This window comes from Geobacillus sp. YHL (genome assembly GCF_022341265.1).
GTDB lineage: Bacteria > Bacillota > Bacilli > Bacillales > Anoxybacillaceae > Geobacillus > Geobacillus thermoleovorans.
This window is the reverse complement of record NZ_JAEIGB010000017.1, coordinates 1-57,671: the sequence shown is the minus strand read 5'-3', so window position 1 is coordinate 57,671 and position 57,671 is coordinate 1. Positions and strand designations below refer to the sequence as shown.

Genomic DNA, 57,671 nt, shown 5'->3' with positions numbered 1-57,671 from the left:
CTCGCCATGCTTTACTGTATGGGCGATCATGGCTGCGATCGATGTTTCAATTAAGTACAGGTGTTCGAGCACTTGGGCGATGGTCCAACTCCCTTTCGCTGCCCGGGTGTTCAGCTGTTCGTCCGACAGCCCGGAAACGCTTTTGATCAGCTGTTGGCGCACTCGCTCATTATGATCCATCATGTTTCCCTCATTTCGATGTAGATTTGGTTTCATCGTACGATAAGGAAGATCAACCGTAAAGCCGTTTTGTGTTCGCCGTGATCATGGTTTTGACTTGTTCGATATCTCGGCCATAGTGTGCCGCCACGGCTCGCGCGGAGTCCAATAGCCATAACGGCGTTGTCAGTTTTCCGGCAAACGGGCCTGCAAACGGCCATGGGCCATCGGTTTCAAGGAGCAGCTGCTCGATGGGAACGAGGGATAACAGCTGCTTGTCGCGCTCGCGGTAGCACACTTCCGGCGTGATGGAGATGTAGTAGCCGCATTGGACGATTTGTTTGACCACGGCAGGCTCGGCCTTCAGCCAGTGGAAATGGGCTTGTCGGACGCCAGTTTGCTGCAAGATGGCCAAGGCGGTTTCGGCGCGGTCGTAGACGGCGTGAAGAACGAGCGGCAAGGAGGCATCCGCGGCGATGGCCGCGATTTCGGTTAATCGTTCTTGATACGCGGGCAGCTTGGCGCATGCTTCCGCTGAATAGTATGGCAGCCCGACTTCGCCGATGGCGGCGAGCAGCGGCCGCTCTTGTTTGACAAGCTCTGTCCATTCGTTCCAATCGGCTGCGCTTGGCAGCGGTTGCTCGGGATGAAAACCGATGGCGGCGTAGACGAAGGAAGGGAATCGCTGTTTCAACTCGAGCGTTCGGCAGCTGGAGCGCAAATCGGTGGATACGGCGACGACGCCGGTGATGCCCGCTTCTTGCCAACGGTTGATTTGTTCATCGATGTCCGTGTACTGGTCGAGATGAATATGAGCGTCGATCATCCACAGCGACCTCCCCTGTCCTTTTTGCCGTCCCGCTGGCTGAGGCTTTTCGCCTTTTCATCCCCATTCCTTATCAATCTGGTATTTGCGGATGCGGTATTGCAAGTTTTGTCGGCTCAAACCAAGCGCTTTGGCCGTTTTGGTGATGTTGAAGCCGTGATGCTGCAGCGCCTTGCGGATGTAGTAAATTTCGACTTCTTCCATGTATTTGTCAAGAGGCAAAATGTCTTCCGTATCAAATAAAAAGTCCGTTTTCGTTTCGTCGGGCGCCAGCTTGGCTCGAAAAGGGGCAGGCAGATGGGCGAGGGTGATGGTTTGTTCTTGTTCCATCGTCGCCATCGTTTCCAAAATGACGGCCTCAAGCTCGCGCACGTTGCCGGGCCAGCTGTAAGCAAGAAACGCCTCTTGCACGTCATCGCCGAGTCCTTCGACATGTAGGCCATAGCGCTCGTTGCCTTGACGGATGAAATGGATAGCGAGCGGCAAAATGTCCTCTTTCCGTTCGCGCAACGGCGGCAGGACGATGCAGTGGACGGCAATTTGGTAGTAAAGCGATTTGATCAATTCTCCGTTTTGGACCGCGTCAATCGGGTCGCCGCTTGTCGAGGCGATGAGGCGAACGTCCGCACGAACCGGTTCTTGGCCATGGGCGCGGACAAACTGTTTTTCTTGCAGGAAACGGGCAAGTTTTTGTTGAAGCGGCAGGCTTAACGAGTCGATATCGTCAAGCAGCACAGTGCCGCCGTCCGCTTGTTCAAACAAACCGGGCTGGATCTCGCCGTCTTCTTCGCTGCCAAACAGCATCGTTTCCATCCAATCGTCCGGAAGCGACAAACACGTTTGCGCAAAAAACGGCTTCGCTCGCCGTTCGCTTTCATGGTGAATGCAGGAAGCGAGCAAGTCTTTTCCTGTCCCTTTCTCCCCAATGAGCAGCACGGACGCTTCGGAGCGGGCGGCATGACGCGCAAGGCGGATGGCCTTTTGCATCGCTTCGCTTTGGCTGATGATATCGGCAAACGTGCGACTGGCTTCCTTGCGTTGGTGGTGTTCTTGGATCAGTTTGCGGAACTTCGTGATGTCTTTGGCGATTTCCACGGCGCCGATGATGCGCCCGTCTTTTTGCAGCGGGTGCGTTTGATTGACCGTTGTCACGGCTTGCCCTTTGTTATTGAAATACGTTTGCTGTTGATTCAGAATGCTCTTGCCGGTGCGCAGCGCTTCTAGCAGCGTGCTCGGCTGCTCCGGGTTGAAGCGGAAGACGTCCAAAATGTTTTTATCGAGCACGTCCTCGATGTTCATGCCCTCGATGTCCCGCATTTTTCGGTTGTAAATGACGGTTTTTCCGTGTTGATCGACCGCATGGACGCCAAGGTCAATCAGTTCGAGAATTTGCTCATACATCGTTAAAAGCGTTTCCATATCCCGGTTCACGATCAGCACCTCTCTTTTTTGTATTATAGCATAAGGCGGACGGGAGACAGGAAGGGAAAGAAAGATGTGAAAAAATTTTTTGCTAAATATATTGAAAATAGACAAAAATAGTTCCATAATAAAGTTATAGTTTATTATAAATTGACAAATAGATTTGCAGTAAGGGAGGTTCTGTTCCCTTTCTCGAAATGTAAGCGGTTGCGAAATCGATCATAGAGAGGGGAGAGTTTTCGGATGCAACCAGTGCAAGAACTGAAACGAGAGCTAAAAAGCAGGCATTTATTTATGATCGCGCTAGGCGGAGTGATCGGCACCGGTTTGTTTTTAGGATCGGGTTATACGATTCATGAGGCGGGGCCAGGAGGGGCCGTCGTTGCTTATCTTTTTGGCGGATTGGTTATGTATTTGACCATGCTTTCGTTAGGAGAATTGGCCGTGAGAATTCCTGATGCCGGGTCGTATCAGACGTATGCGACGAAATTCATCTCGCCGGCAGTGGGGTATTGCATCGGTTGGCTGTCATGGCTGAACTGGTCGGTGACGGTCGGCATCGAGCTGCTCACGGTCAGCATTTTGATGAAGCGATGGTTTCCTGATGTGCCGACATGGGTGTTTTGTGCGGTCTTCGCTTTGCTCTTGTTTTTGATCAACGCCTTGTCTGTCAAAGGATTTGGCGAGGTGGAGTTTTGGTTTTCGAGCATCAAGGTGCTGACGGTGATCGCCTTTATTGTTCTTGGTCTGGCGGCGATGTTTGGCGTCATCCATATGAAAAATGGACAACCTGCTCCGTTTTTCTCGAACTTTACAGACCATGGGGGCTTGTTTCCAAATGGGTTTTGGGCGATCTTTACGACGATGATCCTCGTGAACTTTTCGTTCCAGGGGACGGAATTGGTCGGCGTGGCGGCAGGGGAAAGCCGCGAGCCGGAAAAAACGGTGCCGGTTGCGTTGCGCAACACCGTATGGCGCATTTTGATCTTCTTTATTTTGGCCATTTTTGTGCTGGCTGGTTTGTTTCCGTGGGAGAAAGCCGGCGTTGTGGAAAGCCCGTTTGTTGAGGTGTTTGACAACATTGGCATTCCGTATGCAGCCGATATCATGAACTTTGTCATCATTACCGCGGTGCTGTCGGTGGCCAACTCGGGCTTATATGCGACATCGCGCGTCCTCTGGTCGATGTCGCGCCAAGGCATGGTCACTCCGTTTTTCAGCAAGCTATCGAAACGCGGCGTGCCCATCAATGCGCTTATTGCCAGCATTGCCATCGGCTGCTTGTCTCTGTTGTGCAGCGTGTATGCGGAAGATACGGTGTACGTCTGGCTGACGGCGATCGCCGGATTTGGCGCCGTCACGGTGTGGGCTTCCATCGCGCTGTCAAGCTATTTCGGCCGGAAAGCGTTTTTGCGCGAAGGCGGCGATGTGCGCGATCTGAAATACAGGACGCCGTTGTATCCGTTCGTGCCGCTGGCCGCGTTTGCGTTGAATATGGCGACGATCATCGGACTGGCCTTTATCCCAGATCAACGGATCGCGCTTTACTGCGGCATTCCGTTTTTGCTCGCTTGCTACGGGTACTACCACCTTGTGGCGAAAAAACGGGTTCAGCCCCTAGCCGCAGAAGAAGGGGAGCTCAAGGCCGCCAAGTAAAAACAATTGAAAAAAGCCATAATCATTTGCATAATATAACTATGAAACCGTTTTATAACGAAAAATTTTTTTGCCTTTAAAAGGAGGATGACGAAATGGTGCAGCCGTACAGACACGAACCGCTCACCGACTTTACCGTAGAAGCAAACCGTGAGGCGTTTTTAGCGGCGCTCAAAAAAGTGGAATCGGAGCTTGGGCGCGATTATCCGCTTGTGATCGGCGGCGAGCGGGTGATGACGGAGGACAAAATCATTTCGATCAATCCGGCGAACAAAACGGAAGTGGTCGGCCGGGTGGCGAAAGCGAACAAAGAGCTGGCGGAGCGGGCGATGAAAACCGCTGATGAGGCGTTTCGCACTTGGAGCCGGACGAGCCCGGAAGCGCGGGCCGATATTTTGTTCCGGGCGGCGGCGATCGTGCGCCGGCGCAAGCACGAGTTTTCCGCTTGGCTGGTGAAAGAAGCGGGCAAACCGTGGCGTGAAGCGGACGCCGATACCGCGGAAGCGATCGACTTTATGGAATATTACGGACGGCAAATGCTGAAGCTGAAAGACGGCATTCCGGTTGAGAGCCGTCCGGGGGAAACGAACCGGTTTTTCTACATTCCGCTTGGCGTCGGGGTTGTCATTTCGCCGTGGAACTTCCCGTTTGCCATTATGGCCGGAACGACGGTCGCTTCGCTTGTCACGGGCAATACGGTGCTATTGAAACCGGCAAGCGCAACGCCGGTCGTGGCGTATAAATTTGTGGAAGTGTTGGAAGAAGCGGGGCTTCCGGCTGGTGTGTTGAACTATATTCCGGGCAGCGGAGCCGAAGTCGGGGATTATCTCGTCGACCATCCGCGCACACGATTTATCAGCTTCACCGGATCGCGGGATGTCGGCATCCGCATTTATGAGCGGGCGGCGAAAGTGCACCCAGGGCAAATTTGGCTGAAACGCGTCATCGCGGAAATGGGCGGCAAAGACGGCATCATTGTCGATAAAGAAGCGGACCTCGAACTGGCGGCGCAATCGATCGTGGCGTCGGCGTTTGGCTACTCTGGGCAAAAATGTTCGGCGTGCTCGCGCGCCATTATCGTCGAAGATGTGTATGACCAAGTGTTGAATCGCGTTGTCGAGCTGACGAAGCAGCTCAACGTCGGCGATCCGGCGGAGCAAGCGACGTTTATGGGGCCTGTCATCGACCAAGGGGCGTACAACAAAATTATGGAGTATATCGAAATCGGCAAGCAGGAAGGCCGTCTCATGACCGGCGGGGAAGGAGACGACTCGAAAGGGTTCTTCATCCAGCCGACCGTGTTTGCGGATGTCGACCCGAACGCGCGCATCATGCAGGAGGAAATTTTCGGACCGGTCGTGGCGTTTGCGAAAGCGCGCGACTTTGACCATGCGCTTGAGATTGCGAACAACACCGAATACGGTCTGACAGGAGCCGTCATCTCGCGCAATCGGGCGAATCTTGAAAAAGCGCGGCACGAGTTCCATGTCGGCAACTTGTACTTCAACCGCGGCTGCACAGGGGCGATCGTCGGGTATCAGCCGTTTGGCGGCTTCAACATGTCAGGCACTGACTCGAAAGCGGGCGGCCCGGACTATTTGATCCTCCATATGCAAGCGAAAACCGTATCGGAAATGTTTTAAACCAAAAAAGGGCGGCGGCGTCCGCCCTTTTATAGCGAAGAAACGCAGATAAGGAAAGGAGCGGTTGATGATGGCTACGAAGTCCGAACAGCTCATTGAACAGACGGAGCGATACGGAGCGCGAAATTATCATCCATTGCCGATTGTCATTTCCGAAGCGGAAGGGGTATGGGTGAAAGACCCGGAAGGCAACCGCTATATGGACATGTTAAGCGCCTATTCGGCCGTCAACCAAGGACATCGTCATCCGAAAATTGTGGAGGCGTTGAAGCGGCAAGCTGACCGCGTCACGCTCACATCGCGCGCGTTCCATAACGACCAGCTCGGCCCGTGGTACGAAAAAGTGTGCCGGCTGACGAAAAAAGAGATGGTGCTGCCGATGAACACCGGCGCCGAGGCGGTAGAAACGGCGCTCAAGGCGGCGCGCCGCTGGGCGTATGACGTGAAAGGCGTCCCTGACAATCAGGCGGAAATCATCGTTTGTGAAGGCAATTTCCATGGCCGGACGCTCGCCGCGGTGTCGTTGTCGTCCGAACCGGCTTATAAACGCGGTTTTGGTCCGCTTTTGCCCGGGGTGAAAATCATCCCGTACGGGGATATCGAAGCGCTCAAGGCAGCGATGACACCGAATACGGCGGCGTTTCTTGTCGAACCAATCCAAGGGGAAGCCGGCATCCGCATCCCGCCGCAAGGCTTTTTAAAAGCGGCCTATGACGTGTGCAAAGAACACAACGTGTTGTTCATCGCCGATGAAATCCAAACCGGGCTAGGACGGACGGGGAAGTTGTTTGCTTGCGACTGGGAAAATGTTGTGCCTGATATGTATATTTTAGGGAAAGCATTGGGCGGCGGGGTGTTCCCGATTTCGTGCGTCGTCGCCAACCGCGACATTTTGTCGGTGTTTGAACCGGGCTCGCACGGGTCGACGTTCGGCGGCAATCCGCTCGCTTGCGCGGTGTCGATCGCGGCGCTTGAGGTGATCGAAGAAGAGCGGCTGGCGGAGCGGTCGCTTGAGCTTGGCGAATACTTCCTTTCGAAACTAAAACAAATCCGAAACGACGATATTAAAGAGATCCGCGGCCGCGGCTTATTTATCGGCGTCGAGCTGCATGTGCCGGCGCGTCCGTACTGTGAGGCGCTGAAAGAGCAAGGATTGCTTTGCAAGGAAACGCACGAGACGGTCATTCGTTTCGCACCGCCGCTCATCATTACGAAAGAGGAATTGGATTGGGCGTTCGAACGGATTGCGAATGTCTTGTCCCGTCCATAAATCGAGTCAAAGAGGCGAATGAGACGATGGAAGAAAATATGTTTCTCTCCACCCAGCGCGTGATCAAAGAGGCGCTGGCCAAACTCGGCTACGGCGAGGAGATGTATGAGCTGCTCAAAGAACCATTGCGTGTCCTCACCGTAAGGATTCCCGTCCGCATGGATGACGGAACAGTGAAAGTGTTTACCGGCTACCGCGCCCAGCATAGCGATGCTGTAGGACCGACCAAGGGAGGCATTCGGTTTCATCCGGACGTCACCGAGGAAGAAGTGAAGGCGCTGTCGATGTGGATGACGATCAAAGCCGGCATTGTCGGTTTGCCGTATGGCGGCGGCAAAGGCGGCATCGTCTGCGATCCACGGAACATGTCGATGGGGGAATTGGAGCGGCTCAGCCGGGGCTATGTGCGGGCAATCAGCCAGATCGTGGGGCCATCCAAAGATATCCCGGCCCCGGACGTGTTTACCAACTCGCAAATTATGGCGTGGATGATGGATGAATATAGCCGCATCCGCGAATTTGATTCCCCAGGCTTTATCACCGGCAAGCCGCTTGTGCTCGGCGGCTCCCAAGGCCGGGAAAAAGCAACGGCGCTCGGTGTCACGATTTGCATCGAAGAAGCAGCGAAAAAAGCGGGAATTGAGTTGCGGGATGCGCGGGTCATTATTCAAGGATTCGGCAATGCGGGAAGCTTTTTGGCCAAGTTTTTGCATGAAGCTGGAGCTCGCGTCATTGGCATTTCCGATGCGTATGGCGCGTTGTATGACCCGAACGGACTGGATATTCCGTATTTGTTGGATCGCCGCGACAGTTTTGGCACGGTGACAACGCTGTTTGAGAATGTCATCACCAATCAAGAGCTGCTGGAAAAAGAGTGTGATATTTTAGTTCCGGCCGCGGTAGCGAATCAAATTACGCGTGACAATGCCGCGAATATTCGCGCTAAAATTGTGGTCGAGGCGGCCAACGGCCCGACGACGCTGGAAGCGACCAAAATCTTGACGGAGCGGGGCGTGCTATTGGTGCCTGATGTGCTGGCGAGCGCTGGCGGGGTGACGGTTTCCTATTTTGAATGGGTGCAAAACAACCAAGGCTATTATTGGACGGAAGAGGAAGTCGTCGAGAAGTTGAAAGAGAAATTGACGAGCGCGTTTCATCGCGTCTATGAATTGGCGGAATCGCGCCGTGTGGATATGCGCATGGCGGCGTACATGATCGGGCTGCGCCAAACAGCAGAAGCAGCTCGCTACCGCGGCTGGGTCTAATCATGGGAAACGTTGTGCCTAGGGGCGTGCCGTCCATCCTCATCTGCTTGGGGGTGGGCGGCTTTTTGTTTGCGGGAGGCCGATGAAGCCGGTGATATCGAAGGGAGAGCGAAAGCAAGCTGCTTTTCTTTTTTTGCAAAGGATCTTTTTTTGTACTACCATATCATATACATACATTATGAGGAAAGAGACATGCGTACATACAATGAGCCGTGCGGAAGGGAGAGAATGGCGCCATGCAGGCGTGGATCACTGATTTTATGGAGCAATTTGGCTATATCGGCATTTTTTTTATGATCGCGCTGGAAAATATCTTTCCGCCGATTCCGTCGGAAGTCATTTTGCCGTTTGGCGGGTTTATGACGACGTACACGTCTTTGACGGTGCCTGGCGTTATTGCGGCGGCGACCGCCGGTTCGGTTGCCGGGGCATTGGTGCTGTACGGCATCGGCCGGCTGTTGTCGGTTGAGCGGCTCGAGCGGATCGTTGACCGTTGGGGCGGATGGCTGCGGGTGAAGCCGGAAGACATCGCCAAGGCGAACCTGACGTTTCACCGCTATGGGGTGTGGGCCGTTTTTTTCGGGCGCATGGTTCCGCTTGTACGCAGCTTGATTTCCATCCCGGCGGGCATGGCGAAGATGAATATAGGGCTGTTTGTCTGGCTGTCGGTGCTGGGCACGCTCATTTGGAATACGATTTTAATCTCGATCGGGGCGGCGCTCGGTGAGTCGTGGGGGAAAGTATCCGAAGTGATTGGGATGTACGCCGAAGTGGTGTATGTCATTATTGCTGCCATCATTTTGATTGGAGCTGTCCGCTTTTGGAAGCGGCGCCGGGCTTCTTAATTCCGGCATTTTAAGGAATGGTTTTGCCAAAAAGGGCTGCGCGCCCAAGGCTGTTTTTCGGTCTTGGAGCCAGCCCTTTTCGCATCGCAAACGGAAAAATTCCCGTTTCAAAGTGAAACGGGAGTAGAGATGAAGATGAAGGCAGTTGAATGAGCTTATCCGCCATCCTTGATCCGTCTCATGGCCATCAAAAGGTTCAACGCTTCAATAACAAATAAATGAAGTATGGTGCACCGATGAATGACACAACAACTCCGGCCGGAAGCGGTTCGGCGAGAACGTTGCGCCCGATCGTGTCAGCGGCAAGCAGCAGCCAGCCGCCGATGAGCATCGCTGCCGGAATGGCTCGCTCATGGCGCGGGCCGACGATCATTTTGGCGATGTGCGGCGCCATTAAGCCGATAAAAGAGATGCCCCCGGTTACAGCGACGGCCGCTGCAGCGACGGCGACCGCTGTGGCCATCAGTACGAGCCGCTCGCGGCGAACATGAACGCCGACGCCGATGGCGACCGGATCGCCTAAATACAAAAGGTTTAGCCGTTTCGCCCGATATAGACCGATCAATGCACCGATGACAAGCCACGGCAGCATCGCCCAAATAAACGGCCAATCATCGCCCCAAATGTTTCCGGAAAGCCATCTGGCGATAAAGTCGACTTTCGTTCGGTCCGCGGCGGAAATGAGGATGATCATGAGCCCGGAGAGCGCCATCGAAAACCCGACCCCGGTTAGGACGAACGATACCGGCTGCAGCCCGGTTGTTTGATGGTAGGAAACGGCGTACATGGCCGCCGCCGTCAACAGTGCTCCCACTAAGGCGACGAGCGGCAGAGCATAAAGGAACGTCCCGGCTTCAATAGGGAAAAATAAAAAGAATATAGCGACGCCTGCGCCGGCACCGGCGTTGATGCCCAATATGCCCGGATCGGCGAGCTCATTTCGGGTGGTGCCTTGCAGCATCGATCCCGACAAGGCGAGCGCCATCCCGGCGAGCAACGTAATCACGATGCGCGGCAGGCGGAGAGAAAACAAAATAAACGCTTCTTGCATCGAACCGTAGCCGAACAGTGTCGGCGCGATGCGTCCGTACGAGAGCGGCGCTTCGCCGGTGCCCAACGCGATGGCGGCTGTTGCGGCAATAAGCAACAAAAGCATGCCTAACACTGCTGTGATGCGCATTCTCATTCAAAGCCCCTCCCTTTTTTCCGCACGACAAACAGGAAAAACGGCAAGCCGATCACCGCAACGATGGCTGCCACTGGCGTTTCAAATGGGGCATTGACCGTGCGGGCCGCCGTATCAGCGACGATCATGCCGGTCGCGCCGACCGTGGCCGACAGCGGGATGATGAATCGGTAATCGGCGCCGGCGATTGCGCGCACAAGATGAGGGATCATCAAGCCGATGAAGGTGATGTTGCCGGCGATGGCGACCGATGCTCCTGTTAATAAAAACACAGCGGAAAACAGCCACGTTTTGACGGCTGTTGTTTTTTGTCCGACGCCAACGGCGACGTCTTCGCTCAAGCTAAGAATCGTCAGCTGCCGCGAATACCATACGGCAATGGCGAGCCCGATCACGATGAGCGGAATGATGACTGACAGCTGTTTCCACGACGTTCCGGATACCCCGCCCGATGTCCACATCGAAACGTCTTTGGAAATATGAAAATAAAGGCCAACTCCTTCAGCGACGGCAAACAAAAGCGCTGAGACCGCCGAGCCGGCTAGGACGATGCGCAATGGCGAAAAGCCGCCTTTGCGGGCGGCGCCGATGCCAAAGACCATCCCTGCTCCGGCCGCCGCCCCAAGCAAACAGGCGATGGTGATTGCGAGATAATGGGCGGAAGGAAAAAAGGCCATCGTTATGGCCAACGCTGCGTTCGCTCCAGCGGTTAAGCCGAGCAGTCCTGGGTCAGCAAGCGGGTTGCGTGTCATTCCTTGCATGATCGCCCCAGCGACGGCGAGTCCGGCGCCGACAAAGGCCGCCGCGGTTTCCCGAGGCAAACGGAGCTCGCGAATCAAGTCCAGTTGTTTACCTTGTTCATCGGAAAAGAGCGCGCGCCATACGTCACTCCATGTCGTATCAGCGACGCCGATGGCCATGGATCCGAACCAGATGGCCATCAGCAGGATAAGAGAGAAGAGAAACGTATAACGAAACGGCCATAGCCGGCGGTTTGCTTCCATCGGCGGTTTCCTCCTTTTCACAAGAAAGGACGGGACATTCACTGTCCGTGAACGCCCCGTCTCGTCATTATTGGCCTAAAAAATGCTTTTTAAAGAAATCGAGCTGGTAGTCTAACGTAATCGGGTCATTGAAATAAAACGCCTTGGCATCAGCGACGAACATACGGCCGTTTTTGACAGCAGGGATGTTTTTAAACGTGTTCGTTTCCATAAACGATGTATCGCCGTCGCCGTTTTTGCTTAAGATGAGGTAATCGCCGACAAACTGCGGCAGCGCTTCAAGGGAAACGGCATAGTAGCCCGGTTTGAGCGCCTGCTCTTCGACCGCTTTTGGCATTTTCAGCTTCATTTCTTGATACAAAATTTCTGTGCCGCGCGCCCAATTGTTGCCGAACACATACAGCTGCTTATCAAAGTTTTCGGCTACGGTGACCGTTGCGTTTTCGCCAATTTTCGCCCGGATTTCTTCCCCGGCTTGTTGCGCCCGTTGTTTGAAGTCGTCAATCCATGCTTTCGCTTCTTTTTCTTTATTTAATAATTTACCAATCTCTAGAAACTGTGTTAAATAATCGACCTTTCCGTATGTAAACGTGACGGTCGGGGCGATTTTGCTTAATTTATCGACGTTTTTCGTATTGGATAATCCGATAATTAAGTCCGGTTTTAACGCCATAATTTTTTCAATGTCTTCGTCTGTCACCACTTGTGCGTCTTTCAGTTTGTCCTGAAAGAGCGGGCTCATTTTTGACCACGAATCCACACCGACGACGGGAACGCCTAAGGCAAGCACATGGCCGGCAAACGTCGATAAGACGACGACGCGTTTCGGATCAGCCGGTACTTCCACCGGTCCGTTTTCCGATTGGTATGTAATCGTTTCCGGCTTTTTTTCTTTTGGTGAAGCGCTGTTGTTCTTGTTGTCGTCCGCTGTGTTGCCGCACGCGCTTAACACAAGAATAAAAAGAAGCAACAAGGAAAGCCATGTTTTCCTCATGACGAATCAAGCCTCCCTAAGCAGTTGATAAGTGAAGCAAATCGGTTTGTTCGTCCGCGGGTCGCGGCCGATGTCAGCGTCAATGCCAAACACGTCGCGAAGCACTTCGCGGCAGATAACGTCTTCGCTCCGCCCGGACTTGATGATGGCTCCTGCTTTCATGGCGATGATATAGTCGGCAAAGCGGGCCGCCTGGTTGATGTCATGAAGCACCATGACGATCGTCCGCCCTTCTTCTTTGTTCAGCCGTTCAAGCAGCTCGAGCACCTCAAGCTGGTGGGCGATGTCCAAATACGTCGTCGGTTCGTCCAAAAAGATGATGTCCGTCTCTTGAGCGAGCGCCATGGCGATCCAGACGCGCTGCCGCTGTCCGCCCGAGAGCGCATCGACCGGCCGGTGCTTTAAGTCGGCCGTTTTGGTGACGTCAAGCGCCCAGTCAATCGCTTCATAATCCCGCTTTGTCAGCCGTCCGAATCCTTTTTGATACGGAAAGCGGCCGTACGAGACGAGCTCAGCGACGGTCAATCCGCTTGTCGCTTCCGGCGTCTGCGGCAAAATAGCTATTTTTTTCGCCAGTTCTTTCGTTGGCTGTTGCGAAATGGCCCGGCCGTCCAAAATGACGGCGCCGGACTGCGGGGAAATGATGCGCGTCAACGTCTTGAGCAGCGTCGATTTTCCGCATCCGTTTGGTCCAATAATGGCTGTGATTTGTCGGTCGGGAATGCGGACGGATAAGCGTTCGAAAATCGTCCGGTCATCGTAGCGGACGGTCAACTCCTCGGCGTATAGGCGGACCATGAGGCCACCTCCTTCCGGATCAAGAAAATGAGAATCAATATCAATATTATTATAGCGCATCCAATGAAAAAAACAATGATTTTTTGAAAATGGGAATCAATTTTAGTTGCAAAGAAGTGATCAATGAGTGTTGCGAAATAACAACATTTTTTAGCTGAATAACGGCAGAACTGCAACAAATTCGTTCTGTTTGTTGCAAATTTGCAACAATATGTTGTTGTTTGGCAACAGGCGATCAAGTAGGATGAATTTTAGAAGGTTGGTGATTTAAGAGGAAATGCTGCTCTCCAACAGTGTTTTCTCAAATTAAAAAACCTTGCAACACCATAACTTCTTTCCTTGCGATTTCTCACAAACCGAGCGAATTCGTTGTTTTTCACCAGCCTTCTAGGGGCTTGTTTTTTCTGAATAGCGGGAACTTTTTGGCACAAAAATTGCTTGAGTAGAAAATAAGGCGGAACGGTGGGAGAGGAAATGACAATGATGGTCGGAGACATCATGGTGAAGACAAAGGCAGTCATTCTTGAAAGCGATTCCCTTGATGAAGCGGTTCGGACATTCGTTGAATACGGACTTGATGGGATGGTCGTATGCCGTTGCAGTGAGGAAATCGTCGGCGTGGTGGCGGTCAAAGACGTGTTGTTCGGTCTTGCCCAAGGGAAAACAACTGTGCGTGAGGTGATGCGCCCGTCGCTGCCGCCGCTTTCCATTCACGACCGTGTGGAGGGGATCGAGTTTGGCGGCGGTCCGCTCCGGCCCGTTGTCGATGAGAGCGGACGCCTTGTCGGTGTGTTGACGAAAGAGCAGCATTTGACGGCATATGCGAAGGCGGCACAACTCCGCTTAAAACATTTGGATGCCATTTTCAACGCCGCCCATAACGGCATTTTATCGATCGACGCAAAAGGGCGGATTACATCGATCAATCCACCGGCTGAGAAAATGGCGCGGACGACGAAAGAAGAAGCCATCGGCAAGTTTTTGACCGATGTCGTGATCCCGTCTGGCTTGCTCGAGGTCGTGCGCACCGGCAAAGGGCATACGGAAAAATACCGCGTCGGCAAGCGTGTCTATATTACAAACCGCTCGCCAATTATCGACGAGGGGAAGGTCGTTGGGGCGGTCGGGGTGTTTCAAGACATTTCTGAGATTGAATTTATCTCCAACGAACTTGAGACCGTCAAGCGCATCGTCAATGAGCTGCAAACGGTGATGGAGGCATCCAGCGACGGCATCGCTATCACGGACCGCAGTGGAATGATCACGCGGCGAAACAAAAAATGGGATGCGCTGTTTCTAGGAACGGAGCAAGAGCGGGTGACCGCCCCGCTTGACCGGGTCGTTCGACAGGCGCTTGATGGACGTCAGCCCTGTTCGATGCTTCATCAGGGGACGGAAACGGGAAACATTTGGATCGTTTCCGCGGTGCCGATCATCGAGGAAGATGGGCGGGCGGAGCGGGTTGTTCTCTACGTCAAAGATATGACCGAGATGGAACAGCTGCGCTCGGAACTGGAGGAGACGAAACGGCTCCTTCATATGTTGGGCCGTCAGGAAGAAGATCATCTCATTTACCGCGCTCCAGCGATGGCGCATGTTGTCAATATCGCCCGCCAAGCGGCGGCTGTCGATGTGACGGTGTTGTTGACCGGAGAGTCGGGCACCGGGAAAGAGGAATTGGCGAACTACATTTGGAAACAAAGCGCCCGCCGCGCCCGACCGTTTGTGAAAGTGAATTGCGGGGCGATCCCCGAGACGTTGATGGAGTCTGAACTGTTCGGCTACGAGCCGGGGGCGTTCACCGGAGCGGCGAAGAAAGGGAAAAAAGGCTATTTCGAGCAGGCGGATGGCGGGACGATTTTTCTCGATGAAATCAGTGAAATTCCGCTTCACTTGCAAGTGAAGCTCCTTCGCGTGTTGCAGTCGATGGAAATCATGAGGTTGGGGGCGGAGGCGCCGAAGCGGATCGATGTGCGTGTCATCGCCGCGACGAACAAGCCGCTTGAGGAGCTTGTCGCCGCTGGGCGGTTTCGCGCTGATTTGTTTTACCGGCTGAACGTGATGCCGATTGCCATTCCGCCGCTGCGCGACCGGAAAGAAGACATCCCGCTCTTGGTTGACCATTACCGAAAGCGGTTTGCCAAAAAGTATCAAAAGCCGCTCGTGTTTACCGATGGGGCGCTGGCGGCGATGATGGACTATCACTGGCCCGGCAACGTTCGAGAGCTCGTTAATGCTGTAGAACGTATGTTTGTGACCGCCGTTTCCCCAGTCATTGACGAACACCAAGTGGCGAAATGGCTCCACCTTGAACCGGAGCCAGCTGCGAGCCCGGTGGCGGTCGGAGAGATCATCCCGCTCAAACAGGCAACGGCTGAGGTCGAGCGCCAGCTGATCATCAAGGCGCTTCACAAGGCGAAGACGTATCGGCGGGCTGCGAAACTGCTTGGTGTCGATGCGTCGACACTCGTGCGCAAGGCGCAAAAATATGGAATTCAATCATGGGGAGGGGAAGAAGATGGATTTCACGCTGCCAGCCGAGATTGAATTTTTAAAAGAAAACGTCCGCAAATTTGTGAGAGAAGTTGTCGAACCGGTGGCGATGGATATTGAGGAAAATGACCAGATTCCGCAAGATATCATTGAAAAGTCGAAAGAAATGGGGCTGTTTGGATTAAGCATTCCGGAAGAGTACGGAGGCCTCGGTTTGTCAATGGTCGGCAAATGCGCCATTTACGAAGAGCTCGGCAAAACGCATAACGGCTATACGACGTTAATCGGCGCCCATACCGGCATCGGCACCGTCGGCATCGTTGAGCTCGGCACGGAAGAACAAAAGCAGCGCTATTTGCCAAAGATGGCGACGGGCGAATGGATCGGCGCTTTTGCTCTCACTGAGCCCAGCGCCGGATCAAACGCCGCTGCGATCAAAACGACCGCCGTCCGCAAAGGCGACCGCTACATCATCAACGGTTCGAAGCATTACATTACAAACGCCATTGACGCCCACGTGTTTACGGTGATGGCCGTCACCGATCCGTCGAAAGGCCCGAAAGGCATCACGTCCTTTATCGTAGAAAAAGATTTTCCCGGCTTTATCGTCGGAAAAGTCGAGCGGAAAATGGGGCTGCGCGGATCGCATTCGGCTGAGCTGTTTTTTGACAACTTGGAAGTGCCGGCCGAAAACGTGCTCGGGAGAGAAGGCGAAGGGTATGTCAACGCCTTGAAGATTTTAGCGAACGGCCGTGCTGGTCTTGCCGCGCGCAACCTCGGCTCGTGCATCCGCCTCTTGGAATACTGCATGGAATACGCCGAACAGCGTGAACAGTTCGGCAAGCCGATTATCGAGCAGCAAGCGATCCAGCATATGCTGGCGGAAATGAGCATGTTGATCGAAGTGCTGCGTTCGACCGTCTACCGCGTCGCCTGGATGGTCGACCAAAAGATGCGCGTCGTCAAAGAAGCGGCCATCGCCAAGCTGTTCGGTTCGGAAGTGTACAACAAAATCGCTGACATGGCCGTGCAAATCCACGGCGGCCTCGGCTACATGAAAGATTACCCGATCGAACGTTACTTCCGCGATGCCCGCATTACGAAAATTTACGAAGGCACCTCGGAAATCCAGCGCAACATCATTGCGAGCGAACTGCGGAAAGAATACGGAAAAGTGCGGGTCTGACCGAAACGCCGTCTGCTGACAGCAGGCGGTGTTTTTTCACCGTTATTGTCGGAAAATGTCATTCGCTTTTCGTTGACGAAAGGAAAAGAAGATTGCTAGAATGAGAGAAAATGAGTGACTATTCACAACACTTCGGTCATTCGTACAACTTGCCTCTTTGCCATCAACCTGCCGATTGTCGCAACAGCCTATTTGTAAGCCTTTACATCAATCGATTGTCCCCGCGTTCATCCATCTAGAAGTACAACACCAGCCGACATTTCAAGAAAAATGGAAAAGGAGTGGTGAGCGTGCGGCGGGCCGAGCCGTTGGTTACAACAGGCAGCCGCGGGCTGCAGGAGGATTCGTTTCCGTTTCGGCTTTATCAAAAGGCCAAGCGGTTGGAAGCGGCGGTCCACGATTCGATGTTCGGCCCCGATCACCATGCCGACATCATGAATTTCACCGCTCGCCAACTGGCAACGAGGATGGAAGTGTTGAAAAAAGCGCAGGAGAAACCGTTTGACGAGCTGTTTGGGCTTGAAGAAAGCGAAATTGTCGGGTGATAGGGAGAGATTAAGCCGAAGAACGGTCTTCTGTGCGTTGGACAGGCAGTCGCCAACCCGCACTGGTGCCTGGCTGTTCAGCGGCAGGGGAAATCGATGGGTGATGCCATATGGGCAACAAAAAAAGAGAAAGGAGATGCCATCATGACGATTGACGTGCAAATGCATCATTTTCCGCTCTTCATTGACGGCCAATGGCAGCCGGCAAGCAGCGGGGAAACGTTTAACGTATACAATCCGGCGACCGGAGAGGCGGTGGCGACCGTCGCGAAGGCGACAGCGGATGATGTTGACCGGGCGGTGAAGGCGGCGCGCAAGGCGTTTGACGAGACCGATTGGAAGGCGATGAAACCGAAAGAACGGGCGCGCGTGCTGAATGTGATCGCCCAAGCCATTGCCGCCAACGCTCAAGAGCTCGCCTATTTGGAAGCAATCTCAAGCGGAGGGACGATCCGGCGCATCAGCTCGATCGATATTTTGCAGACGGTCGATTTATTCCAAACGATGGCAAACATCGTCCAAGAGTACCCGTTTTCGGAAACACTGCCGATCCCGCCGTTTCCCGGACCGGCGCACAACTTTGTCTGGCGCGAGCCGATCGGGGTTTGCGCGGCGATCACACCATGGAACTTGCCGCTCATGATCGCGTCGTGGAAAATCGCCCCGGCGCTGGCAGCGGGCAATACGATCGTCGTGAAACCGGCGAGCTACACACCGCTGTCGACACTGAAGCTGGCGGAAATCATTTCGTCCTTCGTGCCGCCGGGGGTCATCAACGTGGTGGCTGGTCCCGGCGCCGATGTCGGGGAGGCGCTTGTCCGCCATCCGCAAGTTGACAAGGTGGCGTTCACCGGTTCGACGGAAGTCGGCCGCCGCATTATGGCGTTGGCGGCGGAAACGGTGAAAAACGTTACGCTTGAGCTTGGAGGCAAGTCGCCGAACATTTTGCTCGAAGATGCGGATTTGGACCTTGCCGTTCCCGGCAGTTTGTTTGGCGTCTTTTTGCACTCTGGTCAGTTGTGCGAATCGGGAACAAGGCTGTTTGTGCCTGAACGGCTCCATGATGAAGTGGTCGAGCGGCTTGTCGCCCTGACGAAGACGCTGCAAATCGGCCATCCGCTCGATCCGGCGACCGACGTCGGGCCGGTTATCTCCAAGCGGCAAAAAGAGACAGTGCTCTCCTATATTGAAGCCGGCAAGCAAGAAGGTGCGACCATTGTATGCGGAGGTCATGAAGTCGAAGTGCCCGGCTGTGAAGGCGGCCATTTTGTCGCGCCGACGATTTTTTCGAATGTCACGAATGACATGAAAATCGCCCAAGAAGAGATTTTCGGTCCAGTGTTGTCGATCATCCGCTATCATGACGTGGAAGAAGCAGTGGCGATGGCCAACGACACGATCTACGGGCTTGCGGCCGGCGTCTGGACGCGCGACGTCAACAAGGCGTACGCCATCGCTGGGCGCCTGCAGGCTGGCGTCGTCTGGATCAATGACTGGCATATGCTTCGCAATGACGCGCCGTTTGGCGGCTACAAACAAAGCGGCATCGGGCGCGAGATGGGCAAATATTCACTGGATGCCTACACGCAGCTGAAGCATGTGCACACATCAATGGTGCCGGAGCTTGAAAAGCGGAAATGGTATCAAGTGCTGTTTTCCCGCCTGCACGCTATGATGAAAAAGTAAAGGGGGACGAAGGAACATGACGACGTTAGCGAACTTTTGGCTGCGCACCGCCATTTACACCGGATCGAACGCCCGCGCGCTCGTGCCGGACTTGTTCCGCGGGCTGGGTGCTAAGCGGGTGCTATTGCTTTCCGACCGAGGACTCGAGCAGGCTGGGGTCGTGGAGAAAGTGGCCGATCTGTTTCGGCTGACAACGCGCGGCGTTGGACCGGAGCTGGCCGGCATCTTTTTAGATATTCGCCAAGATGCGGAGAGCGAATGCGTCAATGAAGCGGTGCGCTATGCGCGCGAGATCGGAGCTGACGCCTTGTTGGCGGTCGGCGGCGGCAGCGTGCTCGATACGGCCAAAGGGGTGAAATACGCCCTGTTTAAAGGGTTGCGTGACATTAAAGAGGCGATTCCCGGCGGGCTGCGGTACGAGTCGTTTCCGCAAGCGCAATTCATGCCGATCCCGCACATCGCCATCCCGACGACGGCCGGCACGGGGTCGGAAGTGTCGCCGATTGCGGTCATCTATAACGAAGAGCTGCGCTTGAAAACGAACATCATCAATCCGTTTATCAATGCCGACGTCGCCGTTTTGGACCCGGATTTAACCGTCGGGCTGCCGCCGAAGGTGACGGCGTTCACCGGCATGGATGCGCTCACCCATGCCATTGAAGCGCTCGCCTCGCCGACGGCGACCGCCATGACCGATGCGTGCGCCTTGCAGGCGATCCGTCTGATCCGCGACCATTTGCCGACCGCCGTTCGCGACGGCGGGAACATCCGCGCCCGCTTGGAGATGCTGCAGGCGAGCCTGCTCGGCATCACCGCGTTCAGCTTTGCCTTAAACGCCATTCCGGTGCACAATTTCGCCCATGCGTACGGCGCGATGTTCCGCATTCCTCACGGCTTGGCGAACGCCGTCTTTTTGCCGGTCGTGATGGAAGCGATTCCGGAGTTGTACTTGCCGAAAGCGAAGCTGCTCGCTGAAGCGCTCGGCATTCACGATCACGGCCAAGGAGACGATGTGCTGTTGGCGAAGTCCATTGAACGAATCCGCCAGCTGCGCGACGACATTGGCTTGCCAAGGGATTTTGCTGACTACCCGATCACGGCGGAGCAGTTCGCGGCCACCATCCCGGCGGTTGCCTCCGATCCGGCTGCAGTCAGCTTCCCGATGCCGCCTGAATTGATTCGGGCGATCGGCGAGCGCGTTGTCAAGCTGACAGTGGAAAAAGGACAAGGCAAGTAGAAACAGGTGTCCCGTTCGGTATGCGGGACACCTGTTTTCGTGCCGGCTGTTCAGCCGCGCGGCCGTCCGATGACTGCATCTAACGACCAAAGCCGGCTGCCGTTCAGCCACAAATATACGGACATCGCAAGCAAGGCGAGGTTGAATTCATAGCCCGTTTCCCGGCCGTTGCCAAGCAAACCGGCGTCGGCTTTGGCGGTGGCGATGGCTCCGGTCATGATGATGGCAAACGCCGCCGCAATCGGCCGTGTGCCAAGGCCAAGCATCATCGCCCAGCCGCCAGCAAGCTCTATGATCGTCACGATGTAGGCGAGCCAGCCGGGAAGCCCCATCGCCGCAAACGAATCGGCCGCCGCCTCAAGCCCCCGCTGCCATTTCACCCACCCATGGGCGAAAAAGATGAACCCGGTGACAATCCGCAACAGAAAGGCGCCGAATTCCTGGGAATGCATGAGATTCTCCCTCCTTGTCCCAACAGCATGGTAGTACAATGTATGCGGGCGGGTCCGCCCCCATGCCTTTCGTTCGCCATTTGACCAGCGATGGGCTACAATGGAGGGGAAGCGCGTCAAAAGTAGAGGAGGATGGCCATGAAAATTGAAGTATGGTCCGATTTTGTCTGCCCGTTTTGCTATATCGGCAAACGCCGATTGGAACAGGCGCTTGAGCCATTTCCGCACCGGGAAGACGTTGAAATCGTATTCCGCAGCTTTGAACTCGATCCAAACGCACCAAACGAGACCCCGTTGACGATTCATGAAATCATCGCCAACAAATACGGCATTTCGCTTGAAGAAGCGAAGCGGGCGAACGCCGATATCGGCCGGCAGGCGGAGGCGGTCGGCTTGACGTTCCGCTTTGACACGATGAAGCCGACGAACACGTTTGACGCCCACCGCTTGGCGCAATACGCCAAGGAAAAAGGGAAGCTGAACGACATGGTGGAACGACTGTTTTATGCGTATTTCACGGAGTCGAAGCGAATCAGCGACCGCGATGTGCTGCTTGCGATCGCCGAAGCGGTCGGGCTTGAGCGGACGGAAGCGGAAGAAGTGTTGGCCAGTGGCCGCTACACACAAGAGGTGCGCCGCGATGAGGAAGAAGCAGCGGCGTTGGGCGTCCGCGGCGTGCCGTTTTTCGTGCTGAATGGGAAGTATGCGATTTCGGGGGCCCAGCCGGTTGACGTGTTCCGGCGGGCGCTAGAGAAAGTATGGGAGGAAGAACAACAAGCTTCCCCGTTGCGGTCGTTGGCGGGTGAAGGCGGAATGTGCGCAGACGGAAGCTGCTCGATTGACTAAATCGCCTCAACCAAAAAGGAAAAGCCGGCTAGGGGTTTCTTAGCCGGCTTTTTTGTTATTTTCTCGGAGAAGCTTCTCGTTTAGTTAGATGAAACAAAAATGGGGAAGATTAACCGCGTTTCACAAACAGCGGCAAGTCCGTATGCCCCATGCCGCGGACGTAGACGAACAGCTGGCCTTTATGGTGGATTTCATGGTCCATTGCCAATTGCAGGAACTGAGCTGTGGACATTTGCGTGCCAAAGATGGCAGTTAAATCAAGCGTCCGGTCGAAGTCGTCATCGCTCATCGATTCGATGAGCTGCCTCGTTTTTTCCGTATATGTTTCCGCCAGCTTGGCCAAATTCGTCTCCGGTTCCTCGATTTTTTGCCGGAACAGCGATGGATCGCCGTGTTTTGCCGTATTAGCGAAATTGTAGAAGCTGAACAGCATATGCGTCGCCAGCTGCTTCGCTGTCATCGAGGTCGGCGTCGGTTTGTAATCATAATGCGCTTCGTCGATTTTGTGGATCAGTTCCATCGTGACATGGCGGTGGGAAAGGAAATATTGCACCCATTGTTGTGCGCGGGACATGGTGATACCTCCTTTTGGTTAAGGATTTCTGTTTTTATTTTACCATAAACGTCTTCGTTATCGTCAGCGAGGAAGCCTGACCCGAAAGGTGGTCCCTTGTTCAGGGGTGCTATGGACATCGATGGTTCCGCCGTGAGCTGATACGAATTCTTTGGCGATGGCCAGACCCAATCCGATTCCCCCGCGATTTCGCGTCCTCGCTTCATCTGCGCGGTAAAATCGATCGAACAAAAAGGGCAAATGTTCCGGCGCGATGCCGATGCCAGTATCTGAAACGGCAATTTGCAATATGGCGGGTTCTTCATCGATCACTATGTTTACCGCACCGCCCTCGGGGGAATCATATCACTCCTGCTTGAGCTCCCTTTCCCTCATGGCAATGGAAGAAACTCCTCTTATTCATTACAATGAAAGTAAATCGTTCAGCACTTTGTCCACACATGACGATGAATGGGAAAACGCAAAGTGGATGAGGAAAGGATGGGGAAAGATGAAACAGACCTCTGCGCCCGATCCGCTGCGGATCAAAGTGCTCATCGCCGATGACAATCCTTTTGTCCGCGAAGGGCTGCGGATCATCTTAAGCACGTATGACGAGTTTGATGTCGCCGCGACTGTAGGCGATGGGAAAGAGGCAGTGGAATATTGTCGACATCATGAAGTTGATGTCGCGTTATTGGATGTGCGCATGCCGAACATGAATGGAGTGGAAGCGACAAAGCTTCTATGCGAGCAGACGAAGACAAAGCCGCTCATCTTGACGACGTTTGATGATGATGAATACATTCTAGACGCCATTCAATACGGTGCAAAAGGATATTTTTTGAAAAATACCGATCCGGAACGAATCCGCGAAGCGATCAAAGCGGTTTATCACGGCCAAGTGGTGATGCAGGAGATTGTGATGGACAAAATTAAGTCCAACTTAAAAGAAGAAACAGAAGCAGCCCCGAAAATCGATAAAAGCCTGTTTACGGAACGAGAGTTGGACATTATGGCGCTCATTGCGAAGGGGCTTTCGAATAAAGAGATTGCCAAACAGCTCTTTCTCTCCGAGGGAACGGTGGCCAATTACATCACCTCGATTTTGGACAAAACCGGACTGCAACATCGAACGCAAATTGCCGTTTATTATTGGATGTGATTACACCAATCCAATGGAAAGTGATTTATGAGAACATTGCCGAAGCGTTGACGAATGCGAGCAAATACGCTGAGGCCACGGCCATTGCCGTTGAAATTCACGTGTTGAATCGAGTCATCAAGGTGGAAGTGAAAGATAACGGGAAAGGTGCGGCCAAGATCAAGAAAGGACTTGGGATCATCGGCATGGAGGAGCGGGCGGCCTCTGTTCATGGCACGGTCATTGTCGATGGAACGAACGGTTTCTCTGTCACGACGTTGCTTCCGATTCATGAGTAAATCGTGAATTTTCTCATGTCAACGAGATGAATTCCTGCACTTACAGGAGTTCATCTTTTTTTCTATAATCCATAATACCAAGCATGGAAAGAAGGTGGAACGATGAACATGTTAGAGATCAAACAAGTGACCAAAAAATTTGGTGACTTCATCGCGGTCGATCATATGTCTCTTACGGTTGCCGAAGGGGAAATTTTTGGCTTCCTCGGAGCCAATGGAGCAGGAAAAAGCACAACCATCCATATGATTGCTGGGCTGCTGCGCCCGAACGCTGGAGAAATCAAGATTCTCGGCAAGGACATCGCCAAGCATCGCCAGTTTGCCAAACGGCATATCGGCATTGTTCCCCAAGAGATCGCCATCTATGAACATTTGACGGCGTATGAAAATGTTGAATTTTTTGCCGGGTTGTATGGACTGCGCGGCGCACAGTTGCGCCAGCGGGTGGAAGAGGCGCTCGAGTTTGTCGGTTTAAGCGATAAGCGCAAAAGTTATCCGAAACATTTCTCAGGAGGGATGAAAAGGAACGAAAGCGGTGCAGGAAGGAAAAGCGGATGGATACATTGAGATCGGCCCGCATGGAGTGGAGTTGTACACCAATGAGCGCAACAAGATCAAAGGAAGCATTGTAGAGGGGGTGATGGCCGCGTTTGTCGGCCGATGCCAGCTGGCGATGGCCGTTTCCGAGGTGAAGCCTGGTTTTGTTCCATCCAATAAACATGTGCATGATGAGTATATTCAAGAACGGTCGCTGCATTCCAAGCGCAAACCGGGAGCGATGGATTATTATGCGGTGGCGATGACAACGATGATTGCTTTATACAGCGCATTGCCGGGCAGTTCGTTGCTGCGGGGGGAGCGGACGCGGAAGACGGCTGATCGCCTTTTGGCTGCTCCTGTTCGCAAAAGCGAGATTTTTATTGGAAAGCTGACCGGGAACGTGGCGGCGAATTTTCTTTGTGTTGCGGTCGTCATGTTGTTCAGCCAATGGGTGCTTCATGCCGATTGGGGGCATCACGTAAGCCTCGTATGGTTGCTTATGTTGACCGAGGTGGTATTGGCCATCAGCTTTGGTCTAGGGATGAGCTATATGGCAAGGACGGAAGGAGCGGCGCGAACGATTGCGATGGTGATCATTCAGCTGTCTTCCTTTTTCGGCGGCGCTTATTTTCCGATCGATGAAACAGCATGGTATGCTCATTTGTCTCCGCTTTCTTGGATGAATGACACGATTTTCAAAATCGTGTACGCGAACGATTTGTCAAGCGTCGTTCCCACTATGCTGCTGAATATCAGTATAGCGGCGTTGTTTTTGATGATCGCTGTCGCGTCGATGGCGAGACGGGAGGGATTATAAGGTGAATGACGTCATCTGGTTGGTGAGATATACGTTAAAGCGAACGTTTCGTCGGAAAATCAATTTTTTGCTCTATTTCGGCACCCCTTTGGCCGCGATTCTGTTGTCCTTGTTTGCTTACGGAAGCTCCCCGGCCAAGGATGTGCGCATCGGGGTGGTCAATGAGGATCATGGGCGGGTTGCCGATGATGCGATCCGTTTTCTGAAACAGATTGATCATCTATCGGTGAAAAGCGTCAAGTTGTCAGCGGTGGACGACCAAATCACCTCGCAAAAGGTGGATGGCGTGCTCATTTTCCCCCAAGGGTTTTCCGAAAGCGTTCAGCACGGCCAGCCCCGGCCGATCCAACTCGTCTCGCTCAAGGGAGCGGAAATCACGATGTTCATCAAGTCGTACTTGCATGAATACATCGATCATCTGGCGACATTGGGGCGATTGGCCAATGGGGATCGCGATCTCTTTTGGAAGATGTATGAACGGTATCAACAGGCGCCGTTCCGCTTGTCTGTTCACTCGCTGTCCGACACAGCCAAACAAAAAGGGGTCACGTATCAAACGATCGGGTATTTGGTCATGATTATGTTGATGTCAGCGGGAAATTTGACGGAGATCATCATCAAAGAAAAAGAAGAGCGCACCTATTCTCGTTTATTGACGACGCCGATTCAGGCGAGAACGTATGTGTTATCGAATATCGTGGTGAATTTGTTGATGATGGCGGCACAAATCATCGTAACAATCGTGGCCATGAAGAACATCTTTCATATTGATCCTAATATTTCGATGTGGCAAATGGCCCTAGTGCTCCTGCTTTTCTCTTTATCCGCGATCGGCTTGTCTTTGATTACCGTGATGTTTGCGAACAGCTCTGCTTCCGCCGGGGCGCTGCAGCCCTTAGTCACGGTGCCGACATGCATGCTGGCCGGTTGTTTCTGGCCTGTTGAGCTGATGCCGGAATTTTTGCAAAAAGCGGCGTATTTTATACCGCAGCGGTGGGCGCTCGATTGTTTGGTAAAGCTGCAGGAGGGGCGCTCTTTCGGAAGTTTGTATTGGCATCTGTTGATTCTTCTCGCCTTTGCGCTGACCTTTTTCCTTCTGGCTGTTTACAAGTTCAGTCGAAGCCAACAGAGTGGACAATTTATATAATGCCCAGCGGTCTATGTTTTCTTGTACGGCTGTGTGGGGGGGCTTTCATCATATCGAACAAGTCGATCAGCGGAAATGTCAGGTGCAGTCGTTTTTTTGACTGCGCCTTATTTGTTGGCCTTGGGGAAGTATCTATGGCATTTTGGAGTGCCACGCTTATGCTAACAGTGCCATATTCCGAAACGACGAAGGATGTGAAAGGAGAAGAAAGATGGTTAAAATTTTTCTCGATCCAGGTCACGGTGGGAACGATGCCGGCGCGGTCGGCAACGGGTTGTTGGAAAAAGACATTACGTTGTTTATCGCTCTTGAAATCAACCGTCTGCTGCAAAATGAGTATGAAGGAGTTTCCGTGCAGCTAAGCCGAACAAAAGATGAAACGGTGTCACTTGATGAGCGGACGGACCGGGCCAATCAATGGGGGGCGGATGTATACGTCGCGATTCACGTGAATGCCGGTGGCGGCACGGGGTATGAAGATTATATTTATGATCGGCTCGATGACGATTCGGCAACAGCCCGCATCCGTGATGCCATTCACGAAGAAGTCGTCAAAGCTACAGGATTTCGCGACCGCGGGAAAAAGAAAGCAAACTTCCATGTGCTGCGCGAAACAGCGATGCCGGCGGTGCTCACGGAGAACGGATTTATTGATCGAAAAGAGGATGCAGAAAAATTGAATGACACCCAGTTTTTGCGAACAGTCGCCCGTGGGCACGTAAACGGAATTGCACGGGCATTGGATCTGACAAAAAAATCAAACCTCTCTTTAACTCGTGTGACGGTGGATGGAACGCAAGTCGGGGCATTTGCGGAGAAGGAAAATGTGTTGCGCCAAGTGGAGCGTTATTTAGGAAAAGCAAAATACATTGTGTTGGAGCGGATTGGAATGTAAATAAGAAAGGCTTGCCTAGTTTTCGCTGGGCGAGCTTTTTGTTTGTTTGTCTTGGTGAGCTCGCCGCTTCTTTCGCGATCTTTCCCTCATATGAGTATAGCGAAACACGCAAGGAGGGGAAGAATGTGTTCACCTATTCGATCGTGCAGCTCGCTCGCCGCCATGCAGCGCGGCTTGACCGTCCGCTTCGTCATGCGCTTGTGAATATGTATAAGCCGATGACACGAATGCCGTGCATTTTTCACCGCTGGATGGAGCAGTGGTTGCGAAAATGGAGGACCGTTTCTGTTTTGATCGAGGTTGAAGGCACAGAGGGCATTGAGGCGCTGGCCAAAGCGGAGCGGGATCATTTCCGCATGAAACTGCATCACCATTTCCGCCATGTCCCGCTATGGAGCGCACGGGTGACTCCGGCAGCGATTGAGCAGCTGCTCGAGCATCCGAAAGTGAAAAAAGTGTACCTCAATCGGCAGGTCAAGGCGCTGTTAAACAATGCAGTCCCATCGGCCAATGCTAAACATGTGGCTGTCAACGGAACGGAGTTAAGCGGAAAAGGAGTGACGATCGCCATTGTCGACACAGGCATTTACCCGCACCCGGACTTGGAGGGGAGGATTGCCGCCTTTGTCGATTTTGTCAATGGGCGCACAACCCCGTATGATGACAACGGCCACGGTACGCATTGCGCCGGCGATGCGGCCGGAAACGGGCGCATGTCGGACGGGCTGTATGCCGGACCGGCGTATGAGGCAAGCCTCATTGGTATCAAGGTGCTCGACCGTTCGGGAAGCGGGACGCTCGAGACGATCATACGCGGCATTGAGTGGTGCATTGATTACAATAAGAAAAACTCGGCCAAGCGAATCCATATTATTTCCTTATCGCTTGGAGGGGAGCCGCAGCCGTTTCCGATAGAAAATGATGATCCGCTCGTGCAAGTCGCGGAGCGGGCGTGGGAGCAGGGCATTGTCGTCTGTGCGGCGGCAGGGAATGAAGGGCCGAATTATGGGACGATTTCAAGCCCGGGCATTAGCGACCGCATCATTACCGTCGGTGCTCTTGACGATCATGATACGGCGGCAACGCGCGCCGACGATGAGGTGGCGTCGTTTTCGAGCCGAGGGCCGACCGAGTATGGGGTGACAAAACCGGATCTCGTCGTTCCCGGGGTCAACATTATATCGCTTCGCGCCCCGCGTTCATTTCTTGACAAGATGAATAAGCAAAGCCGGGTCGGTGACCATTATATATCGATGTCCGGTACATCGATGGCGACGCCGATTTGCGCCGGCATTGTCGCGTTGATGCTTCAGGCCAAACCAAATGCAACGCCGGATGAAATCAAGCAGGCGTTAAAAGACGGCGCCGATTTGTGGAAAGGGCGCGACCCGAACGTATATGGGGCGGGTTACGTGAATGCGAAGCGGGCCATTGAGCAACTGCTGCAGCGCTAGAAAAAAGAGGGAGGCGATCATTGATCGCTTCCCTCTTCACGGTTATTGTAATCATATTTTGACGGATCGACCGGCTTGAAGCCTTTCGGTGTATAGAACCGGAGCAAATCGCCGTAGACGACTTTATCCGATAGGTCAAGCTTCGTACGGACGATTTGTTCGAGCCGCTGAATTTCCGGCGTGCTTTCAAGAGGTTCGCCTGTTTTCGTGTCATAGTACTTGCCGTTGACCGCTGTCACCTTCGGCGTGACAAAGTCGCCGTTGCGGAACGGAACGATTTCTTGATGTTCAGGTGACAGCAAATCCGTTCCAAAATGGACGTAATTTTTTGTATCAATGCCCAGCAGGTGCAAGACCGTCGGCAACAAATCGATTTGGCCGCCAAACTCGTGCATGACGCCGCCTTTTATGCCCGGCACGTGGATGAACAGCGGCACCCGCTGCAATTGCGCATGTTCATACGGCGTAATTTCTTTTCCTAAAATTTGCGCCATGGCTTTGTTATGGTTTTCCGAAATGCCGTAATGGTCGCCGTACAAAATGATGACCGAGCGGTCGTACAGACCCGATTTTTTCAAGTAGTCAAAGAACTCTTTCACTGCTTCGTCCAAATAGCGTGCCGTTTGGAAATACTGGTCGACCGAGCCGTCGCCTGTCGTCGCCGGCGGGATCGTCGCATCTTCCTCGCTGATCGGGTACGGGAAGTGGTTCGACAGCGTAATAAATTTCACATAGAACGGTTCTTTTAATGTTTCTAACAGCGGGATCGACTCCCGGAAAAACGGTTTGTCTTTCAGGCCGTAGTTCAACACGTCCTTATCGTTCATATCGTAGTAGCTGGCGTCAAAGAAATGGTCAAAGCCGAACGACTTGTAAATTTCATCGCGGTTCCAGAACGTTTTGTAGTTGCCGTGGAAGACGGCGCTTGTATAGCCGTATTGGTGCAAAATGGCCGGAGCCGCCTGATACGTGTTTTGTCCTTTCGTCGTAAAGACAGCGCCTTGCGGCAAGCCAAACAGCGAGTTTTCGAGCATAAACTCCGCATCCGACGTTTTCCCTTGTCCTGTTTGATGGAAGAAGTTATCGAAATAGAACGTGTTCGGATCGCGGGTGAGCGAGTTTAAGAACGGGGTGACTTCTTCACCGTTCAACTTATAGTTAATCACAAAGTTTTGCAGCGACTCTAAATGAATGTAAATGACGTTTTTCCCTTTCGCCACGCCGAAATATTTCGGGTTCGGTTTGGCATACGTCGCCTGCACATAGTTCAGCACAGTCGTGATGTCGCTTTTGTTTGCGAACGCCCGCTGCGTCGATGATTTCATGCTTTGGAATGCATCGTAAATCAAATAGTTGTACACGCCTAAATATTTGACGATATAGTTGCGGTCGAACGTTCTTGTCAAGAGCTGCGGGCGGTCGGTCTCAGCGAGCGCCAAGTTGATGCTGAACATAAGAATGGCCGAAGCGAAAATGGCGCCTTTTTTGAATCGGCCGGCCTGCACTTCCGGGAGCGAGAATCGCTTCGAGAAAACGATCACCGCCAAAATGATCGTATCCAAGAAATAGAACACGTCATACCAGTGGAGCAACTCCCAAATGCTTCTGCCGAGATCGCCGAAGTTTTTCGTTTGCGTCAACGTCGGGAATGTAATAAAATCGCTGAAAAAACGATAATAAACGATATTGGCGTATAGAATGAACGATAAAACGAAATTAATAATAATGAGCCATTTGTACACACGCGTTTCCTTGGCCAACAGCGCCAACCCAAGGAAGAATACCGCCGAGCTGATCGGGTTGATGAACAATAAAAACTCCTGCATGGAGTTGCTGATGCCAAGGTTAAATTCCGCTAAATAGGCGGCGTACGTCTTCAACCAAAATAAGAGCACGGCAAAAATAAAAAAGCCAATGTATTGGTTAGGGAGAGAACGACATTTTTTCAACCATTTTTCCCAAATTGCCTTCACGTCCTCTTCTCCTCCTTTGCCTCGTATTCTTAACGATGCTTCTATGTTTATATCAACAGCCGTTGCCCACAGCAACAAACGTTTTATTCTTACATGATTTTACATCGGAACGTCTCCATGTCAAGTAGCATAATACGTCTGTTGCCAAAAGTCAATGGAATGTTTTTATGGGACTGGCGCAAGCCCCCTTCCGCGCTTCAATGCCTGTGTGGTCCCAGTCGGACTGCCATTTGCCATTCATATAGACGAACGGAGACGGAAAAGGTTTCAATGCATCCACATTCTTGAAGTCGGTGGCCATGCCCTTTATCCATTTTATTATGCAGAAAGAATATTATGATGAAAATGGTTTAGAGTACCCGAACAAGCTTGTTTTTGGTATATTTTTTCTATGCATCATCCACAACTATAAAGAGGCGATTATGTGAGCGAGGGGGAAGGGATGGGGCTTTGAATGCGAACCGTAAATTTTTCGATCCGCCGAAAGTATTAGTGTCCGGCTTTGCCTTGATTATTTTGGTTGGAGCTTTCTTGTTGATGCTGCCGACGGCGACCGTTGACGGAAAAGGACTTCCGTTTTTAGACGCCTTGTTTACAGCGACTTCCGCGACGTGCGTAACCGGACTTGTCGTCGTCGACACCGGGACGACGTTCACGTTGTTCGGCCAGCTGGTCATTTTAGCGCTGATCCAAGTGGGCGGGCTTGGATTTATGACATTTGCTACGTTGTTTGCCTTTTTGCTCGGCAAGCGGATTTCCTTGAAAGAGCGGTTGTTGCTGCAAGAGGCGCTCAATCAGCTGAGCATCGAAGGGATTGTTCGGCTCGTGAAACGCATTCTCGTTTTTACCGTCGTCATTGAGGGCATCGGCGGATTGCTGTTGGCGATTCGTTTCTCGTTCGATATGCCGTTTTGGAAAGCCGTGTACTTTGGGTTCTTTCATGCGATTTCCAACTTTAACAACGCCGGCTTTGACTTGATGGGCGAGTTTCGCAGTTTGACCGGCTATGTGGAAGATCCGGTCGTGAGCCTTGTCGTGCCGATTTTAATTATACTGGGCGGCATCGGATTTATTGTCATGAATGAAGTGTATGAGTACCGGCAAACACGGCGGCTGTCTCTTCATACGAAGGTGGTGGTGATCACGACGGCATGGCTGGTGTTGGCCAGCATGGCGCTGATATTGCTGCTGGAGTGGAACAATCCGAAGACGATGGGGCCGCTGTCGCTCTCAGGCAAGTTTTTGTCCGCGTTTTACCAAGCGGTCACTCCGAGAACGGCGGGCTCGAATACGCTTAACATCCCGGATTTGACGCAACCGACGCTGTTTTTGATCGTGTTTCTCATGTTTGTCGGCGCTTCCCCGGGTTCGACGGGCGGAGGAATCAAAACAACGACCTTTACGACGTTGCTCGGCGCGGTTTGGTCGCAAATCCGCGGGAAAGAGGATGTCATTTTATTTCGGAAACGGATCGTGTACGATACGGTGTACAAGTCGCTGACCGTGACAATGAGCGGGCTGTTTATCGTCATGTTTGTGACGATGGTGCTGACGATCACCGAGCGCGGAAAAGACTTTCTCATGATTTTATTCGAAGCGACGTCGGCGTTTGGAACCGTCGGGCTGTCGATGGGACTGACTCCGGAGTTGTCTCCGCTCGGAAAGGTGATCATTGCCTTGACGATGTTTGCCGGCCGCGTCGGCCCGTTGACGATCGCGTACGCGGTCACGCTGCGCCGTCAGCCCGATCCGTTCCGCTATCCGAAAGGGAAAATGATGATTGGATGAGTGAAAAACAGAAAAATGTCGGGAGCGTGAGCGAAGGGGAAATAATAAAGAAAAAATAAGCCCAAAAGCCTAAAAACTCGCTGTTTTCCTCCTTTTTCAAGGTTGGCGGAGGGACAAGAAAAGGGGTAACATATGGAAGCAACAATCACTTGATTCGATGCGCTGAATCCGGCATGGAGCGGGGGACCCAATCGTTGCAACGCTCGTTGCTAGGGGTGAATCCGAAAGGACGGGCATCTCTCCAAGCCCGAACCCGACAGCTAACCTCGCAAGCGCTTTGGGGAGGGACGAGTATGGCTTTAGAACATTTGTAGCCGTTGAGTGCGTCCTCAGCGGTTTTTTCTTTTTGAATCAACTCGAATATGCTTTGGGAGGAACGGAAGCATGGCTTCGTTAAAACGTTTGTTGATTGGGAAACCGATGGAGACAAAACGGCTCAAACATGAAAAATTGCCGAAATGGAAAGCGTTGGCCGTTTTTTCTTCCGATGCGCTGTCATCGGTGGCTTACGCGACGGAAGAAATTTTGCTTGTGCTTGCTTTATTAGGGACAAGCGTCTTTTTCTATTCGCTGCCGATCGCGGTGGCGATTTTAGTATTGCTTTTGTTAGTGACCTTGTCGTATCGGCAAATCATTTACGCGTTTCCGTCCGGCGGCGGGGCGTATGTCGTCGCCCGCGACCATTTGGGGACGAAAATTAGTTTAGTGGCCGGGGCGGCGCTGATGATCGATTATATTTTAACTGTCGCCGTCAGCATCAGCTCCGGCGTCGCCGCGCTGACATCGGCGTTTCCGGGGCTGCTGCCGTGGAAAGTGGAGCTCGCTGTCGCTCTTGTCTTGCTTTTAATGGTGCTCAATTTACGCGGCATTACCGAATCCGCAACGGTTTTCGCCTACCCGACGTATGTGTTCATTGGCTTCGTTCTTGTGATGATCGCTGTCGGCGGGTGGCAGTTGTGGCAGGAAGGATGGCATGGGTTTACGATGCATGAGCATGCTTCCACAGCTCACATGTTTGCGTCCGGTTACAGTTTGTTTATTTTGCTGCGCGCCTTTTCATCGGGATGTTCGGCGATGACTGGGGTCGAAGCGATCAGCAACGGCGTGCCGGCGTTCCGGCCAGACAGTTCAAAAAACGCCGCCATTACGATGGGATGGATGTCCACATTGCTTGGCGTGATGTTTTTAGGCATCACCGTGTTGGCGGCGGGATTCGGCGTTACTCCGACCGAGCATCAAACGGTCATTTCGCAAATCGGACGCCATGTGTTTGGGAATGGTCTTTTGTTTTACTTGTTTCAGCTGGCGACGATGGTCATTTTAGTGCTCGCGGCGAATACGAGTTTTGCCGGGTTTCCGCAGTTGACGTCGATTATGGCGAAGGACGGTTTTTTGCCGAGAAGCTTGGCGGCCCGGGGCGATCGCCTTGTGTTTTCCAATGGCATTATATTGTTGAGCGTGCTGGCGATCGCATTGATCATCGCGTTTCATGCCAAAACCCATTCGCTCATCCCGCTTTATGCGGTTGGCGTCTTTCTTTCCTTTACGATCGGCCAGAGTGGGTTGATTAAAAAATTATGGAAACGGGAAGAAGGACGGAAATTCGGCGTGCTGCTCACCGTCGGAACGGGAGCGGTGGTCACCGGGATCGTCACGCTCGTCACGATGATCGCTAAATTTACGCAGGGGGCCTGGATCGTCATCGTGGCGATTCCGTTGTTTGTCTGGATGTTCATCCGAATTCACGAGCATTACAAAAAACTGGGTGAGCAGCTGCGGTTGGACGAACGGGAGTGGCAACAGCGCGGGAAACTGTTGAAACCAAAAGTCATTATTCCCATTTCCGGCGTCAGCAAAGTGGTCGCCCAATCCGTTCAGTACGCTCGCAGCATTTCCGACGACATTACGGCACTGTCGATTATTTTCGACGAAAAAGACGAACAAAAGCTGCGGCAAAAGTGGGAGAAGTTTTATCCGGACATTCCGTTGGAAGTCATCTATTCACCGTACCGAACCATTTTGTCGCCATTATTAGAATACATCACGAAAGCGGAAAAAGAAGCAGACCGCGCGCCGGTGACAGTGCTCTTGCCGCAATTTATCGTGAAAAAATGGTGGCATACATTTTTGCATAACCAAACCGCCATCATCTTGCGCTTTTTTCTGATTATGAAAAAAGATGTCGTTATTGCGACATTGCCGTATCATTTGCGGGAATAATGTCGAGAAAAGGGGAAACATTTCCCCGGAAATCGATGCGTGTCGAATGGCAAAAAAGTCCCCTCTCCGTACGAAATTGCATATCGTACCGCAGGGGGGATTCCTATGTGGTTATGGGTGTCCATGATTTTGCTCGCTTTCAGCGTGAGCATGGACAGCTTGAGCGTAGGCATTACGTATGGAATGGGTGGTGTCCGTTTTTCCTTTTTTTCGTTGGCGCTTATTGCATGCATGTCTGGAATGATGGTGTTTGTGTCCATGAACATCGGCCGTCTGTTGGCGCTTGTTTTGCCATTGCAAGTTGAGAGAGGGCTTGCTTCGGTCATTCTCATGGCGCTTGGCGGTTGGGCGATTTATAACGTCTATAAACCAAAGGGAGACGGAAGCAAGTTTTCTATGGAGTCTGATGAAGCAGGGGAGGCTAATCGATTCAGCGGCGCTGTTCAAGTATTGAAACGGCCTGAACTTGGGGATCTTGATCGTTCAGGCACGATCAGCCAAAAAGAAGCGTTGTTGATCGGGATCGCTTTGTCGATGGATTCATTTGGCGCCGGGATCAGTTCGTCGCTTTTGCATTTCCCGCCGCTTTCGTTTTCCCTGTTGGTTGGCGTATTTACTCTCATGTTCATCCGAGTCGGCTTATCGTTGGGGTACATGGTGTCGAAAACGGGAATCATGAAAAAGGCGACAATGCTGCCTGGGGTTGTGTTGATTGTCCTAGGGTTGATCAAATTATTTCGGTGACACCATTTTGGCGGCTCGTTCGTAATTCAAATGTGAAAATAGGTTGATGAAAAAGGAGAGAGGTCCGATGTGGAAAAAGTTTTTATCGAAATTCGGCATTGGCGCTGCCAAAGTGGATCTCGTGCTGCATCGCCCTCATGTGCGCCTTGGTGAAACGTTGGAAGGGGAATTTTTGCTGGAAGGTGGTTCGGTCGCCCAACACATTCGGAACCTAGATGTCGTATTGCAATTGGAGGTGCACGCGGAAGGAAAGGCATATCGCCGAACCGCAGCGGTGATCCCGGTCGCTTCCTCGTTTACGATTCAGCCCGGTGAGCGGAAAGTGCTCCCGTTTTCGTACGCACTGCCGCTCCATTTGCCGATCAGCCGCCCAACGGTCCGTTATACGTTCGTCACCCGGCTCGATATTGCCGATGGGGCGGATGCATATGACCAAGACGCCATTCACATTTTGCCGCCGACGGCCTTGGAGCAAGTGTTTTCCGCTTTGGCCGCCCTGGGATTCCGGGAGAAAGCGACATCCGGAAGCATTACGCCGCATGGCCAGGAATTTGCGTTCTTCCCGACGAGCGAATTTCAAGGGATCGTCCAAGAAGTCGAGTTTTTTGCCCTCGTCGAGGGAGAAGGGGTGCGTTTGTATATGGAGATCGACGTCCGCCACGGCTTTGGCGGGGAACGCGAAATGAAACGGGAGCTGTTGATCACTCATGAACAGCTTCGCGATTCGGCGACGGCAGCCCGTCTGCTTCGAGAAGCCATTGAAGAGGCGGTGCGGGCGGCCGGGGCGTTCGGCCAGCTGAGCGGGCATCCATTGGCAACGCCGCATTCGCCAATCTATAGCCATCCAGTAGGCCATTATCCACCCGTCCATCATTCGCATCATGGCGGACACGGGTGGACTGGTGCCATTGGTGGGTTTGCGGCCGGGATGCTGGCGGGAATGGTGGCGGAAGAGTTGCTTGACGATGTGATCGATGATGTCGCTGACGGGTTGGACGTGGATGATTGGTTTGATGGCGGCGATGGATTTGATGGGGGAGATTGGCTGTAATGATGATATGGAAGGTGCTTCGCATTTCGCGAAGCGCTTTTTTGCTGATGCGGATGTCTTGTACAACGGTGACCGTTTCTCCTTAGTGGGCATATACAATAAATGGAAAAATAAAACAAGGAGGAAACAAAATGAATGATACGTACGGTCATCGCCATTTGGCTTGGCATGAAACGTTGGAGTTGCATGAACTGATCGCTTTTCAAGCAAACGGGCTCATAAAAATGAAAAAGGCGGTCGGCAAAATCGACTGTCCTGAATTAAAAGGATTGTACCTTGAGACGATTCGAGGGCTGGAAACGAATTTGCGCGAGCTGCTTGCCTTCATTCCGGCGGCACCTATGATGGAAGAAAGCCGCGACCATGATGATGGCGACCGCGCCTTGCACGCTGGCGACTTGCTTGGCTTTTCAAAAACGGCAGTGCGCAATTATGCTGCTGCCATTACCGAGGCGGCGACGCCGGTGCTGCGCAAAACGTTTGTCAAACATCTGCTCAAAGCCATTGACACGCACGAAAAAGCGTTCAACTATATGTATGAACGCGGCTATTACCCGGCATATGATCTTGCCCAGCTGCTGCATAACGATGTTCGCAATGCGCAAAAGGCGTTGTCAATGGGATATGAACGATGATGATGGCGAGCCGCTCCCCGCCGAGTGGAGCGGCCTCTTTCATTGCGGCGGGGAGGAGCGGATGGACCGACGGCGAATACATAAAAGCGGAGAAACAGCTAAGCCTAATGGAGCTAGAAGAGAGGAAAGATCATAAACGAAGGAGGCGTCATCGGTGCGTTACTATATCGTTTTTGATATTGGCGGCACATATGTCAAACATGCCGTCATGAACGAGCATGGCGACTTTTTCGAAAAGGGGCGTTACCGTTCGGAGCGGCATGACTTTCATCAATTTCGCGATGACTTGCTTAACGTCGTCCGCCAGGCGCAGGCCAACTATCCACTTTCCGGCATTGCGATCAGTTCCGCAGGAAGCGTGGATAGCGACATCGGCGTCATCGGCGGAAGCAGCGCATTGCCGTGCATTCACGGCCCAAACTTTAAAGAAGTATTCGGCGGAGCGACGGGCCTGCCGGTGGAACTGGAAAATGACGCGAATTGCGCGGCGCTTGGCGAGTTATGGAAGGGGGCGGGCCGGGGCTGCCGCGACATCGCCTTTGTCATTGTCGGCACCGGCATCGGCGGAGCAATTGTGAAAGACGGACGCATCCATAAAGGCGCGCATTTGCATGGCGGAGAGTTTGGCTATATGTTGATGGATGTCCGTTATGCAAACGGAACCCTTGAATGCAAAACATGGAGTGAACTGGCGGCGACGAGTGCGCTGATCCGGATGGCGGCCGAGGAAAAAGGGATGCAAGAAAGTGAACTGGACGGGGAAAAAGTATTTGCGTTGGCAGAGGGCGGCGATGAAGCCGCGCAAAAGGCCATTGACCGGTTTTATTTTTCATTGGCCCAAGGGATTTTTAACTTGCAGTACGCATACGACCCGGAAAAAATCATTTTGGGCGGGGCCATTAGCAGCCGCCCCGATTTCGTCGACGAAATCAACAAGCGGCTTTCGGTGTTATTGTCGCTCGTTCCAATTGCCAAAGTCCAGCCAGTGGTGGAGACGTGCCAATTCAAAAACGATGCGAACTTGCTCGGCGCTTTGTATCATTACTTAGAGCGGCGCGGGGAGTTAGGGGAAGCGTCCGGCCCGTCCCATTGACTAGCAACAGGAAGTCGATGATTCTGTCTCGAAAACAAGGTCGCTGCCTAGAAAAAGCGCGGGTAGTACAAGACAAAGATTTGTAGTACAATAGAGCAGGCGCGGCCAAAAGCGGAGTGTTATTCCACCCGCTTGGCCCATATGTATAGAAAGGACGACCCCGCGCAGAAAGGATGGAAGGACATGCACTGGATGGAATTATGGAAGGCGATCATTTTAGGGATGGTCGAAGGGCTGACCGAGTTCGCCCCTGTTTCCTCGACCGGCCATATGATTATTGTCGACGATCTTTGGCTGAAATCCACAGAGTTTTTAGGCAAGTACGCGGCGAATACATTTAAAGTCGTCATTCAGCTCGGCTCGATTTTAGCCGCTGTGGTCGTGTTTAAAGACCGATTTCTCGACTTGCTTGGCGTTCGCGGCCGCCATCCGGGCGGACATCCGCGCCTTAACCTCATTCACGTCATCATTGGCCTGCTGCCGGCTGGGGTGCTCGGCGTCTTGTTTGAAGATTACATCGATGAACATTTGTTTTCGACAAAAACGGTGCTGATCGGCCTTGTGCTCGGCGCGTTGCTTATGATCGCCGCCGACAAATTCGCCAAAAAAGCCGCGCGGACGCAGACGGTCGACCAAATTACGTACAAGCAGGCGTTTTTTGTTGGTTTGATGCAATGTTTATCCTTGTGGCCCGGCTTTTCCCGCTCCGGCTCGACGATCTCTGGCGGGGTGCTTGTCGGCATGAGCCATCGCGCCGCCGCCGATTTCACGTTCATTATGGCTGTTCCGATCATGGCTGGGGCGAGCGGGCTGTCGCTGTTGAAAAACTGGCAATATGTCACCGCCGCCGATATCCCGTTTTTCATCGCCGGTTTTTTTAGCGCCTTTGTCTTCGCCTTGCTCGCGATCCGCTTTTTCCTTGAGCTCATCAACCGCATCCGCCTCGTGCCGTTTGCGGTGTATCGGATCGTGCTGGCCGTTGTCATTTATTTCTTATACTTCTAGTCGTGCCGCCTGGCGGGGTTGTTCCGCCGGGCGGTTTTCTGGTTGGGGGAAGGAAATGGAAAGAGAAAAAATTTGAATAAAAATAACCCGTAGTGCTAGCTGAGTGCTAAGACTGAGCCAGCATCACAATTCCAGTACAACATCATGAAGATATCGATCTCTTGTGCGACCATGTGTTCCGTATCAACCGTTATCGGCTTGAGCCGGTGTAAAGGAGAGAAGGCTCGTTGTGTGGTGATGAAAACAAAACGAGGCGATGCCGAAAAACGGCCCTGGTTGGCCGCATCGGGCATCGCCTGTTTTTACAAACGGGCGGTGTCTTGAATGATTGCAAGCAGCGTTTGCAGCGGATCGCTTGCGCCGGCTTTCTCCATGTTTTTTTGGTAGCGGTCTTTGTTTTCATATAGGCGGTGAATGGCGGCTTGCAGCGATTCGTTCGTTAAATCCTCTTCCATCAGCACTTCAGCATAGCCTGCTTTTTCAAACGAACGGGCGTTAAGGATTTGGTCGCCGCGGCTTGCCGCTTTCGAGAGCGGGATGAGCAGCATCGGCTTGCGCAAGGCGAGCAGTTCGAAAATGGCGTTCGCCCCGGCGCGGGAGACGACGATGTCGGCCAAGGCGAGTAAGTGGGGCAGCTCTTCGTTGACGTATTCGAACTGTTTGTATCCTTTTTGGCCTGCGAGGCTTGGGTCGATGTTTCCTTTGCCGCAAATGTGGATGATGTCAAATTCGGCAAGAAGCGTCGATAGGTTGGCGCGCAAGGCGTCGTTAATTTTTTTCGAGCCTAAGCTGCCGCCCATCGCCAGCAAGACCGGTTTTTTTCCGTCGAACTGGCACATCTTCCTCCCTTGTTCGGCGTTGCCATCCTTCAACTCTTCGCGGACGACGGCGCCCACGTAGACAGCTTTATCGGCATTGACGTATTGCTTCGTTTCCGGGAAGGTGAGGCAGATTTTTGTCGCAAACGGCATGGCGATTTTGTTTGCAAGCCCGGGGGTTAAGTCAGATTCATGGATCACCGACGGCACACCGTTCAGCCAAGCGCCGAGAATGACGGGAACGGAGACGAATCCGCCTTTTGAGAAGACGACGTCCGGTTTTTCTTTTTGGATCAGGCGGTACGCCTGCCAAACGCCTTTCAGCACGTTGAATGGATCTTTAAAGTTTTTCCAGTCAAAATAGCGGCGCAGTTTTCCAGTCGAAACCGAATAGTACGGGACGCCGTCGATGCGGCCGATAATCTCCCGTTCAATCCCTTGATGAGATCCGATGTAAACGATATCCCATCCCAGCTCTTTCAATTTCGGGATGAGGGCGACGTTGACCATCACGTGGCCGGCTGTGCCGCCGCCGGTTAAAATGATTTTTTTTCGCAATGCGGATCACCTGTCTTTTTTTAATCGCTCGTGTATCGTTATGTATTATAGCAAATTCCACCGAGCTTCGGGAGGAAACCAAGCGATGGCGGTTTTCGTATAGTAAGAAAACTGGACGGTCTGCATGAAATTTTCATGATTTTCTTTTCGATTTCTCATTTGTTTGTTATATGATAAAACACCTACATCGTGATGATCTCGAATACAGAAAATTCATTTTTCTATTTTCAGAGAGAAGAAATATTGGTAAAGTACAATCAAGAGGTGAATGCCATGTGGGCTTGGTTGTTCGTTTGTTTCATTGTGGGAATTGCCATTTATGGGATTGTACCGACGATCATCATTCGCAAAAAGCGGGTGCGTTTGTTTCGGGAGGGAACGGCATCCGATTGTCTGGCGCTGACGTTTGATGATGGCCCCGACCCGTATTATACGCCAAAGTTGCTTGATTTATTAAAGAAATATGGCGTGAAGGCGACGTTTTTCGTTGTCGGCCGCAAAGTCGAGCGCTATCCGGATATTGTGCGGCGGATGGCCGAAGAAGGCCATGAAATTGGGATTCATAATTACCGCCACATCAGCAATTGGCTGTTGCCGCCGCTTTGGTTGGATTGGGGGGTGCGCCGCGCCGCTAAGGCGATTGAGCGGGCGACGGGCCAACGCCCGGTGTATTACCGCCCGCCGTGGGGGCATTTTAACGCTTGGACGCCGATCGTGCAAAAGCGGTATACAACGGTGTTATGGTCGCATATTCTTGGCGATTGGAACGAAAAAATTGGTACAATGGAATTGTTCCGCCGCTTGCGTTCGTCCATACGCGGCGGGGCGGTGATTGTGCTTCATGACAATGGGGATGCGTTAGGTGCTGACAAACGCGCGCCAGAGCAAATGTTGTCAGCGCTCGAGCTGCTGTTTAAGGATGAAGCAGCGAAAAAGATGCGTTGGGTGACGATTACGGAACTGAGAAATGTGCAAACTAATACACAAATCTCGGCGATGTAGCGGGGGAGCTATGGATACAAGCGTATGGTTGCCGTATGTCCAGTCATATGGATATGTGATGCTGTTTTTCTTTTTGTTTTGCGGCATTGTCGGCATTCCGGCGCCGGAGGAAAGCTTGCTCTTTTTGGTCGGCGTGATGGTTGCCAAGGAGCAGTTGCTGCTTGGACCGTCGCTCGCTTCATGCTGGGGCGGAGCGATGACGGGCATGGTGGCGGCCTATGGCGCCGGCCGGTGGTGGGGGGCGCCGTTTGTGCAAAAGTACGGCAAGTGCGTCGGAATTACGGCTGAACGTTGGGAGCGGGCTCGCCGCTGGTTTGGCCGCTATGGCAAATGGGGGATTTTGTTCGGCTGCTATGCTCCCGGGGTACGGCAAATTTGCCCGTATATGGCGGGAGTGAGCCGGTTTCCGTTCGGGCCGTTTTTGTTGCTGTCGGCGCTTGGAACGGCAGGTTGGGCCGTTCCGTTGACCGCGGCGGGGCTTTGGCTCGGCCAGCGCATCCATATCCCCCTGATTTCTTTTCCGCTTGCCGGTTTGGCGTTGTTTTTGCTTTTTTTGCTTGCGGCATGGGTTGGGCAGCGGAGGCGCAAAAAATCTTTCGAAAGCTAAAGGGTGCGATCGATGATGAAAGTATTGTTTTTGCCGCTGTTTCAAATGAATACGGGACACCATAAAGTAGCCGATACGTTGATGGATTTTTTGCGCCGCCAGTTTCCGGCGGTCGAAAGCAAAAAGATCGATTTTTTGAGCTATTGCAATGAACTGATGGAAAAAATGGTGTCAGAGGCCTACTTGCGCTGGATTCGCTCGCATCCTGCTTCGTACCACCGTGTGTACAAAACGCTGATGTACCAAGAGCCGCCCCGGTTTGAGTTCATTTCGTTTGAGCCATGGCTGCCTTATTTTGAAAGCAAAATGAAAAAGATGGTGGAAGAAGAACGGCCGGATTTAATCGTCTGCACCCATTCGTTTCCGTCACGCATTTTGCAGCGGCTGAAGCGAAAACGGGTGCTGACGGTTCCAGTTGTCAATGTCTACACCGACTTTTTTATGAACAGCATCTGGGGGAAACGGTTTATTGACTATCATTTTGTTCCCCATCAAGAGGCGAAATGGGAGCTGACCACGAAGTACGGGGTTGACAAAGGACGCATCATCGTCACTGGCATCCCAGTGCACGATGTGTTTATGAATCGGTCGGAAGCGAGACGCAAGCGGCAGCCTGCTCATGTGCTTGTCGCCGGTGGAAACCAAGGGCTTGGCAATATGCTGGCGTTTTTGCGGGCGGCCCGCACGTCAACGTTGTTCCGCTATTCGGTGCTGTGCGGCGCCAATCGCCAGCTGTACGAGGAAATCGCCAGCTGGCAGCTGCCTCATATCCGGCCGCTTCCATACATCGCTGACCCGGAAGAGATGAATCGGCTGTATGAAGAGGCGGATGCCGTCATTACGAAACCAGGCGGGGTGACGGTCAGCGAGTTGCTTCATAAGCGCATTCCGATTTTTACGATCGATTGCTTGCCTGGGCAGGAGCGCATCAATTTGCAATATTTACAGCAAAATGGTCTCATTTATCATTTGGTCGGGCCAGAAAGCGGCGAGCAGCACATGCTTCGCTTGTTGATGGATGACGTGGAGAAAAACCGGTTTTTCCGCCGTGTGTCCGATTATTTTGCCGGCGTGGAAAAAACGGGGCAAGAAGCGCTCGCCGAAGTGGTAGCGGCCATGCCGCAACGCATGGCTTGGCGCGTGTTGCATCCGTAGCGACAGAAGGTGTCCCAAAACGGTCGGGGCACCTTTTCTTATTCCTGTATATACGTGTAAAACAAATGCTGGAAAACGATATGTTGTGCTTTGTTGAAAGAAGAACCACCTTTGGAAACACCCTCACTTTTTTGTTCCTTATCGCTTATGGGGGGTGGCGAAACAACCTGCATCGTACATATAAAATATCAGACCGTTGGGCGCGAAACGTGTTACAATAGGAACGATGGCCAAGGAAAGAGGAGGAACGATGATGAAAACGAAAGTTGGCGTGTTATACGGCGGCAAATCACCGGAGCACCAAGTATCGTTGTCGACGGCGATGGCGGTGATGAACGCCATTGATCCTCATAAATTCGATGTCATTCCGATTTATATTACACCGGAAGGTCAATGGATCAAGGGCGAACAGTTGACCGGACCGATCGAGGAAATCAAGCAGCTGCAATTCACTTCGGCGGCGACCGCCTTGATTCCGGTTTCCTTGAACCAAGTTCCGGCTGCCGATTCGGCTGCGGGAGGAAACGAGGAAACGATCGATGTCATTTTCCCGCTTTTGCATGGGCCGAACGGCGAAGACGGAACGGTGCAAGGGTTGCTTGAGATATTGAACATTCCGTATGTCGGCAACGGGGTGCTTGCTTCCGCGGTCGGCATGGATAAGGTGATGATGAAAAACTTGTTTGCGCAGGCCGGGTTGCGCCAAGCAAAATATATCGCCGTGACGAAGTACGATTGGCAAAAAAGAGGCGAGACGGTGTATGACCGGATCGAACGAGAGCTTGGCTACCCGTGCTTTGTCAAGCCAGCCAACGCCGGTTCGAGCGTCGGCATTTCCAAATGCAAGCAGCGCGGCGATTTAAAAGCCGCATTTATCGAGGCATTTCAGTATGACCGAAAAATTATTATTGAAGAGGCGATTGTCGGCCGCGAAATTGAAATCGGCGTGATCGGAAATGATGAGCCGATTTGTTCGGTCGTTGGCGAAATTGTTCCCAAAAAGGAATTTTACGACTATGAAGCGAAATACGAAGACGGGCAAACCGAATTGATCATCCCAGCGGACGTAACGAAAGAACAGTATGAGACGATCAAACAAATGGCCATTACGGCGTTTCAGGCGCTGGATTTGTCTGGACTTGCGCGCGTCGATTTTTTCCTCGCCGAAGATGGCGCTGTTTATATCAACGAAGTGAACACGATGCCAGGCTTTACGCCATACAGCATGTTCCCGCTTCTTTGGCAGCACAGCGGTGTGCCGTACCCGGAGCTGATTGAACGGCTTATCGCGCTCGCATTGGAACGACATCAAGAAAAGCAGACGATCACGTACACGTTCAAAAAAGAAAAGAGGTGAGAGCCGATGATCAAACGGACAGTGCGGCAAATCGCCGAAATGGCTGACGGACAGTGTTTAAAGCCGGAATGGGAGAATATGGTCGTAAGCGGTGTGTCAACCGACACAAGGACGATCCAAGCCGGCAACTTGTACGTTCCGTTGCGCGGTGCGACCTTTAACGGCCACGATTTCGTGCAAGAAGCGGTGCAAAAAGGAGCCGCCGCCGTACTGTGGGCGGAAAGGGAAGGAACGCCGCCGGAAGGTGTGCCAGTGGTCGTTGTGGATGATACGCTTTTGGCATTGCAGCGGCTCGCCGCCCGCTACCGCGAGCAGCTTGGAATGAAGGTGATCGGCGTCACTGGCAGCAACGGCAAAACGACGACGAAAGATATGATTGCCGCGCTGCTTTCAACCCACTATCGAGTGCAAAAGACCGAAGGGAACTTGAACAATCACATCGGCGTGCCGCTGACGCTTCTTTCGCTTGACGAAGGGACGGAGATGGCCGTTGTCGAAATGGGGATGAGCGGGTTTGGCGAAATCGAGCGGCTGACCATGATCGCCCGTCCGGACGCAGCGGTCATCACGAATATCGGAGAAGCACACTTGCAGGAGCTCGGGTCGCGGGAAGGCATCGCCAAGGCGAAGTTGGAAATTTTGGCGGGTTTGCACCATGATGGTTTATTCGTCTACCACGGCGATGAGCCGCTCTTGACGGAGCGCGTGCCGAAGTTGCCGCTTCCCCGCCATGTCGTGACGTTCGGGGCGGGCGAACAGAACGATTACTATCCGACCGATGTGCGCATTGAAGCGGGAGGAACATCGTTTGTCATCAATGCGCTCCCCGGCCGGACGCTGTTTATGCCGGTATTAGGCAAGCATCATGTGTACAACGCGCTCGCCGCCATTGCGGTCGCCCGCTTTTTCGGCATCGATTGGGAAGGCATTGATGCGTCTCTCTCCCGCCTGCAAGTGACGCGCATGCGTACGGAAGTCGTCAAGACGAAATATGGCTTTACCGTCATTAATGACGCCTACAATGCTAGCCCGACATCGATGCGCGCCGCCTTGACGCTGCTTGGGGAATTAGGCGGCTACCGGCAAAAAATCGCCGTATTGGGCGATATGTTGGAGCTTGGTGACGAAGAAGTGGCGTTTCATCGAGAGATCGGGGAGGTGTTGCGGCCGGGAATGGTGGACTATGTGTTCACTTACGGGCCGCTGGCGCACCATATCGCCGCGGCGGCCGCCCCATTTTTTGATGATGGACGGGTGAGGGAGTTCGACGATAAAGCAGCGTTGGCCGAGGCCGTGCGTTCCGTCGCGACTTCGGATGACATTGTTTTATTGAAAGCATCGCGCGGCATGAAATTGGAAGAGTTGCTTCGATATTGGGTGTAACATCAAGCAACCCGAGAGAAACTAAAAGCGGCGTCACAGGCGCCGCTTTTCATTCGGGCGGGGGTGGAAATGATGATCGGCTGTTTATGTATTCACGGGTTTACGGGAAGTCCAGAAGAAGTGGCGCCGCTGGCCGATTATTTGCGAGAGCGGACCGATTGGATGATCGAAACGCCGACCTTGCCGGGCCACGGAAGCGAACTGCGGTTGAAAGGAATTACATACGACCAATGGATCGCAGCGGCGGAACAAGCGTTTTTAGCGCTCCATCACCGTTGCAGTGTGGTGTATGTCATTGGGTTTTCAATGGGTGGAGTGATCGCCGTCTACTTGGCGGAAAAATACCCGGTCGCCAAACTCGTGCTGCTAAGCGCTGCGTTTTACTATGTCAACCCGCGCCAATTATGGCGCGACATCCGCGAGATGTTTGCCAATGGATGGAAAGGAGCGCGGGAGCACCCACTGTTTCTCCGCTATCGAAACAAAATGATGGCGACGCCGTTTTCAGCTGTCAGGGAGTTTCGCAAACTCGTTCGCGATGTGCGTCCCCGACTTCCGCGCGTCGCGGCACCCGCGCTCATTGTGCAAGGAGAAAAAGATGGGATCGTGCCGCTAAAAAGCGCCTATTATTTATATGAGCAGATTGGATCGGCGGAAAAAAAGCTGTTGCTTTTGCCCAATTCGTTCCATCATGTTTGTCATAGCATCGATCGGCACGTTCTGTTTGCTGAGGTGGAAACATTTTTGCGCGCTGCCCATGCCCATCATTGCAAATCACCGCATAACATGGTATGATAACTGTCAAACCTTTCTCTCGGATAAAGGGACGATTTTTTATAAGGAGTTTGAATAACATTGACGACATTTCAAGAATTAGGATTAAGCCAAGAAGTGATGAAAGCGATCGAGCGGATGGGGTTTGAAGAGACGACTCCGATTCAAGCAAAGACGATTCCGCTCAGTCTGCAAAATAAAGACGTAATCGGTCAAGCGCAAACCGGAACGGGGAAAACGGCGGCGTTTGGCATTCCGATCGTAGAAAAAGTGGATGTGAAAAACGGCGCCATTCAGGCGCTTGTGGTCGCGCCGACGCGTGAGCTCGCCATCCAAGTATCAGAAGAGCTGTACAAAATCGGCGCCGTCAAGCGCGTGCGCGTTTTGCCGATTTACGGCGGTCAAGATATCGAGCGGCAAATCCGTGCTTTGAAAAAACATCCGCACGTGATCGTCGGGACGCCGGGCCGTATTATCGACCATATCAACCGCGGGACGCTCCGCCTTGAGCATGTGCATACGGTCGTTCTCGATGAGGCGGATGAAATGCTCAATATGGGCTTTATCGAAGATATTGAGGTGATTTTAAGCCATGTGCCGGCCGAGCGGCAGACGTTGCTGTTCTCGGCGACGATGCCGGATCCGATTCGCCGCATTGCCGAGCGCTTCATGAACGAGCCGGAACTTGTCAAAGTGAAGGCAAAGGAAATGACCGTGCCGAACATTCAACAGTACTACTTAGAAGTGCACGAGAAAAAGAAATTTGACATTTTGACGCGGCTTCTCGATATTCAGGCGCCGGAGCTCGCGATCGTGTTCGGCCGCACGAAGCGTCGTGTCGATGAGCTGGCAGAGGCGCTCAACTTGCGAGGCTATGCAGCGGAAGGCATTCATGGCGATTTAAGCCAAGCGAAACGGCTGTCGGTGCTGCGCAAGTTTAAGGAAGGTGCGATTGAAATTTTAGTGGCGACGGATGTTGCGGCGCGCGGCTTGGATATTTCCGGCGTAACGCACGTGTACAACTTTGATATTCCGCAAGACCCGGAAAGCTATGTCCACCGGATTGGGCGCACCGGGCGCGCCGGCAAGACAGGGGTGGCGATGACGTTTGTCACTCCAAGGGAGATCGGCCAGCTTCACCATATTGAGCGGACGACGAAGCGGAAAATGGAGCGGATGAAGCCGCCGACACTTGATGAGGCGCTCGAAGGCCAACAGCGTATCGCTATCGAAAAGCTTCTCAACGTCGTGGAGACCGAAAACCTGTCATTTTACAAACGGGCAGCGGAAGAATTGCTTGAAGAGCACGATTCGGTAACGATTGTCGCTGCCTGCTTGAAAATGTTGACGCGCGAGCCGGATACGACGCCGGTGCAATTGACGGAAGAGCCGCCTTTAGCGGTCAAGCGGGAGAAAAAACGGGGCGGCCGCCCGGACGGCTCAGCCCGCAGCCGGACGAAGAAACGGCGGATTACGGCGCATTAAGCGCCGTTTTTTCATAGCCGAGGCATGTAAAACGACGGCCGCTTGGGGCGGATGGACAAAAAGGGGGCAAGCAGGCCGCCGACGGCGAAGCCAAATAGATGGGCCAATAAATTCCCATGTGGTGTCATGATGCCAATCAGCAAATGAACCGCCATGACCGAAAGCAGCAGCTGGGCGTGGCGGGGGGCGACTAAGTCGCGGCGGAATAGGGCGAGGTAGCTGTACATGCCAAACAAGGCGAAAATGGCGCCCGACGCCCCGACATGGGTGTACAGCGGCGGCAGAAGGAATAAAGTGGCGACATTGGCGCCGATTCCGCCTCCGATATACAGAAACAAAAACTTTCTTTTCCCAAGTGCGCGCTCCAGCCAGGGGCCAAACAGCCATAAGGACAAACTGTTGGCGGCCATATGGTGGAAATCGCGATGCAGCACGATTGGGCTGACAAGCCGCCAGCACTCTCCATGGCGGATCGCGCCGTTCGTCCCGACGGCGTATTGCCAAATGGGTTCAAGCGCTGTCAAGGGAAGAGAAAACAACAGCCATGCGGCGATATGGACCAATAATAAGGCGGCAACGACGGGATAAAGGCGGACAAATGAGCGGACATCGCTTGCATGTTGAAACACGGGTTGGTCTCCCTTCTTCGCGGAAATGGGGCGTTTTTTATAAGCCATCTTATGCGGGTCTCTCATAAAAAATTTGTCCGACCATCAGGGCGGATAGGATAGGTGAGGAAGCAGTGATCGTCGGCATTGGCATTGATATTGTAGAGTTGGAACGGATCCGCTCCCTTCTTGAGCGGAGCCGCAAATTTCCAGAGCGAATTTTGACGCCGCGTGAAAAAGCGCAGTTTGGCGAGTTGCCGCCCGCAAGACAGGCAGAGTTTCTCGCCGGGCGATTTGCGGCTAAAGAAGCGTACGCCAAAGCGCTCGGAACGGGGATCGGGCGGCATCTATCGTTTCAAGACATCGAGATCGTTTCCGATGAGCACGGAAAGCCGAGCATTGCTGCCCGCCGCGATGGCGAGACGGTTCATCTGTCCATTTCCCATAGCCGCGATTACGCCGTCGCCCAAGTCGTCATTGAGCGCCTTGGACCGATGACGCCGGCTGATGCTTGCCATGGCTAGTCTGCATATTCCCGAAAGTTGTCTCATATATTGTAGTGCATGGGTAGAAATCGATATATGAGGCAAAGGGGTTGAAGCGATGGGCAGAAACGTGCTGATGGCGTTGGTCGGCATCATTTTTCTGTTTGCTTTGGCTGGCTGCGGGTCGAAATCGCAGGAAGAGGTGCTGAAGGCGCTTGATGAAAAGGTCGATGAGATGACGGGTTATCAGGCTGAGGCGAAAATGACGTTCCGCACCGGTGAGAAGCCGCAAGTGTATCATGTTGAAGTGTGGCACAAGCAGCCGTCCTACTACCGCGTCAGCTTGAAAAACGCCGACAAAGGACAAAGCCAAATGATTTTGCGCAATGACGAAGGGGTGTTCGTCTTCACGCCGGCGCTCAACAAAACCTTCAAGTTTGTGAGCGATTGGCCGAAAAACAGCAGCCAAGCGTATTTGTACGAATCGCTCGTCAAAGACATTTTGAGCGATTCGAAGGCGAAGTTTAAGGCGACGGACGATTACTATGTGTTTGAGACGAAAACGAACTACCCGAACAGCGAAGTCATTCCAACCCAAGAGATTACACTGCGCAAAAAAGATTTGGCGCCCGTCTCGGTCAAAGTGATGGATACGGACCGGAAAGCGCTGTTGACGGTCGAGTTTTCCAACGTCGAGTTTAACAAAAAGTTTGATGATGACGCGTTTGATACAAAGAAAAACATGACTGGCGCCCGTCTTGAGGTGCCAACGATGGCCGAAGGAAAAGAGCAAGTGATGGCCGTCATGTACCCGAGTCAGCTTCCGAAAGGGGTTCAAGCGCTCGAGGAAAAAGAAGTGAAAGGTGAAAACGGCACGCGCGTCATTATGACATTCGGCGGCAAAAAATCGTTTACGCTCGTGCAAGAAAAAGCGGATGTGCTTCCGGCGACAAGCATGCCAGTTCTTGTCAACGGCGACCCGGTTGATTTAGGATTCACCATTGGCGCCCTCACCGACCGAACGTTGACATGGTGGTACAATGGGGCGGAGTTTACGCTCGCCTCGGACGATTTGACGCCGGAAGAAATGGTGATGGTCGCCAGCTCAGTGCAAGAAAAAGCGGCAAAATGACAGTGCGGTTTTGCAAACAGGCGGCTTTCCGCGTTGAAGCGGAGAAGCTGCTTTTTGTTTTTGTGCAGAAGCAGTGAAGGCAGGACAGTGGACGAATCGTTGCGATCTCCAATGTTTTCCGCCGTTTTTCTCATTTTTCCGCCGCTCATCCTATTCCTTCTTCCCTAGGAACATGGTAAACTAAAAAAGGAATCCAATCGATTCAAGCGCTTTCAAACTGGCTATGACTAGAAAGGCAGCGAGAGAGGATGGACGAGTTTCACCGCGATACGTGGGTGGAAATTGATTTGGACGCCATTTACGACAACGTCGCGAATTTGCGCCGCTTTTTGCCGGAGGGTACGCAAATTATGGCCGTTGTCAAGGCGAACGCCTACGGGCACGGCGATGCCCAAGTGGCGGCAACGGCGCTCGAAGCGGGCGCTTCCCGCTTGGCCGTCGCCTTTTTGGACGAGGCGCTTGCCTTACGAAAAAAAGGCATCGATGCCCCGATTTTAGTGCTTGGGGCGTCTCGTCCCGAGGATGTGGCGTTGGCCGCCGAACACCGCATCGCCTTAACCGTGTTTCGCTCTGATTGGCTCGAGAAGGCGTCATCGCTGTATAACGGTTCGACCCCGATTCATTTCCATTTAAAGATGGACACGGGAATGGGACGGCTTGGGGTGAAAGACGAAGAGGAGACAAAGCGAATAGCGGCCTTGATCGATCGCCATCCGCCCTTTGTGCTTGAAGGGGTGTATACGCATTTTGCGACCGCTGATGAAGTGAATACGGATTACTTTTCTTATCAATACGCCCGCTTTTTGCATATGCTTGACTGGCTGCCGTCGCGGCCGCCGCTCGTTCATTGCGCCAACAGCGCGGCGGCCTTTCGTTTTTCCGATCGAGCGTTCAACATGGTTCGCTTTGGCATTTCGATGTACGGGCTCGCCCCATCGCCGGACATCAAGCCGCTCCTCCCATACGAATTGAAAGAGGCGTTTTCGCTCCATAGCCGCCTTGTACACGTCAAAAAACTGCAACCAGGCGAAAAGGTGAGCTACGGTGCGACGTACACCGCGCAGACGGAAGAGTGGATCGGCACGATTCCAATCGGTTATGCGGACGGCTGGCTGCGCCGCCTGCAGCACTTTCATGTGCTTGTTGGCGGGCAGCGGGCGCCGATCGTCGGCCGTATCTGCATGGATCAATGCATGATCCGCCTGCCGGAGCCGTTGCCTGTCGGGACGAAGGTGACATTAATTGGCCGCCAAGGGGACGAAGTCATTTCCATCGATGATGTCGCCCGCCATTTGGGCACAATCAATTATGAAGTGCCGTGCACGATCGGCTACCGGGTGCCCCGTATTTTTTTCCGAAATAAGCGTATAATGGAAGTGAGAAACGCCGTTGGTCGCGGATGAAGCGATGCATAATCTGCTTCGGAAGACAAAGGATAGAAAATGGAGAAATGACTTTGCAGCGCCGTTGTTTAATGGTATCATGAAGTGGAAGCAATCAATGGCTGCAGTTCGTGGAGGTGTATATTTGTGTCGGAATCTGGCGCAACAGCGGAAATCGTCGTTCGTTTGCCGCAGTCGCTGCTGACAGAACTGGACGTGCTCGTAAAGCAGGAAAACGGCAACCGCAATGAACTCATTTATCAAGCGACGAAAATGTACATTCGCGAGCGGAAGAAACGGCAAATTCGTGAGGCGATGAGACGAGGCTACATGGAAATGGCGAAAATCAATTTATCTATCGCTTCTGAAGCGTTTCATGCTGAATACGAGGCCGACCACACCGTTGAACGCTTAGTTAGCGGGGGGTAATGCTTTGATTGTCAAACGTGGCGACGTGTATTTTGCGGACCTTTCCCCGGTTGTTGGCTCGGAGCAGGGCGGCGTGCGCCCCGTGTTGGTGATCCAAAACGATATCGGCAATCGTTTTAGCCCGACGGTGATTGTCGCGGCGATTACGGCGCAAATCCAAAAAGCGAAGCTGCCGACGCATGTCGAGATTGACGCGAAACGCTACGGGTTTGAACGCGATTCGGTCATTTTGCTTGAGCAAATTCGCACGATCGACAAGCAACGGCTGACCGATAAAATCACTCATTTGGACGATGAAATGATGGATAAAGTCGATGAGGCGCTGCAAATTAGCTTAGGGCTGATCGACTTTTGATAGAGCGAAAAACCTTTGCTTTTGGCATAACAGCGAACAGGAGAAACGGCGTTTTCGGTTGCCAACGGGCGGCCGAGCGGATGGGGAAAGCGGCGTTGACGTGCGGCATCGGTCTTGATTATCGAGTGTTCACGTTGGTGAGACGGGCAGATCGGCCTTTCCGGAACGGTCTGTCCTTCCATTTTCATCTATGTATACTGTTTCACAAAGCAGCTGCGTACAGGTAGCGCTTTTTTTATTATCCTAAACCGATTCATCCCCCACTTCCACCTCGAAGCGTTAGCGTAGGTGGGAGAGCGTTCAAGTCCCATATCATTAAGGAGGGAATCGCTTGGCTAACGAACAGCGGCTCATTGAAGTCATTGCCGCCGAGCAGCAGCTGGCAGCAAAGCAAGTCGAAAACGTCATTGCGCTCCATCGAGAAGGAAACACGATCCCGTTTATCGCCCGCTACCGGAAAGAAATGACTGGGGCGCTCGATGAAGTGCAAATTCGTGAAGTGCTTGAGAGATGGGAGTATTTGCAGCATTTAGAGCAACGGAAAGAGGAAGTGATTCGCCTCATTGATGAGCAAGGGAAGTTGACGGGAGAGTTAAAGCGCGACATTCTTGAGGCCACGAAGTTGCAACAAGTCGAAGATTTATACCGCCCATATCGGCAAAAGCGGCGCACGAAAGCAACAATCGCAAAAGAGAGAGGGCTTGAACCCCTTGCCGAATGGCTCCTTTCGTGTCCACCGGCCCCAACTCCGGAACAACAGGCCGAAATGTTCGTCAACGAAGATAAAGGAGTCGCAACCGTTGAAGAGGCGCTTCAAGGTGCGAAAGATATCATCGCCGAAAAAGTGGCAGATGACGCTGCTCTTCGTCAATGGGTGCGCGACGAGACGCGGCGGAAAGGAACGATTGCTTCGGTTGCCAAAGCGCCGGAAAAGGACGAAAAGAGTGTGTACGAAATGTACTACGACTACGAGGAACCCCTCGCTAAAATCGTTCCGCACCGCGTGTTGGCGTTAAACCGCGGTGAAAAGGAAGAGGTGCTGCGCGTCTCGATCAAGGCGCCTGTTGAGGACATCATTCGCTATTTGCGGCGAAAAACAGTCGCTGATGAATCGTCCCCGGCCGCTCCCATCGTGGCAGAAGCGATCGAGGACGGATACAAGCGGCTGATGGAGCCTGCCATTGAACGCGACATCCGCAACGAGTTGACGGAGAAAGCGGAGGAGCGGGCCATCCATATTTTCGCTGAAAACTTGCGCAAACTGCTTCTCCAGCCGCCGCTCAAAGGAAAAACGGTGCTCGGCATCGACCCAGCCTATCGGACTGGGTGCAAGCTCGCCGTTGTCGACGAAACGGGGAAACTGCTTCGCATTGATGTGATCTATCCGCATCCGCCGCAAGAGCGAAAAGAAGAGGCGCGCGCGAAACTTCTTCGCCTGCTTGATGACTATCACGTTGATATGATCGCGATTGGCAACGGAACAGCATCTCGGGAAACCGAACAGTTTGTCGCCGACACGCTGAAGCATGTGCAACGCGATATCTTTTATTTGATTGTCAATGAAGCAGGAGCGAGCGTCTACTCTGCTTCCGACCTTGCACGCGCTGAGTTTCCCGACCTGCAAGTCGAAGAGCGGAGCGCCGTCTCGATCGCCCGCCGCGTCCAAGACCCGCTCGCCGAGCTTGTCAAAATCGATCCAAAATCGGTCGGCGTCGGCCAATACCAGCACGATGTGTCGCAAAAAAAGCTTGCCGAGTCGCTTCGTTTCGTCGTCGAGACGGTCGTCAATCAAGTCGGTGTCAACGTCAACACTGCCTCCGTCTCCCTGCTTCAGTACGTGTCCGGGCTCACGAAAACCGTTGCAGAAAACATCGTCAAGCGTCGCGAAGAGCAAGGGAAATTCCGCAACCGCGAAGAGCTGAAAACGATTCCTCGGCTCGGAGCGAAAACGTACGAGCAGTGCATCGGTTTTTTGCGCATCGTTGATGGCGACGAACCGCTTGACCGCACGCCGATTCACCCCGAGCGGTACGCGGAAGTGAAGCAACTGTTGCGTAAGTTAGGATTTACGACCGCCGCCATTGGCAGTGATGAACTGCGCCAGGCGCTGCAAGCCATCGAGGTCGAGATGGTGGCTGCCGAGCTCGGCATCGGAGAACTGACGTTGCGCGACATCATTGACGCGTTGTGCCGCCCAGAGCGCGACCCGCGCGACGAGCTGCCCAAGCCGCTATTACGCAAAGATGTGTTGAAGATGGAAGATTTGAAGCCAGGCATGGAGCTGGAAGGAACCGTGCGCAACGTCGTTGACTTCGGCGCCTTTGTCGACATTGGGGTCAAACAGGACGGGCTCGTGCACATTTCCAAACTAAGCAAACAATACGTGCGCCATCCACTCGATGTCGTTTCGGTCGGCGACGTCGTCAAAGTATGGGTCGAGCATGTCGATGTGGCGAAGGGAAGAATATCGCTGTCGATGGTGCCGCCGAAAGAGTGAAATGGAGAAAGCACTGCCTTAGGAGCAGTGTTTTCTCCGATAAAAAAACCAGCATTGGTTCAACAGTTTAATTTGCTCACGGTTTTTCTCATAGTAGGCTCGTCTCATCTGATTTTTCAGCCATGTAGGCAAAATCAGTCACCTCCCTGACAGTGGAAAGGTAATATATGTGTATGTAATGGTGAATTGTCCTGTGCCAAAAGATGAAGGAGAGACCCGCCATGGACCAAAAGCAGCTGCAAGCCCTTGTCGAACAAATTTCCATTCGCGTGTTCGGCAAGCCGTTCCGCCATACCGCTTTCTTCAACCCTCGTTTGCGCACCACCGGCGGGCGCTACATGTTGCAAACGCACAACATTGAGCTCAATAAAAAACATTACGAGCAGTTCGGCGAGGAAGAATTGATCGCCATCATCAAACACGAGCTTTGCCATTACCACTTGCACCTTGAGGGAAAAGGCTACCGCCACCGCGACCGCGACTTCCGCGAACTGCTGCAAAAAGTGGGGGCGCCTCGCTATTGTCGTCCGCTTGCTCGAAATACAAAAGCGCCGAAAACGATCTACACATACATTTGCACGTCATGCGGCCTCACCTACCGCCGCAAAAGACGGATCAACATAGACCGTTATGTTTGCGGCCGCTGCCGAAGCAAGCTCAAACGATCCTAGACTCCCATGACAGAAAAATTTGGTTGCCATCGGAAGGATGAAAATATCTCTATGTCGAATATTACGGTTTTACACATTTTGAAGCTCAGGTATTTTCAGAGTAGATGCAATTTGAAACTTTAACATTTGTAGCTTTTACATAGCCCGATCGACTGTCGGGCGACTGAACAACGCCGCTTTCAGACCCATGCATGGGTCTGTGAAGCGGGTGGTTGTTCGGTCTTCCGTCACGCCTTGGTGTTCGTCAGTCGAGAAAATAGACAAGCTACCTTTTCGTCAAGAATTGTTAAACTATAATGTCCAGTCAATGCCAATAATCAAACAAAACATTTTGCGAAAAAAGGTTGACAATCAGGATGATCGTGTGCTAAATTATAGAAGCCGTCGCTAAGCGGCGGAAAACAGCAGAGGAAGTTGCGGGAAAACGTATTGACAAACGACAAGTTGCTCAATATAATAAACAATGTCGATTGTCAAACATCATTCCGCAATAGCTCAGCGACGAGCCTCACATCTTCGAATTGGCTGCGAGTTGCCTCGACGCATCTCGCTTTCTTGAATTAGCTGGCAGAGGAAGAGGCAACGAGCACATCGTAAAGATATGCATGACATATAATTTTTTCATCATTCCGCAATAGCTCAGCGGTAGAGCAACCGGCTGTTAACCGGTAGGTCGTAGGTTCGAATCCTACTTGCGGAGCCATTTCTTTGGAGAAGTACCCAAGTGGCTGAAGGGGACGGTTTGCTAAACCGTTAGGTCGTGGCTTTACGGCGCGCGGGTTCAAATCCCGCCTTCTCCGCCACTCCAATACGTATATGCGTGGCCCGTTGGTCAAGTGGTTAAGACACCGCCCTTTCACGGCGGTAACACGGGTTCGAATCCCGTACGGGTCACTGAATAGCGCGGGGTGATCCCCGCGATTTGTGGTCCCGTAGTGTAGTGGTTAACATGCCTGCCTGTCACGCAGGAGATCGCGGGTTCGAGTCCCGTCGGGACCGCCATTGCACTAAATCGCTGGGCCATAGCCAAGCGGTAAGGCAACGGACTTTGACTCCGTGATGCGCTGGTTCGAATCCAGCTGGCCCAGCCATTTTTATGTGTTAAATACATGAGCCATTAGCTCAGTAACGAGCGCTGCATCTTCGAGTTCGCTGCGAGTTGCCTCGACGCACCTAGCTTCTTTGAATAGGCTGGCAGAGGAAGAGGCAGGTAGAGCTAGGTAGTACCTGGAGTGTATACCCAACCATGAGCCATTAGCTCAGTAGGTAGAGCATCTGACTTTTAATCAGAGGGTCGGAGGTTCGAGTCCTCCATGGCTCACCATATTAGCGGGTGTGGCGGAATTGGCAGACGCACCAGACTTAGGATCTGGCGCCTCACGGCGTGGGGGTTCAAGTCCCTCCACCCGCACTGATTAGTCAATATGCGGTCGTGGCGGAATGGCAGACGCGCTAGGTTGAGGGCCTAGTGGGGGCGACCCCGTGGAGGTTCAAGTCCTCTCGACCGCATTTTTTAGATAAACTATTGACAGCAACACAGCGAGTTGCTAAAATATAATCCGTCTCTTTGGTGCAATAATCTATTGCGCTCGTAGCTCAATTGGATAGAGCATCTGACTACGGATCAGAAGGTTAGGGGTTCGAATCCTCTCGAGCGCGCCATCATCGGGAAGTAGCTCAGCTTGGTAGAGCACATGGTTTGGGACCATGGGGTCGCAGGTTCAAATCCTGTCTTCCCGATTTTGTTAAACTAAATATTATGCGGGTGTAGTTTAGTGGTAAAACCTCAGCCACGAGCCTTCACTTCGCCGAATACGCTTCGAGTTGCCCCGACGCATCCAGCTTCTTTGAATCGGCTGGCAGAGGAAGGGGCATGAAAGATTGTGATGGGTGTTTTATCAAAAATTATGCGGGTGTAGTTTAGTGGTAAAACCTCAGCCTTCCAAGCTGATGTCGTGGGTTCGATTCCCATCACCCGCTCCATGAAGAGTCCATAGGATTATTTCGTTCCTTGAAAACTGAACGAAACGAAGCGCGACGAAAAGCGGAGGTCGTTTAGCGCCTTTGGTGCTGCGGCTGAAGCAAAAAGCCAATCAACTTTC

General features: G+C 52.8%; 51 protein-coding genes, 11 tRNA genes, 3 pseudogenes and 1 riboswitch (1 of these 66 running past the window's edge). Of the genes and pseudogenes, 51 read left to right on the top strand and 14 right to left on the bottom strand.

What is annotated here, in order from left to right; translation table 11 throughout:
- The 3 genes in view from JCR24_RS13445 to JCR24_RS13435 are tightly spaced (at most 57 nt apart) and all read right to left on the bottom strand, a layout consistent with a single transcriptional unit that may run on beyond the window.
- Positions 1-183 carry the 5' end (the start) of a DinB family protein gene (locus JCR24_RS13445; RefSeq protein WP_238980789.1) on the bottom strand. 306 nt of this gene lie to the left of the window's left edge, so only the first 183 of its 489 coding nucleotides appear in the window; the start codon lies at positions 181-183; its stop codon lies off the left edge, out of view.
- Between the two features lie 49 nt (positions 184-232).
- Positions 233-985 carry a TatD family hydrolase gene (locus tag JCR24_RS13440; protein ID WP_238980788.1) on the bottom strand — a complete coding sequence of 251 codons (753 nt, stop codon included), beginning with the start codon at positions 983-985 and terminating at the stop codon, positions 233-235.
- A gap of 57 nt (positions 986-1,042) precedes the next feature.
- The gene (locus tag JCR24_RS13435; RefSeq protein ID WP_238980787.1) at positions 1,043-2,416 is read right to left on the bottom strand and encodes a sigma-54 interaction domain-containing protein; all 1,374 of its coding nucleotides are present in this window, start codon (positions 2,414-2,416) and stop codon (positions 1,043-1,045) included.
- A gap of 234 nt (positions 2,417-2,650) precedes the next feature.
- On the opposite strand from JCR24_RS13435, the gene JCR24_RS13430 reads away from it, so the two are divergent.
- The 5 genes from JCR24_RS13430 (at position 2,651) to JCR24_RS13410 (ending at position 9,086) form a co-directional block, all read left to right on the top strand.
- A complete protein-coding gene (locus JCR24_RS13430) occupies positions 2,651-4,063 on the top strand; it encodes an amino acid permease (protein WP_011229696.1) in 1,413 nt (470 codons plus the stop codon).
- Positions 4,064-4,158: 95 nt separating this feature from the next.
- Positions 4,159-5,706 (top strand): L-glutamate gamma-semialdehyde dehydrogenase, encoded by a 1,548-nt coding sequence (pruA, locus tag JCR24_RS13425; RefSeq protein ID WP_097354057.1) that lies wholly within the window; start codon positions 4,159-4,161, stop codon positions 5,704-5,706.
- Between the two features lie 70 nt (positions 5,707-5,776).
- A complete protein-coding gene (locus JCR24_RS13420) occupies positions 5,777-6,976 on the top strand; it encodes an ornithine--oxo-acid transaminase (protein WP_015373762.1) in 1,200 nt (399 codons plus the stop codon).
- A gap of 26 nt (positions 6,977-7,002) precedes the next feature.
- Complete coding sequence (locus JCR24_RS13415; RefSeq protein WP_025950366.1) at positions 7,003-8,241, top strand: Glu/Leu/Phe/Val family dehydrogenase; 1,239 nt, start codon at positions 7,003-7,005, stop codon at positions 8,239-8,241.
- Positions 8,242-8,477: 236 nt separating this feature from the next.
- The gene (locus tag JCR24_RS13410; protein ID WP_011229700.1) at positions 8,478-9,086 is read left to right on the top strand and encodes a DedA family protein; all 609 of its coding nucleotides are present in this window, start codon (positions 8,478-8,480) and stop codon (positions 9,084-9,086) included.
- A gap of 196 nt (positions 9,087-9,282) precedes the next feature.
- On the opposite strand, the gene JCR24_RS13405 is transcribed toward JCR24_RS13410, so the two are convergent.
- The 4 genes from JCR24_RS13405 to JCR24_RS13390 form a co-directional block, all read right to left on the bottom strand.
- The gene (locus JCR24_RS13405; RefSeq protein ID WP_033012508.1) at positions 9,283-10,272 is read right to left on the bottom strand and encodes a FecCD family ABC transporter permease; all 990 of its coding nucleotides are present in this window, start codon (positions 10,270-10,272) and stop codon (positions 9,283-9,285) included.
- Entirely contained in the window at positions 10,269-11,276 is a 1,008-nt protein-coding gene (locus JCR24_RS13400; RefSeq protein ID WP_014194646.1) for a FecCD family ABC transporter permease, read from the bottom strand. Before JCR24_RS13400 ends, JCR24_RS13405 begins: the two co-directional genes overlap by 4 nt.
- Before the next feature lie 67 nt (positions 11,277-11,343).
- Entirely contained in the window at positions 11,344-12,270 is a 927-nt protein-coding gene (locus JCR24_RS13395) for an iron-hydroxamate ABC transporter substrate-binding protein (RefSeq protein ID WP_238980786.1), read from the bottom strand.
- Positions 12,271-12,276: 6 nt separating this feature from the next.
- Complete coding sequence (locus tag JCR24_RS13390; protein WP_238980785.1) at positions 12,277-13,068, bottom strand: ABC transporter ATP-binding protein; 792 nt, start codon at positions 13,066-13,068, stop codon at positions 12,277-12,279.
- 474 nt (positions 13,069-13,542) lie between these two features.
- Between JCR24_RS13390 and JCR24_RS13385 the strand changes: the two genes are divergently transcribed.
- The 5 genes from JCR24_RS13385 to JCR24_RS13365 all read left to right on the top strand — a co-directional run bounded on the left by JCR24_RS13385 (position 13,543) and on the right by JCR24_RS13365 (position 20,215).
- Entirely contained in the window at positions 13,543-15,615 is a 2,073-nt protein-coding gene (locus JCR24_RS13385) for a sigma-54-dependent Fis family transcriptional regulator (protein ID WP_238980784.1), read from the top strand.
- The gene (locus JCR24_RS13380) at positions 15,587-16,747 is read left to right on the top strand and encodes an acyl-CoA dehydrogenase family protein (protein WP_020278918.1); all 1,161 of its coding nucleotides are present in this window, start codon (positions 15,587-15,589) and stop codon (positions 16,745-16,747) included. The genes JCR24_RS13385 and JCR24_RS13380 overlap by 29 nt, the downstream gene beginning before the upstream one ends.
- 290 nt (positions 16,748-17,037) lie before the next feature.
- On the top strand, positions 17,038-17,292 hold the full coding sequence (locus JCR24_RS13375; protein WP_370643369.1) for a hypothetical protein: 255 nt from the start codon (positions 17,038-17,040) through the stop codon (positions 17,290-17,292).
- A 144-nt stretch (positions 17,293-17,436) separates the two neighbouring features.
- Positions 17,437-18,978, top strand: a complete 1,542-nt coding sequence (locus JCR24_RS13370; protein ID WP_238980782.1) for an aldehyde dehydrogenase family protein — start codon at positions 17,437-17,439, stop codon at positions 18,976-18,978.
- A gap of 16 nt (positions 18,979-18,994) precedes the next feature.
- Complete coding sequence (locus JCR24_RS13365; protein WP_238980781.1) at positions 18,995-20,215, top strand: iron-containing alcohol dehydrogenase; 1,221 nt, start codon at positions 18,995-18,997, stop codon at positions 20,213-20,215.
- Positions 20,216-20,265: 50 nt separating this feature from the next.
- Here the strand turns inward: JCR24_RS13365 and JCR24_RS13360 are convergent, their stop codons facing one another.
- The gene (locus tag JCR24_RS13360) at positions 20,266-20,667 is read right to left on the bottom strand and encodes a DoxX family protein (RefSeq protein WP_081132843.1); all 402 of its coding nucleotides are present in this window, start codon (positions 20,665-20,667) and stop codon (positions 20,266-20,268) included.
- 138 nt (positions 20,668-20,805) lie between these two features.
- On the opposite strand from JCR24_RS13360, the gene JCR24_RS13355 reads away from it, so the two are divergent.
- Positions 20,806-21,513, top strand: a complete 708-nt coding sequence (locus JCR24_RS13355; protein ID WP_025038897.1) for a DsbA family oxidoreductase — start codon at positions 20,806-20,808, stop codon at positions 21,511-21,513.
- Between the two features lie 109 nt (positions 21,514-21,622).
- Here JCR24_RS13355 and JCR24_RS13350 read toward each other — a convergent pair whose 3' ends face one another.
- Positions 21,623-22,087, bottom strand: a complete 465-nt coding sequence (locus tag JCR24_RS13350; protein WP_238980780.1) for a DinB family protein — start codon at positions 22,085-22,087, stop codon at positions 21,623-21,625.
- A 63-nt stretch (positions 22,088-22,150) separates the two neighbouring features.
- Positions 22,151-22,411: pseudogene (locus tag JCR24_RS13345) on the bottom strand (sensor histidine kinase); the annotation flags it as partial.
- Between the two features lie 166 nt (positions 22,412-22,577).
- On the opposite strand from JCR24_RS13345, the gene JCR24_RS13340 reads away from it, so the two are divergent.
- From JCR24_RS13340 to JCR24_RS13310, 7 genes and pseudogenes are all read left to right on the top strand, one after another.
- Complete coding sequence (locus JCR24_RS13340; RefSeq protein ID WP_081132841.1) at positions 22,578-23,231, top strand: response regulator; 654 nt, start codon at positions 22,578-22,580, stop codon at positions 23,229-23,231.
- Positions 23,222-23,509: pseudogene (locus JCR24_RS13335) on the top strand (sensor histidine kinase); the annotation flags it as partial. The gene JCR24_RS13340 and the pseudogene JCR24_RS13335, both read left to right, overlap by 10 nt.
- A 102-nt stretch (positions 23,510-23,611) precedes the next feature.
- Positions 23,612-24,034 (top strand): annotated as a pseudogene (locus JCR24_RS13330) (ABC transporter ATP-binding protein); the annotation flags it as partial.
- A gap of 10 nt (positions 24,035-24,044) precedes the next feature.
- Positions 24,045-24,866, top strand: a complete 822-nt coding sequence (locus tag JCR24_RS13325) for an ABC transporter permease (RefSeq protein WP_238980779.1) — start codon at positions 24,045-24,047, stop codon at positions 24,864-24,866.
- Position 24,867: 1 nt separating this feature from the next.
- Positions 24,868-26,013, top strand: a complete 1,146-nt coding sequence (locus tag JCR24_RS13320) for an ABC transporter permease (protein WP_238980778.1) — start codon at positions 24,868-24,870, stop codon at positions 26,011-26,013.
- 211 nt (positions 26,014-26,224) lie between these two features.
- Positions 26,225-26,908: an N-acetylmuramoyl-L-alanine amidase family protein gene (locus JCR24_RS13315; RefSeq protein WP_081132839.1), complete on the top strand. Its 684-nt coding sequence runs from the start codon at positions 26,225-26,227 to the stop codon at positions 26,906-26,908.
- Between the two features lie 125 nt (positions 26,909-27,033).
- Positions 27,034-28,362, top strand: coding sequence for a S8 family peptidase (locus JCR24_RS13310; RefSeq protein WP_020278928.1), 1,329 nt, complete (start codon positions 27,034-27,036; stop codon positions 28,360-28,362).
- A gap of 17 nt (positions 28,363-28,379) precedes the next feature.
- Here the strand turns inward: JCR24_RS13310 and ltaS are convergent, their stop codons facing one another.
- A complete protein-coding gene (gene ltaS, locus JCR24_RS13305) occupies positions 28,380-30,335 on the bottom strand; it encodes a lipoteichoic acid synthase (RefSeq protein ID WP_238980777.1) in 1,956 nt (651 codons plus the stop codon).
- A 450-nt stretch (positions 30,336-30,785) separates the two neighbouring features.
- Between ltaS and JCR24_RS13300 the strand changes: the two genes are divergently transcribed.
- The 8 genes from JCR24_RS13300 (at position 30,786) to JCR24_RS13265 (ending at position 38,871) form a co-directional block, all read left to right on the top strand.
- Positions 30,786-32,123: a TrkH family potassium uptake protein gene (locus JCR24_RS13300; protein WP_119877685.1), complete on the top strand. Its 1,338-nt coding sequence runs from the start codon at positions 30,786-30,788 to the stop codon at positions 32,121-32,123.
- 150 nt (positions 32,124-32,273) lie between these two features.
- A riboswitch (cyclic di-AMP (ydaO/yuaA leader) is annotated at positions 32,274-32,413 on the top strand.
- Positions 32,414-32,507: 94 nt separating this feature from the next.
- On the top strand, positions 32,508-34,343 hold the full coding sequence (locus tag JCR24_RS13295) for an APC family permease (RefSeq protein WP_238980776.1): 1,836 nt from the start codon (positions 32,508-32,510) through the stop codon (positions 34,341-34,343).
- Positions 34,344-34,448: 105 nt separating this feature from the next.
- Positions 34,449-35,087, top strand: coding sequence for a sporulation membrane protein YtaF (ytaF, locus tag JCR24_RS13290; RefSeq protein WP_238980775.1), 639 nt, complete (start codon positions 34,449-34,451; stop codon positions 35,085-35,087).
- 67 nt (positions 35,088-35,154) lie between these two features.
- Positions 35,155-36,138: a sporulation protein gene (locus tag JCR24_RS13285; RefSeq protein WP_238980774.1), complete on the top strand. Its 984-nt coding sequence runs from the start codon at positions 35,155-35,157 to the stop codon at positions 36,136-36,138.
- The gene (locus JCR24_RS13280) at positions 36,101-36,277 is read left to right on the top strand and encodes a hypothetical protein (protein WP_156100176.1); all 177 of its coding nucleotides are present in this window, start codon (positions 36,101-36,103) and stop codon (positions 36,275-36,277) included. The genes JCR24_RS13285 and JCR24_RS13280 overlap by 38 nt, the downstream gene beginning before the upstream one ends.
- The gene (locus JCR24_RS13275; protein WP_238980773.1) at positions 36,270-36,773 is read left to right on the top strand and encodes a spore coat protein; all 504 of its coding nucleotides are present in this window, start codon (positions 36,270-36,272) and stop codon (positions 36,771-36,773) included. The genes JCR24_RS13280 and JCR24_RS13275 overlap by 8 nt, the downstream gene beginning before the upstream one ends.
- Positions 36,774-36,927: 154 nt before the next feature.
- A complete protein-coding gene (locus JCR24_RS13270) occupies positions 36,928-37,866 on the top strand; it encodes an ROK family protein (protein ID WP_238980772.1) in 939 nt (312 codons plus the stop codon).
- Positions 37,867-38,049: 183 nt separating this feature from the next.
- Positions 38,050-38,871 carry an undecaprenyl-diphosphate phosphatase gene (locus JCR24_RS13265; protein WP_013144033.1) on the top strand — a complete coding sequence of 274 codons (822 nt, stop codon included), beginning with the start codon at positions 38,050-38,052 and terminating at the stop codon, positions 38,869-38,871.
- Positions 38,872-39,173: 302 nt separating this feature from the next.
- Here the strand turns inward: JCR24_RS13265 and JCR24_RS13260 are convergent, their stop codons facing one another.
- The gene (locus JCR24_RS13260) at positions 39,174-40,247 is read right to left on the bottom strand and encodes an undecaprenyldiphospho-muramoylpentapeptide beta-N-acetylglucosaminyltransferase (protein ID WP_238980771.1); all 1,074 of its coding nucleotides are present in this window, start codon (positions 40,245-40,247) and stop codon (positions 39,174-39,176) included.
- Positions 40,248-40,520: 273 nt separating this feature from the next.
- Between JCR24_RS13260 and JCR24_RS13255 the strand changes: the two genes are divergently transcribed.
- From JCR24_RS13255 to cshA, 7 genes are all read left to right on the top strand, one after another.
- Positions 40,521-41,249: a polysaccharide deacetylase family protein gene (locus JCR24_RS13255; RefSeq protein WP_015373786.1), complete on the top strand. Its 729-nt coding sequence runs from the start codon at positions 40,521-40,523 to the stop codon at positions 41,247-41,249.
- 10 nt (positions 41,250-41,259) lie between these two features.
- Positions 41,260-41,856: a DedA family protein gene (locus tag JCR24_RS13250; protein ID WP_129447549.1), complete on the top strand. Its 597-nt coding sequence runs from the start codon at positions 41,260-41,262 to the stop codon at positions 41,854-41,856.
- 12 nt (positions 41,857-41,868) lie between these two features.
- On the top strand, positions 41,869-43,011 hold the full coding sequence (locus JCR24_RS13245; RefSeq protein ID WP_042382250.1) for an MGDG synthase family glycosyltransferase: 1,143 nt from the start codon (positions 41,869-41,871) through the stop codon (positions 43,009-43,011).
- Between the two features lie 253 nt (positions 43,012-43,264).
- Entirely contained in the window at positions 43,265-44,368 is a 1,104-nt protein-coding gene (locus tag JCR24_RS13240; RefSeq protein ID WP_033024531.1) for a D-alanine--D-alanine ligase, read from the top strand.
- Positions 44,369-44,374: 6 nt separating this feature from the next.
- Positions 44,375-45,751, top strand: coding sequence for a UDP-N-acetylmuramoyl-tripeptide--D-alanyl-D-alanine ligase (locus JCR24_RS13235; protein ID WP_021322023.1), 1,377 nt, complete (start codon positions 44,375-44,377; stop codon positions 45,749-45,751).
- Between the two features lie 72 nt (positions 45,752-45,823).
- Positions 45,824-46,546 carry an alpha/beta hydrolase gene (locus tag JCR24_RS13230; RefSeq protein WP_011229735.1) on the top strand — a complete coding sequence of 241 codons (723 nt, stop codon included), beginning with the start codon at positions 45,824-45,826 and terminating at the stop codon, positions 46,544-46,546.
- Between the two features lie 60 nt (positions 46,547-46,606).
- Positions 46,607-48,010 carry a degradosome RNA helicase CshA gene (cshA, locus tag JCR24_RS13225; RefSeq protein ID WP_238980770.1) on the top strand — a complete coding sequence of 468 codons (1,404 nt, stop codon included), beginning with the start codon at positions 46,607-46,609 and terminating at the stop codon, positions 48,008-48,010.
- A gap of 11 nt (positions 48,011-48,021) precedes the next feature.
- Here the strand turns inward: cshA and JCR24_RS13220 are convergent, their stop codons facing one another.
- The gene (locus JCR24_RS13220; protein WP_014194682.1) at positions 48,022-48,639 is read right to left on the bottom strand and encodes a rhomboid family intramembrane serine protease; all 618 of its coding nucleotides are present in this window, start codon (positions 48,637-48,639) and stop codon (positions 48,022-48,024) included.
- A gap of 113 nt (positions 48,640-48,752) precedes the next feature.
- Here JCR24_RS13220 and acpS point away from each other — a divergent pair, with 113 nt between their 5' ends.
- From acpS to JCR24_RS13190, 6 genes are all read left to right on the top strand, one after another.
- Positions 48,753-49,142 carry a holo-ACP synthase gene (acpS, locus tag JCR24_RS13215; RefSeq protein WP_011229738.1) on the top strand — a complete coding sequence of 130 codons (390 nt, stop codon included), beginning with the start codon at positions 48,753-48,755 and terminating at the stop codon, positions 49,140-49,142.
- A 79-nt stretch (positions 49,143-49,221) separates the two neighbouring features.
- Positions 49,222-50,235, top strand: coding sequence for a LolA family protein (locus JCR24_RS13210; RefSeq protein WP_014194683.1), 1,014 nt, complete (start codon positions 49,222-49,224; stop codon positions 50,233-50,235).
- 248 nt (positions 50,236-50,483) lie between these two features.
- Complete coding sequence (alr, locus tag JCR24_RS13205) at positions 50,484-51,638, top strand: alanine racemase (RefSeq protein ID WP_238980769.1); 1,155 nt, start codon at positions 50,484-50,486, stop codon at positions 51,636-51,638.
- Between the two features lie 126 nt (positions 51,639-51,764).
- A complete protein-coding gene (locus JCR24_RS13200; protein WP_011229742.1) occupies positions 51,765-52,046 on the top strand; it encodes a CopG family ribbon-helix-helix protein in 282 nt (93 codons plus the stop codon).
- Between the two features lie 4 nt (positions 52,047-52,050).
- A complete protein-coding gene (gene ndoA, locus JCR24_RS13195; protein WP_003253417.1) occupies positions 52,051-52,401 on the top strand; it encodes a type II toxin-antitoxin system endoribonuclease NdoA in 351 nt (116 codons plus the stop codon).
- Positions 52,402-52,732: 331 nt separating this feature from the next.
- Entirely contained in the window at positions 52,733-54,898 is a 2,166-nt protein-coding gene (locus JCR24_RS13190) for a Tex family protein (protein ID WP_014194685.1), read from the top strand.
- An 18-nt stretch (positions 54,899-54,916) separates the two neighbouring features.
- On the opposite strand, the gene cmpA is transcribed toward JCR24_RS13190, so the two are convergent.
- A complete protein-coding gene (gene cmpA, locus JCR24_RS13185) occupies positions 54,917-55,030 on the bottom strand; it encodes a cortex morphogenetic protein CmpA (protein WP_013144046.1) in 114 nt (37 codons plus the stop codon).
- Between the two features lie 89 nt (positions 55,031-55,119).
- Here cmpA and JCR24_RS13180 point away from each other — a divergent pair, with 89 nt between their 5' ends.
- The 12 genes from JCR24_RS13180 to JCR24_RS13125 all read left to right on the top strand — a co-directional run bounded on the left by JCR24_RS13180 (position 55,120) and on the right by JCR24_RS13125 (position 57,552).
- The gene (locus JCR24_RS13180) at positions 55,120-55,569 is read left to right on the top strand and encodes a SprT family protein (RefSeq protein ID WP_013144047.1); all 450 of its coding nucleotides are present in this window, start codon (positions 55,120-55,122) and stop codon (positions 55,567-55,569) included.
- Positions 55,570-56,197: 628 nt separating this feature from the next.
- Positions 56,198-56,272: transfer RNA gene (locus JCR24_RS13175), tRNA-Asn, on the top strand.
- A 7-nt stretch (positions 56,273-56,279) separates the two neighbouring features.
- A tRNA-Ser gene (locus JCR24_RS13170) sits at positions 56,280-56,372 on the top strand.
- Between the two features lie 19 nt (positions 56,373-56,391).
- Positions 56,392-56,463, top strand: a tRNA-Glu gene (locus JCR24_RS13165).
- Positions 56,464-56,495: 32 nt separating this feature from the next.
- A tRNA-Asp gene (locus tag JCR24_RS13160) sits at positions 56,496-56,571 on the top strand.
- Between the two features lie 14 nt (positions 56,572-56,585).
- A tRNA-Gln gene (locus tag JCR24_RS13155) sits at positions 56,586-56,660 on the top strand.
- Between the two features lie 157 nt (positions 56,661-56,817).
- Positions 56,818-56,893 (top strand) — tRNA-Lys (locus JCR24_RS13150).
- A 5-nt stretch (positions 56,894-56,898) separates the two neighbouring features.
- Positions 56,899-56,980 (top strand) — tRNA-Leu (locus JCR24_RS13145).
- A gap of 15 nt (positions 56,981-56,995) precedes the next feature.
- Positions 56,996-57,078: transfer RNA gene (locus JCR24_RS13140), tRNA-Leu, on the top strand.
- Between the two features lie 76 nt (positions 57,079-57,154).
- A tRNA-Arg gene (locus JCR24_RS13135) sits at positions 57,155-57,231 on the top strand.
- 4 nt (positions 57,232-57,235) lie between these two features.
- Positions 57,236-57,309 (top strand) — tRNA-Pro (locus tag JCR24_RS13130).
- A 169-nt stretch (positions 57,310-57,478) separates the two neighbouring features.
- A tRNA-Gly gene (locus JCR24_RS13125) sits at positions 57,479-57,552 on the top strand.
- Positions 57,553-57,671 lie beyond the last annotated feature (119 nt).

Bases quoted from the DNA above. Each gene is read 5' to 3' on its own strand.
- JCR24_RS13235 (WP_021322023.1), top strand. From the start codon at position 44,375: ATGATCAAACGGACAGTGCGGCAAATCGCCGAAATGGCTGACGGACAG.
- JCR24_RS13390 (WP_238980785.1), bottom strand. From the start codon at position 13,068: ATGGTCCGCCTATACGCCGAGGAGTTGACCGTCCGCTACGATGACCGG.
- JCR24_RS13340 (WP_081132841.1), top strand. From the start codon at position 22,578: ATGAAACAGACCTCTGCGCCCGATCCGCTGCGGATCAAAGTGCTCATC.
- JCR24_RS13385 (WP_238980784.1), top strand. From the start codon at position 13,543: ATGACAATGATGGTCGGAGACATCATGGTGAAGACAAAGGCAGTCATT.
- alr (WP_238980769.1), top strand. From the start codon at position 50,484: ATGGACGAGTTTCACCGCGATACGTGGGTGGAAATTGATTTGGACGCC.
- JCR24_RS13405 (WP_033012508.1), bottom strand. From the start codon at position 10,272: ATGAGAATGCGCATCACAGCAGTGTTAGGCATGCTTTTGTTGCTTATT.
- JCR24_RS13245 (WP_042382250.1), top strand. From the start codon at position 41,869: ATGATGAAAGTATTGTTTTTGCCGCTGTTTCAAATGAATACGGGACAC.
- JCR24_RS13265 (WP_013144033.1), top strand. From the start codon at position 38,050: ATGCACTGGATGGAATTATGGAAGGCGATCATTTTAGGGATGGTCGAA.
- JCR24_RS13315 (WP_081132839.1), top strand. From the start codon at position 26,225: ATGGTTAAAATTTTTCTCGATCCAGGTCACGGTGGGAACGATGCCGGC.
- JCR24_RS13360 (WP_081132843.1), bottom strand. From the start codon at position 20,667: ATGCATTCCCAGGAATTCGGCGCCTTTCTGTTGCGGATTGTCACCGGG.
- JCR24_RS13380 (WP_020278918.1), top strand. From the start codon at position 15,587: ATGGATTTCACGCTGCCAGCCGAGATTGAATTTTTAAAAGAAAACGTC.
- JCR24_RS13420 (WP_015373762.1), top strand. From the start codon at position 5,777: ATGGCTACGAAGTCCGAACAGCTCATTGAACAGACGGAGCGATACGGA.
- JCR24_RS13210 (WP_014194683.1), top strand. From the start codon at position 49,222: ATGGGCAGAAACGTGCTGATGGCGTTGGTCGGCATCATTTTTCTGTTT.
- JCR24_RS13230 (WP_011229735.1), top strand. From the start codon at position 45,824: ATGATCGGCTGTTTATGTATTCACGGGTTTACGGGAAGTCCAGAAGAA.
- JCR24_RS13410 (WP_011229700.1), top strand. From the start codon at position 8,478: ATGCAGGCGTGGATCACTGATTTTATGGAGCAATTTGGCTATATCGGC.
- JCR24_RS13365 (WP_238980781.1), top strand. From the start codon at position 18,995: ATGACGACGTTAGCGAACTTTTGGCTGCGCACCGCCATTTACACCGGA.
- JCR24_RS13180 (WP_013144047.1), top strand. From the start codon at position 55,120: ATGGACCAAAAGCAGCTGCAAGCCCTTGTCGAACAAATTTCCATTCGC.
- JCR24_RS13350 (WP_238980780.1), bottom strand. From the start codon at position 22,087: ATGTCCCGCGCACAACAATGGGTGCAATATTTCCTTTCCCACCGCCAT.
- pruA (WP_097354057.1), top strand. From the start codon at position 4,159: ATGGTGCAGCCGTACAGACACGAACCGCTCACCGACTTTACCGTAGAA.
- JCR24_RS13295 (WP_238980776.1), top strand. From the start codon at position 32,508: ATGGCTTCGTTAAAACGTTTGTTGATTGGGAAACCGATGGAGACAAAA.
- ytaF (WP_238980775.1), top strand. From the start codon at position 34,449: ATGTGGTTATGGGTGTCCATGATTTTGCTCGCTTTCAGCGTGAGCATG.
- JCR24_RS13250 (WP_129447549.1), top strand. From the start codon at position 41,260: ATGGATACAAGCGTATGGTTGCCGTATGTCCAGTCATATGGATATGTG.
- JCR24_RS13355 (WP_025038897.1), top strand. From the start codon at position 20,806: ATGAAAATTGAAGTATGGTCCGATTTTGTCTGCCCGTTTTGCTATATC.
- JCR24_RS13440 (WP_238980788.1), bottom strand. From the start codon at position 985: ATGATCGACGCTCATATTCATCTCGACCAGTACACGGACATCGATGAA.
- JCR24_RS13400 (WP_014194646.1), bottom strand. From the start codon at position 11,276: ATGGAAGCAAACCGCCGGCTATGGCCGTTTCGTTATACGTTTCTCTTC.
- JCR24_RS13240 (WP_033024531.1), top strand. From the start codon at position 43,265: ATGAAAACGAAAGTTGGCGTGTTATACGGCGGCAAATCACCGGAGCAC.
- JCR24_RS13255 (WP_015373786.1), top strand. From the start codon at position 40,521: ATGTGGGCTTGGTTGTTCGTTTGTTTCATTGTGGGAATTGCCATTTAT.
- JCR24_RS13285 (WP_238980774.1), top strand. From the start codon at position 35,155: ATGTGGAAAAAGTTTTTATCGAAATTCGGCATTGGCGCTGCCAAAGTG.
- JCR24_RS13395 (WP_238980786.1), bottom strand. From the start codon at position 12,270: ATGAGGAAAACATGGCTTTCCTTGTTGCTTCTTTTTATTCTTGTGTTA.
- JCR24_RS13370 (WP_238980782.1), top strand. From the start codon at position 17,437: ATGACGATTGACGTGCAAATGCATCATTTTCCGCTCTTCATTGACGGC.
- JCR24_RS13280 (WP_156100176.1), top strand. From the start codon at position 36,101: ATGGCGGCGATGGATTTGATGGGGGAGATTGGCTGTAATGATGATATG.
- JCR24_RS13430 (WP_011229696.1), top strand. From the start codon at position 2,651: ATGCAACCAGTGCAAGAACTGAAACGAGAGCTAAAAAGCAGGCATTTA.
- JCR24_RS13415 (WP_025950366.1), top strand. From the start codon at position 7,003: ATGGAAGAAAATATGTTTCTCTCCACCCAGCGCGTGATCAAAGAGGCG.
- JCR24_RS13275 (WP_238980773.1), top strand. From the start codon at position 36,270: ATGAATGATACGTACGGTCATCGCCATTTGGCTTGGCATGAAACGTTG.